Source organism: Corynebacterium sp. HMSC063A05 (genome assembly GCF_001809695.1).
Taxonomy (GTDB): domain Bacteria; phylum Actinomycetota; class Actinomycetes; order Mycobacteriales; family Mycobacteriaceae; genus Corynebacterium; species Corynebacterium amycolatum.
On record NZ_KV798504.1, the window covers coordinates 255,962 to 313,632 of the forward strand.

Annotated in this window: 48 protein-coding genes (1 of these 48 cut by a window edge); 27 read left to right on the plus strand and 21 right to left on the minus strand. The window is 56.7% G+C overall.

Going from position 1 to position 57,671, the window contains the following annotated elements; translation table 11 throughout:
- Positions 1-243: 243 nt before the first annotated feature.
- Complete coding sequence (locus tag HMPREF2651_RS07665) at positions 244-741, minus strand: ferritin (RefSeq protein WP_016422668.1); 498 nt, start codon at positions 739-741, stop codon at positions 244-246.
- Positions 742-844: 103 nt separating this feature from the next.
- On the opposite strand from HMPREF2651_RS07665, the gene HMPREF2651_RS07670 reads away from it, so the two are divergent.
- From HMPREF2651_RS07670 to msrB, 3 genes are read left to right on the plus strand one after another with little or no spacing between them, the layout of a single operon-like run.
- Positions 845-1,657, plus strand: a complete 813-nt coding sequence (locus HMPREF2651_RS07670) for a dihydrofolate reductase family protein (protein ID WP_070586020.1) — start codon at positions 845-847, stop codon at positions 1,655-1,657.
- An 11-nt stretch (positions 1,658-1,668) separates the two neighbouring features.
- The gene (locus HMPREF2651_RS07675; protein WP_224792280.1) at positions 1,669-3,057 is read left to right on the plus strand and encodes a glycosyltransferase family 87 protein; all 1,389 of its coding nucleotides are present in this window, start codon (positions 1,669-1,671) and stop codon (positions 3,055-3,057) included.
- Complete coding sequence (gene msrB / locus HMPREF2651_RS07680) at positions 3,050-3,475, plus strand: peptide-methionine (R)-S-oxide reductase MsrB (RefSeq protein WP_016422665.1); 426 nt, start codon at positions 3,050-3,052, stop codon at positions 3,473-3,475. Before HMPREF2651_RS07675 ends, msrB begins: the two co-directional genes overlap by 8 nt.
- A gap of 91 nt (positions 3,476-3,566) precedes the next feature.
- Here the strand turns inward: msrB and hemQ are convergent, their stop codons facing one another.
- From hemQ to hemE, 3 genes are all read right to left on the minus strand, one after another.
- Complete coding sequence (gene hemQ, locus HMPREF2651_RS07685) at positions 3,567-4,265, minus strand: hydrogen peroxide-dependent heme synthase (RefSeq protein WP_049181517.1); 699 nt, start codon at positions 4,263-4,265, stop codon at positions 3,567-3,569.
- Positions 4,266-4,351: 86 nt separating this feature from the next.
- Positions 4,352-5,830, minus strand: a complete 1,479-nt coding sequence (gene hemG / locus HMPREF2651_RS07690; RefSeq protein ID WP_049181520.1) for a protoporphyrinogen oxidase — start codon at positions 5,828-5,830, stop codon at positions 4,352-4,354.
- Between the two features lie 105 nt (positions 5,831-5,935).
- A complete protein-coding gene (gene hemE / locus HMPREF2651_RS07695) occupies positions 5,936-7,045 on the minus strand; it encodes a uroporphyrinogen decarboxylase (RefSeq protein WP_038628855.1) in 1,110 nt (369 codons plus the stop codon).
- A 134-nt stretch (positions 7,046-7,179) separates the two neighbouring features.
- Here hemE and HMPREF2651_RS07700 point away from each other — a divergent pair, with 134 nt between their 5' ends.
- Both HMPREF2651_RS07700 and HMPREF2651_RS07705 read left to right on the plus strand, forming a co-directional pair.
- Positions 7,180-7,770, plus strand: coding sequence for a DUF3000 domain-containing protein (locus tag HMPREF2651_RS07700; RefSeq protein ID WP_038628853.1), 591 nt, complete (start codon positions 7,180-7,182; stop codon positions 7,768-7,770).
- Between the two features lie 40 nt (positions 7,771-7,810).
- Positions 7,811-9,112: an HRDC domain-containing protein gene (locus HMPREF2651_RS07705; RefSeq protein WP_049181522.1), complete on the plus strand. Its 1,302-nt coding sequence runs from the start codon at positions 7,811-7,813 to the stop codon at positions 9,110-9,112.
- Here HMPREF2651_RS07705 and HMPREF2651_RS07710 read toward each other — a convergent pair whose 3' ends face one another.
- The 3 genes from HMPREF2651_RS07710 to dut all read right to left on the minus strand — a co-directional run bounded on the left by HMPREF2651_RS07710 (position 9,113) and on the right by dut (position 11,863).
- Positions 9,113-10,378 carry a class I SAM-dependent RNA methyltransferase gene (locus tag HMPREF2651_RS07710; RefSeq protein WP_038628851.1) on the minus strand — a complete coding sequence of 422 codons (1,266 nt, stop codon included), beginning with the start codon at positions 10,376-10,378 and terminating at the stop codon, positions 9,113-9,115.
- A 134-nt stretch (positions 10,379-10,512) separates the two neighbouring features.
- On the minus strand, positions 10,513-11,292 hold the full coding sequence (locus tag HMPREF2651_RS07715; protein ID WP_038628848.1) for a DUF3710 domain-containing protein: 780 nt from the start codon (positions 11,290-11,292) through the stop codon (positions 10,513-10,515).
- A 118-nt stretch (positions 11,293-11,410) separates the two neighbouring features.
- Positions 11,411-11,863 (minus strand): dUTP diphosphatase, encoded by a 453-nt coding sequence (dut, locus tag HMPREF2651_RS07720; RefSeq protein ID WP_038628845.1) that lies wholly within the window; start codon positions 11,861-11,863, stop codon positions 11,411-11,413.
- Positions 11,864-12,029: 166 nt separating this feature from the next.
- Between dut and HMPREF2651_RS07725 the strand changes: the two genes are divergently transcribed.
- Positions 12,030-12,506: a DUF3093 domain-containing protein gene (locus HMPREF2651_RS07725; RefSeq protein ID WP_038629599.1), complete on the plus strand. Its 477-nt coding sequence runs from the start codon at positions 12,030-12,032 to the stop codon at positions 12,504-12,506.
- Positions 12,507-12,615: 109 nt separating this feature from the next.
- Here the strand turns inward: HMPREF2651_RS07725 and HMPREF2651_RS07730 are convergent, their stop codons facing one another.
- Positions 12,616-12,912, minus strand: a complete 297-nt coding sequence (locus HMPREF2651_RS07730) for a DUF4193 family protein (RefSeq protein WP_049181524.1) — start codon at positions 12,910-12,912, stop codon at positions 12,616-12,618.
- 203 nt (positions 12,913-13,115) lie between these two features.
- Between HMPREF2651_RS07730 and HMPREF2651_RS10820 the strand changes: the two genes are divergently transcribed.
- Positions 13,116-13,724, plus strand: a complete 609-nt coding sequence (locus HMPREF2651_RS10820; protein WP_158407486.1) for a LytR C-terminal domain-containing protein — start codon at positions 13,116-13,118, stop codon at positions 13,722-13,724.
- A 10-nt stretch (positions 13,725-13,734) separates the two neighbouring features.
- On the opposite strand, the gene HMPREF2651_RS07740 is transcribed toward HMPREF2651_RS10820, so the two are convergent.
- On the minus strand, positions 13,735-14,628 hold the full coding sequence (locus tag HMPREF2651_RS07740) for an inositol monophosphatase family protein (RefSeq protein ID WP_049181526.1): 894 nt from the start codon (positions 14,626-14,628) through the stop codon (positions 13,735-13,737).
- A 118-nt stretch (positions 14,629-14,746) separates the two neighbouring features.
- Between HMPREF2651_RS07740 and ppgK the strand changes: the two genes are divergently transcribed.
- Together ppgK and HMPREF2651_RS07755 are read left to right on the plus strand one after the other, a co-directional pair.
- Positions 14,747-15,502 carry a polyphosphate--glucose phosphotransferase gene (gene ppgK, locus HMPREF2651_RS07745; RefSeq protein ID WP_049181527.1) on the plus strand — a complete coding sequence of 252 codons (756 nt, stop codon included), beginning with the start codon at positions 14,747-14,749 and terminating at the stop codon, positions 15,500-15,502.
- Between the two features lie 396 nt (positions 15,503-15,898).
- A complete protein-coding gene (locus HMPREF2651_RS07755) occupies positions 15,899-17,476 on the plus strand; it encodes an RNA polymerase sigma factor (RefSeq protein WP_049181531.1) in 1,578 nt (525 codons plus the stop codon).
- A 412-nt stretch (positions 17,477-17,888) separates the two neighbouring features.
- Here HMPREF2651_RS07755 and HMPREF2651_RS07760 read toward each other — a convergent pair whose 3' ends face one another.
- From HMPREF2651_RS07760 to HMPREF2651_RS07775, 4 genes are all read right to left on the minus strand, one after another.
- On the minus strand, positions 17,889-19,496 hold the full coding sequence (locus HMPREF2651_RS07760) for an SLC13 family permease (protein WP_049181532.1): 1,608 nt from the start codon (positions 19,494-19,496) through the stop codon (positions 17,889-17,891).
- A gap of 282 nt (positions 19,497-19,778) precedes the next feature.
- Positions 19,779-20,219, minus strand: a complete 441-nt coding sequence (locus HMPREF2651_RS07765; RefSeq protein ID WP_049181533.1) for a hypothetical protein — start codon at positions 20,217-20,219, stop codon at positions 19,779-19,781.
- Positions 20,220-20,258: 39 nt separating this feature from the next.
- Positions 20,259-22,004 (minus strand): DEAD/DEAH box helicase, encoded by a 1,746-nt coding sequence (locus tag HMPREF2651_RS07770; protein ID WP_038628822.1) that lies wholly within the window; start codon positions 22,002-22,004, stop codon positions 20,259-20,261.
- Entirely contained in the window at positions 22,001-22,249 is a 249-nt protein-coding gene (locus tag HMPREF2651_RS07775) for a DUF3039 domain-containing protein (protein WP_005509477.1), read from the minus strand. The genes HMPREF2651_RS07770 and HMPREF2651_RS07775 overlap by 4 nt, the downstream gene beginning before the upstream one ends.
- A 174-nt stretch (positions 22,250-22,423) precedes the next feature.
- Between HMPREF2651_RS07775 and HMPREF2651_RS07780 the strand changes: the two genes are divergently transcribed.
- The 6 genes from HMPREF2651_RS07780 (at position 22,424) to galE (ending at position 28,093) form a co-directional block, all read left to right on the plus strand.
- A complete protein-coding gene (locus HMPREF2651_RS07780; protein ID WP_049181535.1) occupies positions 22,424-22,963 on the plus strand; it encodes a DUF3099 domain-containing protein in 540 nt (179 codons plus the stop codon).
- A 38-nt stretch (positions 22,964-23,001) separates the two neighbouring features.
- Positions 23,002-24,567, plus strand: coding sequence for a DUF7782 domain-containing protein (locus HMPREF2651_RS07785; RefSeq protein WP_038628818.1), 1,566 nt, complete (start codon positions 23,002-23,004; stop codon positions 24,565-24,567).
- Entirely contained in the window at positions 24,568-25,002 is a 435-nt protein-coding gene (dtd, locus tag HMPREF2651_RS07790; RefSeq protein ID WP_038628816.1) for a D-aminoacyl-tRNA deacylase, read from the plus strand.
- Between the two features lie 136 nt (positions 25,003-25,138).
- Positions 25,139-26,128 (plus strand): sigma-70 family RNA polymerase sigma factor, encoded by a 990-nt coding sequence (locus HMPREF2651_RS07795; protein ID WP_049181537.1) that lies wholly within the window; start codon positions 25,139-25,141, stop codon positions 26,126-26,128.
- Between the two features lie 304 nt (positions 26,129-26,432).
- On the plus strand, positions 26,433-27,113 hold the full coding sequence (locus HMPREF2651_RS07800; RefSeq protein WP_038628813.1) for an iron-dependent transcriptional repressor DtxR: 681 nt from the start codon (positions 26,433-26,435) through the stop codon (positions 27,111-27,113).
- On the plus strand, positions 27,110-28,093 hold the full coding sequence (gene galE, locus HMPREF2651_RS07805; protein WP_070586021.1) for a UDP-glucose 4-epimerase GalE: 984 nt from the start codon (positions 27,110-27,112) through the stop codon (positions 28,091-28,093). The genes HMPREF2651_RS07800 and galE overlap by 4 nt, the downstream gene beginning before the upstream one ends.
- A 26-nt stretch (positions 28,094-28,119) precedes the next feature.
- Here the strand turns inward: galE and HMPREF2651_RS07810 are convergent, their stop codons facing one another.
- Positions 28,120-29,232, minus strand: coding sequence for a DUF4192 domain-containing protein (locus HMPREF2651_RS07810; RefSeq protein WP_224792282.1), 1,113 nt, complete (start codon positions 29,230-29,232; stop codon positions 28,120-28,122).
- A 229-nt stretch (positions 29,233-29,461) separates the two neighbouring features.
- On the opposite strand from HMPREF2651_RS07810, the gene HMPREF2651_RS07815 reads away from it, so the two are divergent.
- The gene (locus HMPREF2651_RS07815; RefSeq protein ID WP_038628806.1) at positions 29,462-30,679 is read left to right on the plus strand and encodes a PAC2 family protein; all 1,218 of its coding nucleotides are present in this window, start codon (positions 29,462-29,464) and stop codon (positions 30,677-30,679) included.
- A 42-nt stretch (positions 30,680-30,721) separates the two neighbouring features.
- Positions 30,722-33,241: a DEAD/DEAH box helicase gene (locus HMPREF2651_RS07820; protein ID WP_141746489.1), complete on the plus strand. Its 2,520-nt coding sequence runs from the start codon at positions 30,722-30,724 to the stop codon at positions 33,239-33,241.
- A gap of 75 nt (positions 33,242-33,316) precedes the next feature.
- Here the strand turns inward: HMPREF2651_RS07820 and HMPREF2651_RS07825 are convergent, their stop codons facing one another.
- A complete protein-coding gene (locus HMPREF2651_RS07825) occupies positions 33,317-34,249 on the minus strand; it encodes a hydrogen peroxide-inducible genes activator (RefSeq protein WP_038628799.1) in 933 nt (310 codons plus the stop codon).
- A gap of 105 nt (positions 34,250-34,354) precedes the next feature.
- On the opposite strand from HMPREF2651_RS07825, the gene HMPREF2651_RS07830 reads away from it, so the two are divergent.
- Both HMPREF2651_RS07830 and HMPREF2651_RS07835 read left to right on the plus strand, forming a co-directional pair.
- Complete coding sequence (locus tag HMPREF2651_RS07830; protein WP_070586022.1) at positions 34,355-34,951, plus strand: peroxiredoxin; 597 nt, start codon at positions 34,355-34,357, stop codon at positions 34,949-34,951.
- A gap of 5 nt (positions 34,952-34,956) precedes the next feature.
- Entirely contained in the window at positions 34,957-35,481 is a 525-nt protein-coding gene (locus HMPREF2651_RS07835) for an alkylhydroperoxidase, AhpD family (protein WP_038628796.1), read from the plus strand.
- 125 nt (positions 35,482-35,606) lie between these two features.
- Here the strand turns inward: HMPREF2651_RS07835 and HMPREF2651_RS07840 are convergent, their stop codons facing one another.
- Together HMPREF2651_RS07840 and HMPREF2651_RS07845 are read right to left on the minus strand one after the other, a co-directional pair.
- Entirely contained in the window at positions 35,607-36,824 is a 1,218-nt protein-coding gene (locus HMPREF2651_RS07840) for an MFS transporter (RefSeq protein ID WP_038628793.1), read from the minus strand.
- Positions 36,825-36,967: 143 nt separating this feature from the next.
- A complete protein-coding gene (locus HMPREF2651_RS07845) occupies positions 36,968-39,070 on the minus strand; it encodes a neutral/alkaline non-lysosomal ceramidase N-terminal domain-containing protein (RefSeq protein ID WP_049181545.1) in 2,103 nt (700 codons plus the stop codon).
- Between the two features lie 215 nt (positions 39,071-39,285).
- Here HMPREF2651_RS07845 and HMPREF2651_RS07850 point away from each other — a divergent pair, with 215 nt between their 5' ends.
- The 3 genes from HMPREF2651_RS07850 to hrpA all read left to right on the plus strand — a co-directional run bounded on the left by HMPREF2651_RS07850 (position 39,286) and on the right by hrpA (position 45,931).
- Complete coding sequence (locus HMPREF2651_RS07850; RefSeq protein WP_038628787.1) at positions 39,286-40,788, plus strand: DUF1846 domain-containing protein; 1,503 nt, start codon at positions 39,286-39,288, stop codon at positions 40,786-40,788.
- A gap of 61 nt (positions 40,789-40,849) precedes the next feature.
- On the plus strand, positions 40,850-41,782 hold the full coding sequence (locus HMPREF2651_RS07855; RefSeq protein WP_049181547.1) for an oxygen-dependent tRNA uridine(34) hydroxylase TrhO: 933 nt from the start codon (positions 40,850-40,852) through the stop codon (positions 41,780-41,782).
- Positions 41,783-41,875: 93 nt separating this feature from the next.
- Positions 41,876-45,931, plus strand: a complete 4,056-nt coding sequence (gene hrpA, locus HMPREF2651_RS07860; protein ID WP_049181549.1) for an ATP-dependent RNA helicase HrpA — start codon at positions 41,876-41,878, stop codon at positions 45,929-45,931.
- Here the strand turns inward: hrpA and nrdR are convergent.
- Positions 45,928-46,410 (minus strand): transcriptional regulator NrdR, encoded by a 483-nt coding sequence (nrdR, locus tag HMPREF2651_RS07865; protein WP_038628780.1) that lies wholly within the window; start codon positions 46,408-46,410, stop codon positions 45,928-45,930. The genes hrpA and nrdR overlap by 4 nt on opposite strands.
- An 865-nt stretch (positions 46,411-47,275) precedes the next feature.
- Between nrdR and lexA the strand changes: the two genes are divergently transcribed.
- The 5 genes from lexA to HMPREF2651_RS07890 all read left to right on the plus strand — a co-directional run bounded on the left by lexA (position 47,276) and on the right by HMPREF2651_RS07890 (position 52,426).
- Complete coding sequence (gene lexA / locus HMPREF2651_RS07870) at positions 47,276-47,977, plus strand: transcriptional repressor LexA (RefSeq protein WP_038628778.1); 702 nt, start codon at positions 47,276-47,278, stop codon at positions 47,975-47,977.
- Positions 47,978-48,070: 93 nt separating this feature from the next.
- A complete protein-coding gene (locus HMPREF2651_RS07875; RefSeq protein WP_016422628.1) occupies positions 48,071-48,850 on the plus strand; it encodes a DeoR/GlpR family DNA-binding transcription regulator in 780 nt (259 codons plus the stop codon).
- On the plus strand, positions 48,847-49,818 hold the full coding sequence (locus HMPREF2651_RS07880; RefSeq protein WP_038628776.1) for a 1-phosphofructokinase family hexose kinase: 972 nt from the start codon (positions 48,847-48,849) through the stop codon (positions 49,816-49,818). Before HMPREF2651_RS07875 ends, HMPREF2651_RS07880 begins: the two co-directional genes overlap by 4 nt.
- 35 nt (positions 49,819-49,853) lie before the next feature.
- Positions 49,854-52,013 (plus strand): PTS fructose transporter subunit IIABC, encoded by a 2,160-nt coding sequence (locus HMPREF2651_RS07885; protein WP_049181550.1) that lies wholly within the window; start codon positions 49,854-49,856, stop codon positions 52,011-52,013.
- A gap of 140 nt (positions 52,014-52,153) precedes the next feature.
- Positions 52,154-52,426: an HPr family phosphocarrier protein gene (locus tag HMPREF2651_RS07890; RefSeq protein WP_038628774.1), complete on the plus strand. Its 273-nt coding sequence runs from the start codon at positions 52,154-52,156 to the stop codon at positions 52,424-52,426.
- A gap of 91 nt (positions 52,427-52,517) precedes the next feature.
- Here the strand turns inward: HMPREF2651_RS07890 and HMPREF2651_RS07895 are convergent, their stop codons facing one another.
- The 3 genes from HMPREF2651_RS07895 to feoB all read right to left on the minus strand — a co-directional run.
- The gene (locus tag HMPREF2651_RS07895; RefSeq protein ID WP_080972883.1) at positions 52,518-53,861 is read right to left on the minus strand and encodes a uracil-xanthine permease family protein; all 1,344 of its coding nucleotides are present in this window, start codon (positions 53,859-53,861) and stop codon (positions 52,518-52,520) included.
- Between the two features lie 36 nt (positions 53,862-53,897).
- Entirely contained in the window at positions 53,898-55,451 is a 1,554-nt protein-coding gene (gene hflX, locus HMPREF2651_RS07900) for a GTPase HflX (RefSeq protein ID WP_224786652.1), read from the minus strand.
- 495 nt (positions 55,452-55,946) lie between these two features.
- Positions 55,947-57,671, minus strand: the 3' portion of a protein-coding gene (gene feoB, locus HMPREF2651_RS07905; RefSeq protein ID WP_049181551.1) for a ferrous iron transport protein B. The gene runs 261 nt beyond the window's last position; 1,725 of the gene's 1,986 nt are visible here — the last part of the coding sequence; its start codon lies beyond the right edge, outside the window; its stop codon occupies positions 55,947-55,949.

Genomic DNA, 57,671 nt, shown 5'->3' on the forward strand with positions numbered 1-57,671 from the left:
CCCCCCCCCCGTGTTAAGTAGCAAGACATGTCTTTCACCGGGCGTCTCGGCTGCCAAGTTTTCCAATTCGGCGGGCTTTGCTGAGCAGCTCACTCGCTTGGGACTATGAATGATCGGCCCATGGCAGCTCCACGAATTTAGGTTTGACTCATCGATTGAGGCTCCAGCTGAATAGAAATGACCGCCCCAGGCACTTAGCCCTGAAGCGGTCTTTTCTATCAAATTTGTGAACTGAACTCGAGGTTACGCTGCGTCGCGAGCGCCGAGCTCCTTGTCCAGGCGCAGCAGGCCAGCGCCATCGTCACCCAGAATCTCCAGGCGACCGATGATGCCGCGGACGGTGTCCTCTTCCTCAATCTGCTCAACTACGAAGCTATCCAGCAGCGGACGAGAGTCGATGTCACCTTCGCTGTCAGCAAGGTTGCGCAGGTTACGGATAGATGCCGAAACCTTCTCCTCGTGCTCGAGCGCAATGCGGAATGCATCGATAGCGGATGTGACCTTCACCTCCGGCGCCTCGACGGCGCCGATCTGCGGGCGATTGTCGCGAGCGTCAAGGTGGTTAATGAACTGGTTGGCGTGATCGATTTCTTCCTCCGCCTGTGCACGCATCCACTCTGCCATACCAGAAAGGTCCAGCAGGTCCAGCTCGATAGCGAGCTGACGGTAGACGTGCGAAGCGGTGAGCTCCATAGTGATCTGGTCGTTGAATGCCTTTTCAAGGGTATCTGTGAGTCGCATACCTCCACTATAGGCAAAACCCTCGTAAACAACAACGATTATGGCGCTGCCCTTATAAGCCAGGCCTTGCCTACTTTGCAATCGTGAGCTTAACCTCAGCGGTATGGCTACACTCACATCCGCAAACCCATCTACCGATGAACTTCTTCACTTTCTTTCCCGACCAGCACAAACGACACCTACTTCAGCGCCGGAGCTCCCCGCCACTCCCACAGTCACCGCCATCGCCGTCACCAGTATGGACGGACGTGGCGCCATCGAAGGCACCTCAGGACAGCTTGGCAATGACACCGACGCCACAATTTTCAACACGCTTCGTGCGCTTGCCGACGTCGTTTTCGTCGGCACGGGCACCATTGTCGCAGAAGACTACGGCCCAGTTGAGATACCGGAGCACCTAGAGGCCGTTCGTCAAAAGCTTGGTCGCTCTGAGCATGTGGCAATGTCCACGCTCTCGCGTTCCTTGGACTTGGACGTAGAGTCCGACTTTTTTACAAACGCAGAAGCGAATCCTCCGATAATCTTCACCCCTACTGAGGACACTTTTAATAGCGAAGAGGAAACAGCCGCGCACGAGAACAAAGTTAAAAAGATAGAGTCAGCCGGGGCGCTCGTCGTTAAGCTCCCTAACCCCTCAGTAGGTGCGGCGATAACGTGGCTGGCCGAGCACGGCTACCGCGACATTGTCGTAGAGGGTGGTCCGACGATGTATCGAGAGGCGTTGCAGCAAGGGTGCGTTGACGAAGTGTTCCTGACGTTGTCGCCGACGTGGGTGGGTAACGGTCCCCTGACTTTCGGCGAGAACGATCCTGAAGAGGAATCGAACTCGACGAACCCGCAGGCTTTTGAAGTGCGGGGTATCCTACGTTCCGACTCACACATCTTCCTACGCTATTCCCGCAGCTTCACCCAGTAGGGTGGAGTATTGTGAGTAAACCAAAAATCGACGTGAGCGCAAGCGCAACGGCATTAACGCAAACGTCCAAGGACACGCCAGGAACACCTTCGGTGGCTCCACGCCCTCTGTCTCGGCAGGTGTCGCGAGGACTCAGCGCTTTCTTGTGGCCTATCGCAGCTGTGGTAATTTTTCACCGCACCTGGGTTTTGCCGAAAGACGTGTCTGGCACAGATGACTTTACGACGGTCTGGTCAGCAATTAATCGATTCGTGTCGCAGGTACCCGTTTATTCGGAAGACTACGTAACAGCCGATCCGCACTATCTGTATTCCCCAGGCGCTACCCTACTTTTAGCCCCGATTGATTTGTTCGGCTCGCTTGAATCGGGCCGAATCTGGTTTGCGGTATTTCAGTCAGCTGCAATCATTGCGGCAATTGTGTTGCTACTCAGGTGGCTTGGTATTGCGCGCTCTGGCCCCATCATTCCAGCGTCGATAGCACTGCTTTACCTCACGGAACCCGTTACCAACACGCTTGATTTTACGAACGTCAACGGTTCACTGTTCCTTGCATTAGTGCTGTTTTTTATTGCACTGACCGAGCGACGCAATATCCTGGCCGGCCTGATTATCGGTATCGCAATCACTATCAAGCCCGTATTCTTGCCAATGCTGTTCCTACCGTTCATGCGCAGGCAGTTCTCTACGATACTGACCAGTATCGGGGTGGTAATTGCAGCCAATGCCGTTGCGTGGCCGCTCATGGTCCAACCACGTGACTACCTAGATATCACTATCCCCTACCTGGGAGTTGTCCGTGACTTTGCGAATGCTTCACTGACTGGGCAGCTTGTTTGGCTGGGTGCCCACCCGACATTGATCTTGCTGTGGCAAATCTTTTTCGGCATTTTTGTCTTGGTATCTGTCGTTCTCCTTCTTCGCTGGCTCGAAAGGGATGAGAAATTCTGGATTGCTACAACTTCCGGAGTTCTCTTCACCGGCGCGTTCTTCCTTTCCAGCCTAGGACAGCAGTACTACTCGATGACGCTCTTGCCAATGGTTCTCACCGTGCTTCGCCCATTGGTTTTGGATTGCGACAATGAAGGAAATATTGGTTCGACTGTCATGTTGAATTGGGGCGCAGGACTCGGAGTCGTACTCTGTTTCTTCTACGCCAATTGGTGGATTGATGAGGATGACCTATTTTTCCCGTGGTTCACGGTTGCAATCGGCGGTATTGGATGGGCCGTTCTTATTCTCTCCATCACGGCAGCACTGATTCGAATGACGATTGTGGATGCCGTCAATGGGCGTAGCTTTGCATCCGGCTTCAGCTGGCTGGGTGACTGGAAGATCGCAGGCGGGAAGTTTAATCAGGAATCTGATCTCAAGTCTGAGGAGGCTATTCAGAATGGATAATTCGCATAGCGAAGACTGGAATCTAAGCGAAGAAGAATGGCGCGAACTCCTCAGTGTCGCAGAGTACCAGGTTTTGCGTCAGGCAGGTACTGAACGCGCCTTCACCGGTGAGTACACCGATACTAAAACTCAAGGTGTATACCGCTGCCGGGCTTGTGGTTACGAGCTGTTTCGCTCGAACGAGAAGTTCGACTCTCACTGCGGTTGGCCATCTTTCTTCTCTCCACTAGCAGGAGACCGCATTATTGAGCGACGAGATACGAGCCTCGGTATGGTCCGCACCGAAGTGCTGTGCAGTCGTTGCAAGTCTCACCTCGGCCACGTCTTTGAGGGAGAGGGATACAATACTCCAACCGACCTGCGTTATTGCATCAATTCAATTTCACTCACGCTGGAACCGGACAAGACGGCTGAATAACCGGATAAAGAAACAGCGCCGCTGGTCACAATCCCGTCAGTTAACGGGGCTTGACCAGCGGCGCTGCTGATTTTCTCGTAGATTGCACGGGCTACGGCAGAACGTTGATAATCTCCCCGATGTCATCGACGCGACGGCCCGTGTGGAACGGAATCTCTTCGCGGACGTGCAGACGAGCCTCGGTGTAACGCATCTTCCACATCAAGTCCACAATGCGGTCGAGCTCCGGCCCCTCGAATGCAAGGATCCACTCGTAGTCGCCGAGTGCGAACGCCGGGACAGTATTGGCGCGCACATCCGGGTAGTCACGACCGGCCATACCGTGTTCAGCAAGGATGCGGCGACGCTCGGTTGGCTCCAGCAGGTACCAGTCGTAGGAACGGACGAATGGGTAAACCGCAATCCATCGTCCTGGCTCTTCACCCATGATGAACGACGGCAGGTGCGACTTATTGAACTCAGCTGGACGGTGCAGCGCAGCGTTCGACCAGTGCGGGGTGGATGCCTGGCCCAGCGGAGTCTCGCGCAGGAAAGCGTTGTAGAACGCCTGCAGATCTTCCAGTTTCTCTGCGTGAATCCAGAACATGAAGTCAGCTTCAGCACGCATGGCCGAAACGTCGTAGAAACCACGGATGATCAGATCGGTGTCTTCGTAACGAGCCAGGAATTCCTTGGTCTTAGCCACTGCCTCTTCGCGGTTTTCTCCGAGTGCGCCCGGGGTCACCTTGAAGGTAGACCACATGGTGTAGCGGATGGTGTCGTTGAGCTTCTTGTAATCGAGCTTGGTCATCAGTTCTCTCCTAGTTCGGTTGAAAAGTCTGTTCAAAAATTCAATGGTTCGGCGCCAGTTTCGTACTCAGCACCAATCTCGCAGCTTTATCCCAGCTCCGCAGCAATCTTGTTAGCCGCAGCCTTGGCGTTGGAAATACACTCCGGAATGCCCGGGCCACTGAGCCATGCCCCTGTTGCTGCAAGCTTAGGCACCTCGTCCAACTCGTGGCGAGCAAAATCCATCAAACCTCCATGCCCCATATCGAAGCGTGGAATCCCTGCCCACCAACGCTGGACGAAAACCGCTGTCGGTTCAGCATCAAAGCCAGTCGCCTTAGCCAAATCCGCCTTTGCCCTGGCGATGAGGTCTTCGTCGCTGCGATGCACGTGCGAGTCATCATCAAAACGGCCGAAACTTGCCCTCACAACGGCACCGTAGCGCTCACCAATATGTGGCCACTTTCGGGACGACACTGTGAAAGCTTTCGCGGACAGGTCCGCACCAATCTCACACAACACGCCGTTGATCTCCGGCAGTCCGTCCGATGTGTCGAAACACATACCGACCACCGCCGAGTTCGACGTGTCTACCCCACCGATAAGCTCTGCCGCCTCTGGAGCAAGGCTGCTCAACAGCTCTGATGTGGTTGCAGAAGGTGCCGCCAGGACAACACCGTCGACGTCGATCGTGTTAACGCTCGTGCCGCTTTCCGACGGCGCTTCCACTGTCACCTCAAAGCCATTGTCATGCTGCCGCAAGCCAGCAGCCTTCGTCGACAAGAGGAGTTCGGCTCCCGATTCGTCGGCAAGCGTGTTGTAGAGGACCTCGAAGCCATCTCGGAACGTTTGGAAGACTACCGGTTGCTTCGTCTTCGCAGAGTCTGTCGCAGCCTCACTGCTCAGACGCGCCTGCTGCGCCTGCTTACGTGCTTCCAGAACGCGCTGGACAGCGCCGGTGAGGCTGACATGATCACCGACACTGGCAATTTCATCAAGCGCTGCCGCCAGCTGTGGGATGGTCGCACGCAGGCCCAGATTGTATGCGGTGGTTGAGTAGACGCCCCCGAGCAGCGGGGAGACGATGCGGTCAACCACTTCTTCACCGAGACGCGCCGCGACCAGCTGGCCGACATTCATGTCGTCGCCCAGTACCCAGTGCAAGGCTGGAGTGAGCTCGGGGTTCGACTCAGCATCAATCTTGGCGAGGGTGGCCTCGCTGAGGAGATAGCCCAACCCCTCTGAGCTTCCTGGAATACCGGTGACCGTATTGCGCGGAAGGTCCTTGAGCTCACCGCCAACGTAGAGCTTGGAAGGCAACCCCGAAGGGGCGACTAGCTGATCCGCCAAACCGAGTTCCTTGAAAAACTCGGTGGCATCGTGACGGAATGCCAGGTACGCCTCAGCGCCCGCTTCAAGAGGGCCGTTAGCTCCTGGTCGAGTCTTCAGCTTGCCGCCGACCTGTGCACTGGACTCGATGACAATAATTCTTGCGGCGGGTCCGAGCTTTTTACGCAACTCATACGCTGCGGTCAGGCCGGAGATACCGCCACCTACGACGGCAATGGTAGAAGGTTGTGCAACCACGGTATTTCGTACGCTTTCTCTATGCCCGCCCCTCGAGCGGGCACGGTCGATAAGACTTGTAGAAAATTAGCTAGTGCGTGTTTTACACGCCTGTTGCGTCGGCTATTACGTTGCGTGAATGATTTCAACGGCGCGCGTAATCGCGTCGGCATCGGTATTCGGTAGCACCCCGTGACCCAAGTTGAAGATATGTCCACGGGCATCACCACGCTTAATTGCACGGTCCGCTTCAGAACAGATGCGCTGGATCTCTTGGGTCATTGCAGCTTCACCGGCAAAGAGAATCGCCGGGTCAAGGTTACCCTGCAATGCAAGGCTGTTTTGCGCCGGGTCTGCGCCTCGGTGAACGTCGGAAAGCGTGGCACGAATGCGGTTGGCAGCAACGTCCAGTGGCACGCGCCAGTCGACACCCATGACTTCTGGGCCGGCTTCAGCCATCGCACCGAGAAGCTCGCCGGTCCCCACACCGAAGTGGATGCGCGGAATGCCGACGTCGGCGAAGGCCTGGAAGATTTGCTTCGAGTACGGCAACACAAAGCGGCGGTAATCACGCTCGGTAAGATAGCCAGCCCAGGAGTCGAAGAGCTGAATAGCGTCCACGCCAGCGCCAATCTGCGCGCGCAGGAAAGCAATCACCATCGGAGTGATTTTCTGCATCAGGTGACCCCACAATTCAGGGTCCGAGTGCATCAGCGCCTTAGTGCGCTCGTGATTGCGGGATGGACCGCCTTCAATCAGGTACGACGCCAAGGTGAATGGTGCACCGGCGAAACCAATGAGTGCCTGGGTATCAGTCAGCTCTTGCAGAATGAGGCCGATACCCTCGGCCACCGGAGCGAGTTGCTCTTCTGTGACTTCCGGTAGCGCCTTGATGTCTGATTCTGAGCGCACCGGAGTATCCAATACTGGACCGCGACCAGGAACAATATCCAGGTTGACACCCGCGGCCTTCAGCGGCACGACAATATCGGAAAAAAGAATCGCAGCATCAACGTCGTGCCTACGTACCGGCTGCATAGTAATCTCAGCGAGCAGTTCCGGACGGAAGCAGGAGTCCAACATACCGATGTCCTTGCGCACCTCACGGTACTCAGGCAGTGAACGACCGGCTTGCCGCATAAACCACACCGGGCGGCGCGAAGGAGTTCGACCGTAAGCTGCATCAAGAATCGGGGCATCAGTCAAAGTGCGACGATTGTTCATACCGACAATCATGCCCCACTTACCTTAGAAATTAATGTGTGGGGTACTAAGAACAGGGAAATCGCTCGCCCTGCTGTGCGTTTTCGGCGAAGCGTTTGGTCGCTTTCCGCTCTGTTCGGCGCGCCTCCCACTAACGCAAGCGTCATATGGCTAAGTTCAGGCACGTGAATGGAACCGATTCAACGCCACAGAACTTCCGCGCCGCGGTCGAGTCAATGCACTCTGCTGAACTGCGACCTGAGATTGCTCTGGGCACCGTTCGGCCACCGCAGAAGCTGGCACCGTTTAGCCACGCTGTCTCGCTTGAGGTCACGCAGCCCGAAGCTGATATTGTCCCCGAGTCCTCGGACGATGATGCCTTTGGTCGTTTAATTTTGCTCCATGACCCCCGCAGTGAGGAAACCTGGGACGGTGACATGCGCTTGGTTGCATACATCCAGGCAGATATGGATGCCTCCCTCGCGGAAGATCCGCTGCTTCCCCAGGTTGCCTGGCAATGGCTCACCGAGGCTCTGGCTGAGAACAACGCCGAACTGTCGAACTTGGGTGGCACGGTGACAACTACGAACTCTGTCCGCTACGGCGAGATTGGTGGCAAGCCACAGGCCTTTCAATTAGAAATGCGCGCATCGTGGACTGCTCGTGGTACCGACCTGCGCACTCACGTTGAATCCTTCGCTCAGGTACTAGCGAACGTCGCCGGTCTGCCACCCGTCGGCGTATCCCTGCTGGGCTGATACTGGCAACTGCTGATACCGACGACCGAAGAGGCGAGCGATGAGCTCCGACGTGGAAACTAGTCCCGACGTAGAGGTAAGACTTGCCCCCGCCGAGGGAACTCCACGCGTGCTTTCCGACATCGACGAAATTATTGACGCCGGTGAGCAGCTAGCCAAAGGACACGGTTGGCTCGCAGTCGATACTGAACGAGCTTCGGCATATCGCTACGATGACCGCGCCTTCCTGCTTCAATTTCGCCGCCGTGGAGCGGGCACCTTTCTCATCGATCCCGAAGACGGGCGCAAGGCGATGGCCGTTTTCGGTTCCTCAGTCAACGACCTGACCTGGATTATTCACGCAGCTCATTCTGACCTTCCCTGCCTCGCAGCCCTGGGCCTCTACCCCACCAAAGTCATTGACACTGAGCTGGCCGGTCGCCTTCTCGGACTCGAGCGAGTCAACTTAGCAGCTCTGACAGAACGACTCCTCGGAGTTGGACTTGCCAAGGGGCACGGTCGAGAGGATTGGTCTACTCGTCCACTGCCAGCGGATTGGCTGGACTACGCAGCCCTGGATGTCGAGCTGCTCATCGAACTCGCCGAGGTTCTTTGTCAGGCGCTAGCTGAGCTCGACCGTTTGGAATGGCTAGAGCAGGAATGCGAACGCGAACTCGCTACCAACCGTAAATACCTCGATGGTCTACACGTCGGACACTCGTGGCAAGGACTCAAAGGCATTGGGAAGCTGCGCACTTCCGAACAACTCCACGTCGCCCGTGCACTGTGGACTGAGCGTGACGAAATCGCGCAGCAACGTGATGTCTCCCCAACACACATCATGGGGCACAGCGTTCTACGTACAATCGCAGAACAACTCCCAGGTACGCAGCGTGAGCTGACTGCAATCCGTGGATTTCCACGTCGCCGTCGCGGTGCTGCGGATGCTTGGTTGAAGATCGTTAATGAAGCCCGTCAGGAACCCAGGTCATCATGGCCGAAGCCTCAAAAGCCGCCTCGCAACGAGATGCCACACTTTCGGCGTTGGGCTGAACATGCCCCACAAGCCGCCGAGATTTTCGAAACCACGCGAGACTGCATCGACAACGTCTGTGCCCAAATACACCTGCGCAAAGACACACTCATCACTTCCGCGCAGACACGTGAACTTGTTTGGTGGATTCACAGCCGCGCAGTCGGCTCATTCGTATTCCGCCACCACGACAACTACGCTGGCGGCCTGCCAGCCGTTACAGAAATCTCCGCCCACCTCAGCGAACAGGGTTTCCGCCCATGGCAGGCACATTTGCTTGCCGACGTAATCGGCGCCAACGTCCTTGCGCCCATGCGGCACCCACTCTAGCTACAGCTGCTCTAGCACCGCGATGGTTTCAAAGTGATGTGTTAGGCCAAATGCGTCTACGACCTCGAGGTGTTTGAACGCGTAGCCGTGGTCAGCCCAGTACCGGGCATCGCGCGCAAAAGTCGCCGGATCGCAACCGAAATGTACAACCGTGCGTGGCTTGGCCTCAGCAATAGCGGCAATGGCATCCTTACCGGCACCGGAGCGCGGAGGGTCGAGAACGACGACATCCGGATTTGGTGTTTTCTCATTAGCAACTTCGCGGCGCACAACCTTGGTGACATCCCCAGTAACGAACCGAACTGGTGCCGCAGGTGTCGCATTCCCACTGTGATCAGCTGCAGTGAAGGCCCTGCGCCCCGCCGTCGCTGCCGCGGCAAACCCCTCGACAGAGAGAATTGATCCCTCAGCGTCTACTAGCTTGCGCAGCGCCGCCGCCAGAACGCCTGCGCCGCCGTAGAGATCCCAAGCACAGGAGAAGGACTGACCGGCCAACAGGCTAATGATGCGCGAGCCATAGAACTCAGGAGCATAGCGATGAGCTTGCCAAAAACCGGTAGTCGGCACATCGAAAGTAATGCCGTGAACAGTGTGCTGTGTGGTTGGCTCGCCTTCAATCACTGTTTGCTTGCGATTCCGGCCACTGCCGGAGACGTACACAGCGCTTCGGTTACCCTCGGCATCCATTGCCACATGGAGTTCTCCCAGCTTCGGCTTCTTGCGACCTCGACCGCTAGCGGGCTTAGCAACGGGGATGGTTCCGGCCGTCGAAAAGCCAGCGATGAGATTGGGAACTGTTTGGACGCACTCGGAGCCGATGACGAGCTCGTGGGAACGGGAACGACGTAACCCCGCTCGTCCCTGGGAATCCACGCCCAGCCGCACGCGCGTGCGCCAACGGGAGGTGGGAGCCAGTGGAAGGACATCGATAGCTGGCAGTTCGTCGGCGGTGAAACGTCCAAGCCGGCGCAGGCAATCGGTCAGGACATCAACCTTGAGACGCGCCGCGTGCTCAGGATCAATAAAACCCCAGTCGCAACAACCCGCGCCCTGCCGAGCTGCTTCGCAACGCTGTGAAATTCGATGCTCTGAGGCATCCAGAACCTCAACGACATTGCCGCGCCACAGCTTGGCATCAGGTTTGGCAATTTCGACAACAACGCGTTCGCCGGGGATGCCGCCGGTGACGAAACCGATACGTCCGTCATAGCTGGCAATGAATTCTCCGCCGGCAGCGGGACGGTCAATAGTCACTTCGATGTTCACGCAGTGTGATACTACCCGCTGACAAGAGAAAAGCCGCCGTCGGGTGACGGCGGCGGGCAGCGCACAGTGGCGCCTGCAAATCCTTTTCTAACTGGACAAGCAGCTAGCTTCTCTGTGCTGGCGGGTTGACCAAACTAATTGGTGGAACCATCCGGGTTGATACCAGTAGCGCCTGGCACCTGCCCTGGTTCACCTTCAGCTTGAGCAGCCTGGGTCTGCTGCTGGTATGCCTGACGAATCTGCTCCGCCATCTGGGACGGCAGCGTAACCGGAAGCGGCTGACCTGCCGGCATCGGGTTCTCACCGCGAGAGACGAAGCTACGGGCAAGGAGACCGCGGGCGAGGTCCGCAAGTTCCTCCGCCCGATCAGCCGGACCGGAGGCCGTCATGCGAAGCATCCAACGCGGGCCGTCGGCGCCAATGATTCGCATCTCCATATCGGAGGTGCGGCCAACGACCTCAGAACCCCACGGCCCCTGCTCAACGTGGACATCGAGGCCATCGGACTCAAGACCGTCCTTGATTTCCTGAGCGGACTCCTCCCAGAGGCCACCCGACGTCGGAGCAGCGAATGCTACAGGAGTTACGCGACCATGCTCAGTGGCGACGTGCAGCATGGTTGGACCTGTCGGCCCCATCTCCACCTGAATATCACCAACGTGAGGAATAGGCAGCAGCATCGAACCGAGGTTCAGGCTGGCCTTAGCGAAGTCTGAAAAATCAAACTGCGTCGGGCTAGCGCTGCTGATATCGAAGGGGCCGTTTGCTGGTGCGTTCTCCGCGGCGGTTTCCGACGCGTCGTCATGCAGGGTTGCGGTAGCTTCCTCAGAAGCTGGCGCCGCAGAGTCGGTGGTAACGGCCTCTGCCTCGGCAGCTGGTTCTTCTGGCTGGTTCTTCTTTCCAAATGGCCACATGGTGGTTTATTGACACCTCGCTAAAAAGAAATTTTTGTATACACCTTTGTAAACGCTTTATTGAGCTCTTCACGCATTGAACCACACTTGGTGGGGTCCCCGCGCTGTCAGAGACGTTTTAAAGCGTCGTGGACACTCCGGTTGACCCGTGACCGCCCGCACCGCGTTCAGTTTCATCGAGTTCATCGACCTCCACCATCGGACTGAGCTCGACCTTCTGCACAACCAACTGTGCGATTCGATCACCTTTGGTGATCTCCACCGCATTGGTCGGATCCAAGTTGATCAGGCAGACTTTAAGCTCACCACGGTAACCGGCATCAATCGTGCCGGGAGCGTTGACGATGGATAGCCCCTTTTTGAAAGCCAATCCGGAGCGTGGATGAACCAATCCCACTGTGCCCGCCGGCAAGGCAATGGCAATTCCGGTTCCGACGAGTGCCCGTTGCCCTGGTGCTAGGACGACATCCTCCGCTGAGCTCAAATCCACACCGGCATCATCAGCATGCGCACGCTGGGGGATCACTGCGTCTTTAGTGAGCTTTTTCACTTGCACCGGAGCATAAGTCATCTCTTCGTATATCCTTCGCTGTCGCGTCTTTTAAGAACCGCACTTCGGCCTTGTCAGTACCGAGCATAGCCGTGCCCTAGAATGGATAACCGTGAGTGGAAAAGATAACCTGCAGCCTCGTCGCGACGACAGCTCAGCATCCGTCTCTGAAGGTGCGGCAATAACAATCAGCTCGAGCGGAGATTCATCGATTGTCTATTCCGAAAAGCTCTGGGTTCCCTGGTGGTTCTGGGTACTCGGCGGTGTTGCCGTTTTCGTATGCACGGCTCAGATTGGCTTTAACCGTTCACCGATTTGGCTTGTCATCGGCGGCATTATTTGTCTAGCCGTAGGCGTGTGGGTGCTGTTGACTATGTCGAAGACCACGGTGTCCGTGGAAGTGGACAGCACTGGTGAACGCTGGCTTCACGCTGGCACGGCAGTTTTGCCAGCATCGGTCGTTGCCAAATCCCTGGTGGTCCCGAAGTCCGCGCAGCGCAATGCGTTGGGCCGTCAGCTCGATCCAGCAGCATTCCTGGTTACGCACACGTGGATTCCCACGATGGTGCTGCTAGTCCTCGACGATCCAGACGACCCAACCCCCTATTGGCTGGTCTCCACCCGCCGCCCCGAGGCACTACTTGACAGTCTCTTCGACCGCTAGGTCACAATCTCTCACCGCCGCTACACGCTTGCCGACGACCCCAGCGCCGCCATAACCGTGGTAGTGGCGGTTTTCCTTTTCCTAGGAAGTTATCCCAGTTGTGCGGGGATTAGGCACAGTCCTGGCAGATGGGGAAACCATCGCCGTTATCGATTGCAATCATCGAGCGGTGCATGACCATGAAGCAGGAGCCACAGGTGAATTCATCGTCTCCCTTCGGGGCGACATCCATATCGAATTCTTCACCCGCGATGTCGGCGACCGGCAACTCGAACGGCTCGACAATTTCGCCGTCGTCGGTGTCTTCGATTTCCTTCTCAGCAGATGCAGCCTGAAGGCCCTCGAGGGAATCGGTCTCCAGCTCTTCGGTTTCACGAGTACGCGGGGCATCGTAGTTTACAGCCATGTCCCAAACCTTCTTTCTGGACCTTTGCTAGACATTGTGAACTGACTTTTTCTCGGAGAATACAACGCGTTGAGACGATTGACACCCTGTACTCTCCAGTGCCTTTCTCAGCGGATATTAAGGCAATTCACGCTATCTGTCATCTCTGCAGGTCAGAACAGATTTCTATGCCCATTAGTCGAGGAGAGGATAACATGATGGTCATGAGTTCAGGCCCCGCGAGCACTTCGAGCGCATCACATCGACGAAAAATTGTTCCCTACGTGGTGGTTTCCGTCGTAGCTGTAGTGATTGCCGCTACGTCGTGGGTATTGGCATTCCGCAGCCAACCGGCCAGTTATCCGGTCCCCTGTTCCCTCCCCGCAGCTGGCACCCCTGTTTCCTCCACCACGCTAATCGGAGAACACGTCGTTCCACCGTCGGATGTTCATGTGCGCGTCTATAACGCCAACGGCAAAGTCGGCCAGGCTACAACCGTCGCCGAACAATTGCGGCAACTCGATTTTGTTCTCGATGAGCAGGTTCCCTACGGCAACGACCCTATTGTGGAAAACCAAGACCTCGGCTGCTTCGGCCAGCTGCGTTATGGCGAGCAGTTCAATGGCCACGCCGCAGCGCTTCACGCTCTTTTCCCCTGTTTTGAGCTCATCCACGATGGTCGGCCGGATGCAACCGTCGATGTGTCGTTGGGTAAGGGGTTTAAGGACCTCGAAGTAGTCAGCCAGGTTGAGGAAACGTTGTCCGCATTGAACCGTGGAGAACAAGCCGATCTAGAGGGGTTAAGCTCATTAAGCTCGAGCACCTGTTCCTAGACAGACGCCACTAATTCCTAGCCTTCGCGGTCGCACCATCCAATGCTTCGAAGAACGCATCGGCAACTTCAGGATTCGCCGCACCGACACCGAAGTCGAGCGGGTCTCCCTCCGGCCGGCCAGCAGCGTTGGCACACTGCGTGAATTCCGGGACCCTAATTCTTGCGCCTGCTTCAGCCGCAATCAGAGCACCTGCTGCATAGTCCCAAATCTTGATGTCGTGTTCGTAATACGCATCAACACGGCCGTGCGCCACCATGCACAAATCAAGCGCCGCCGATCCCATGCGCCGAATATCTCGACACTCCCCCAACAACTGCGACGCTATCCGCCCCTGCACCTGCCGGAGATTAGCGGAATAGCTGAATCCTGTTGCCACAAGTGTCTTTTCCAGCTCGGCCGTTGGGGAACAACTAAGCGTCTGCACAGTGCCGTCCCGCCGAGAAACCTGAGCGCCCTCTCCCTTTGCTGCACTGTAAATCTCTCCCGAGGACACATTTGCCACTGCACCCGCCACGACCTCATCGCCTACGGCGCAGGCGATACTCACAGCAAAGTTGGGCAATCCGTAAAGGAAATTCACTGTGCCATCGATGGGGTCTACGATCCAGGTCACCGCTTCGGCCGCGTCAGTAGCTTGCGCTTGAGAGCCCGGGCCGTCGTCAAGCCCGCCTTCTTCGCCCAAAATACGGTCGGAGCTGCTAAACGCCTTGATGAGCGAACGAATGAGCTCCTCAGATTCACGGTCGACGACGGTGACCGGGTCAACAGCTGAGGACTTCGTTTCGGAGCTTGCTAAAACGCCATCGGAGCCGAGTTCGACCCGACGACTGGCGATGTGCGCCGCGGCTGCGCGGGCAATAAATACCGCGCGATCGCGCAATTCCCTGACGCTGGGTCGCACAGATCCGGGGCTATTCGGTGCACTAAACCCCCTATTATCTGCCCTGCTAGCGAGTTGTTCGGTGCCACGCGAGTTAATGCTCATGCCCCCATTGTGTCTGTTTCGTACAATTTGAGCTATGGGACAACGAATTGGATTTGGCATCGACGTCGGAGGCTCTGGAATCAAGGGTGGCCGCGTGGACCTTGATACTGGGCAGCTTATTGGCGACCGCATTAAGATTTTCACGCCACAGCCGGCAACCCCGGAGGCGGTTGCGAAGACCATTGCGGAAATTGTGGACATTGCGCAGTGGGATTCCGATGTCGGCATCACGATTCCGTCCGTCGTACAGAATCAGATTGCCTTGCTGGCCGCCAATATTGACGGTTCTTGGGTTAATACGAACTGCCAAGAGCTCTTCGCTAAACATCTGCCCAACAACAAAGCGCACGTGCTTAACGACGCTGACGCTGCCGGCCTCGCTGAAGTCCAGTTTGGCGATCCGGGCAATAAAACTGGCGCCGTGTTGTTGCTAACTTTTGGTACCGGCATCGGCTCCGCGCTTATTCATGACGGATTGCTCTACCCCAATTCGGAGTTAGGCCACCTCGCCATCGATGGCACGGAGGCCGAACACTTTGCATCCGCGAGAATTAAAGATGTGGAGGGGCTCGGCTTCGAAGAGTGGGCTGAGCGCGTGAGCAAGGTGCTTAGGACCTACGAGGCGCTGTTTTGGCCGTCACGGATTATCGTCGGCGGCGGAATCAGCCGCGAACACGAAAAGTGGATTCCGCTGTTGACATGTAAGACTCCAGTTGTCCCGGCAAGTTTGGATAATAATGCGGGTATTGCTGGCGCCGCCTTTGCAGCTGACCAGGGGCTTTACCCTTAAACAGTTTCATTTCTTATATGGGGATTGGTAGCTACGCGTCGGGCGTGACACGTGGTTGAAGCCATGCCCCGTGGCGGCGATTTTCAGAATTGGTTTACAATAAGAAGTTGACTCACGGCAAGGTTGAATAATCAACAGGCTCGAGGAGGATTGGGAAAATCGAATTCAAGCGCACTGTTTCGATGAGGATTTTCACCGATTGCTTCTTCGCTAGGAGCCAGAAAAGCAACACTGATGACCGTGGCACGAAAAGGTCAGCGCTGAATGTTTCCCATTCAGCTAGCTGGCTGCAGACGAAGTAAAGGCGCACCACTGGCGCGTTGAGCTTCTCTCTGACCGAGAGAAGCTGGCGGCGGCTTTGGCGGCGCACACAACGTACATCGTGAAAGGGCGTTCGTGGCAGGCAACGAACTGGGGCAAGCTCAGGACCAATCCACCGGGAGTGGCACCGGTTCAGCTACTCCTGCAAAGAAGGCTGTAAAGAAGGCCATCAAGAAAGCAGTGAAGAAGACCGTGGCAAAGAAGACTGCCGCGAAGAAAACTGCCGCCAAGAAGACGGCTGCCAAAAAGACAGCTGCTACCAAGACTGCGGCGAAAAAGGCGACCGCTAAGAAGGCAGCGGCTAAGAAGACCGTGAAGAAGGCGGCTAAGAAGTCGGTCGCTAAGAAGACCACACGTAAGGCCGCCGCCAAGAAGGCAACTAAGCGGACAACGGCTGCGAAGGCCACTGCGGCCAAGGCTGCTGCAGCGAAGGCGAAGGACGCGCAGGCTCTCGACGCAACTGAGAACGAAGAGCTCGAGGACGAGGAACTCGATCACGACTTGGAGCAGGAGCGGGACTACGACCCGGATCTGGATGATGATCTCGAAGACGATGATCTTCACGACGATCTGGATGATGACGACCTCGAAGAAGACGACCTCGACGACGATGAAGAAGAGGACGACGAGGACGAAAACGAAGACGAGGATGAAGAGGACGAGGGCGACGAGGTCTGGAACGAGGACGAGTCCGCTCGTCTGCGTCAGGCCCGCAAGGATGCTGCCCTCACCGCCTCCGCTGACTCTGTCCGCGCCTACCTCAAGCAGATTGGTAAGGTCGCGCTGCTGACTGCCGAGGAAGAGGTCAGTCTGGCTAAGCGCATCGAGGCCGGTCTGTACGCGCAGTACAAGATTGACGAGGCCAAGGAAGCCGGCGAGCGCATCGCTTACGCTCAGAAGCGCGATTTGCGCGAGATTTCTCGCGACGGTCAGCGCGCCAAGAATCACCTACTCGAGGCCAACCTCCGTCTTGTGGTGTCCCTGGCAAAGCGCTACACCGGCCGTGGCATGGCTTTCCTCGACTTGATTCAGGAGGGCAACCTCGGCCTGATTCGCGCGGTCGAGAAGTTCGACTACACCAAGGGCTACAAGTTCTCCACGTACGCAACGTGGTGGATTCGCCAGGCCATTACTCGTGCAATGGCCGACCAGGCTCGAACCATTCGTATTCCGGTTCACATGGTCGAGGTCATTAATAAGCTCGGCCGTATCCAGCGTGAGCTGCTCCAGGATCTCGGCCGCGAGCCCACTCCGGAAGAGCTCGCTAAGGAAATGGATATCACCGAGGAAAAGGTTCTCGAGATTCAGCAGTACGCTCGTGAACCCATTTCGCTAGACCAGACCATCGGTGACGAGGGCGACTCCCAGCTCGGTGACTTCATTGAGGACTCCGAGGCAGTCATCGCCGTGGACGCCGTGAGCTTCACGCTCCTCCAGGATCAGCTTGGCGACGTTCTGGAGACTCTCTCCGAACGTGAAGCCGGTGTCGTCCGTCTGCGCTTCGGCCTTACCGACGGCATGCCACGTACTCTTGACGAGATTGGCCAGGTCTACGGTGTGACACGCGAGCGCATCCGTCAGATTGAGTCCAAGACGATGTCCAAGCTACGTCACCCATCGCGTTCGCAGGTTCTGCGTGACTACTTGGAGTAAAGCTTTAACCTGGAGTCGTAATTGGGCTAACTGCTAAGCCCAGAAAATTGGGCTTGGATAAGGTTGCGCCCCTTATTCGAGCCCGATTTTTTTCTTCGGGAGCTTGGCTAGCGAGTTAGCGACTGCGTTTATGACAAAATGGCCCACAAAAATGGCCTGAAAGTGTCATAAACTCCGACAGTTTCACATTTGCAGCGCGTAATATCTACGGTTGTCAATTTTGGGACTAGCTGCCATGTGCACAAATCTACTGCCGGACTGAACGGCGTAGGGCCAGCTGGAGGCAAAAGCAAAACCCCGAACCACCAAGGTGGAACGGGGCGAAGGAGCATCTAAGCAACGCTAGGCGAAGCAGTCCGCTGGCGGTCCAGCAAACTGGACCACCATCCAATACCGGCTACTACATACCCAGCTAGTACACGACGCCGAATACCCACTGCAGCAGCGTCAGCGAAGCCACAGAAATCACAATCAGCGCAACGATGTTCAGCCAAACACCGGTCTTGACCATGTTGTCCATGCTGACGTAGCCGGAGCCGTAGGCGATGGCGTTCGGCGGTGTTGCAACCGGCATCATGAACGCCGAAGTAGCCGCCAGTGCAACTGGAACAGCGAAGATCATCTGGTCGTGGCCCAAGCCGATTGCCATCGCACCAACCAGCGGCAGGAAGGTCGCGGCCGTCGCGGTGTTAGACGTGAACTCGGTCAGGAACAGCACAACCGCGCCGACGACAACCACGAGTGCCGCCACTGGCATCCAGCCGAGGGTAGACAGCTGCTCGCCAATCCAGTCCGACAGCCCAGAGGCACCGAACTGCGAGGACAGCGCCAGGCCACCACCGAACAGCAGCAGCACACCCCACGGCAGCTCCAACGCATTTTCCCAGCGCATGAGCTTCACGCCATCAGGGCCACCCGGAATCAGGAACAGTGCAATACCTACCGTCATCGCGATTACCGCATCGGCAATCTTGGTGTCTGGCAGCAGCACCGGAACAAAGACCCACGCCAGCGCAGCCGCGATAAACACCATGAGCACGCGACGCTCACCCGCCGACATACGGCCGAGACGCTTCAGCTCGTCACGCATGAGTTCGCGTCCGCCTGGAATATGCGCAATCTCCGGCTTAAACAGAACACTTGTCAGCAGGAACCATGCACAGAGCATGAGCACAACCGCCACCGGGACACCCAGCAGCATCCACTGGCCAAACCCAATGTTGACACCCTGCTCCGCCATGTAGGCCGCCAGCATCGCGTTCGGCGGAGTACCAATAATCGTTCCCAACGAACCAATCGATGCCGCGTAAGCGATACCCAGCATCAGCGCGATACCGAAGTTCGACTTTGGCATCGGGTCGTAACTTGACGACGACTCCTCCGCCTCCTCCAGCGCATCCCCACCAGGGGTTTCGGCGACCGATTCACTCGCAGATCCCGCATCCTCTGCAGCAACTTTCTCATCGTGCAGCATTCGGACAATCAGGCTCAGCACGGACACACCGATTGGCAGCATCATCACGGCCGTGGCCGTGTTGGATACCCACATCGACAGGAAGCCAGTAGCCACCATGAAGCCTAGAATCAGCATCTTTGGTGACGACCCCATGAGCACCAGGACCCACAATGCGACACGCTTGTGTAGGTTCCAACGCTGCATCGCCAGTGCCAACAGGAAGCCGCCCATAAAGAGGAAGATGGTCGGGTCTGTGTACTTGCCCGAGAAATCCTTAATCTCCGCGAGGTTGAGAATCGGGAATAGCGCCAGCGGCAGCAGAGCCGTAACGGCAATCGGGATAGCCTCGGACATCCACCACACGGCCATAAGCACTGCTACACCTGCGGTTGCACGCAGGTTGTGATCGAGCTCAGCCGGCATAAAGAAGTACACGAGCAAGGACAGGATGATACCGAGTCCTAGACCGGTGCGCTTACGGAAAAGCTCCCGGCTGAGGTAACCACGGTCTTGTTGGCCAGGTGACAGTTCCGGGGAGTTGTCGCGCGTAGATGTCGCTGCCACGATTCACGCTCCTATTTAATAATCAGCAGACATCCTGTATTGCACGCATGTTCAAACGTTTACCGCATGTAGGGGATGCCAAATGTGGGTACTTTCTGACACCAATATCATTACCAACACTCGGCCAAATATGAGATTTCACTAAGAAACCCCCGGCCGAAACTGCAGGCAGTTGGACTTCGGGGGTGGATTACGGGGTTAGCTCATTTCCTCATTGCGCATCTGGCATTAACCGAAAACTCCGGGCACAAAGTAACACCGCCATTGACTTCGCGTCCGAACTCACTCCGATTGCTTCTTTGGCTGGTCAGTCCCCATCTGATTGGAGATGCACTCGGCATACTCTCCAGAGGTACGCTCGAATTTCTCGCACTTCGACATCGCGTCTGATGTCGACCAGTACAGCATCAGCGACACCACGGCGGCTGCAATACCCGTCACAATGCCGACAACGCCCAATCCGAACGAACCGCTGATGACCGCGTCTTCCCCAGCAGCCTGCACGCGTTTCTTCGCGCTCAACGCCTTCGCCATCGCGATGATGCCCAGAACAATGCCAAAGACACCGAGGATGCCACCAACGATTATCCAGGACATCAAGAGTCCGCCGACACCAAAGATCAGTGCCAGCACGCCAATAGTCCGACTGTCATTGCCTGGTACAGCCGACAAACCACCGCCGGTCAATTCCGACGGCCTCGACTTATCACTGCTTGCCGACATTCTTCTCTCCACCATAGATTGCTCAGTTCGCTTGAAACCCTACCAATTACGCAGGTAGCTAATGCGATCGCGCAACTGCTCCTCCGTACACAGCGCAGTCGGCGGGCCACCACAGGCGCGCCGAACCTCGTTATGCACCTGACCATGTGGCTTACCGGTTCGCGCCGCCGTCATCGACACCAGCGTATTGAGTTCCTTCCGCAACTTCGGCAACACCTCACTGGCCACCTTCTGCGGCCTCGGGTACGCCGATCCCTCAATGCGGTGGACCGCGCCGCCTTCGCCTCCGCTTGACGACGATTCCCTCGCCTCCTCGCGGGCTTCCTTCTCTCGGGCACTGGCGGCTTTAAGCTGTTCATCCTGCCGCTGACGCAGCAAGAGTCGCATTTGCTCAGCGTCGAGAAGCCCGGGCAAGCCAAGGTAGTCAGCTTCTTCAGCGGAACCGGCAACGGTTGCGGTGCCGTAGGAGGAACCGTCGTAGATCAGGTAGTCGAGTTCAGCATCCGCGCCAATGGATTCGTAGGCCGGCAGCAGTTCGTCGGGCTCATCCTTACGCCGGTTAGCTTCGGCGACCAAGTCATCTTCCCAGCCCTCCGAAGGCCGATCCGGTTTACCGAGCACGTGGTTGCGCTGCACCTCCATCTGCGAGGCCAAGTCGAGCAGCACAGGAATCGACGGCAAGAAGACGGACGCAGTCTCCCCCGGCATGCGGCTTCGCACGAATCGTCCGATAGCCTGCGCGAAGAATAGCGGAGTCGAGGAACTAGTCGCATACACGCCGACCGCCAACCTTGGCACGTCCACGCCTTCGGAGACCATTCGCACAGCCACCATCCACTCGTCGGTGGACTCGGAGAAGGTCTTAATGCGTTCCGACGAGCCAGGCTCATCCGAAAGCACCAACGCCACCGGTGTGGAGGCAATCTGCTCGAGAATGCGCTTGTACGCACGGGCAGTTGCCGCATCGGAGGCGATAACCAGGCCACCGGCATCGGGAATATGCTGCCTCATCTGCGAGAGCCGGGTATGCGCTGCCCGCAGCACCGACGGCATCCACTCGCCCTTTGGGTCAAGCGCGGTGCGCCAAGCTCGAGTGGTCTCCTCTGGGCTCATCACGGTACCCAGACGCGCAGCGAACTCATCACCCGCGCTATCACGCCAGCGAGCTTCACCGGAGTAAGCCAAAAAGACCACTGGGCGCACGACGCCGTCGGCAAGCGCATTGGAATAGCCGTACGTGTAGTCAGCGACGGAGCGCGAGTAACCATCGCCATCCGGCGAGTAGCGAACAAACGGAATTGCCGCGTCATCGGAGCGGAACGGCGTACCAGTTAAGCACAGGCGGCGTTCGACATCACCGTAGGCCTCAGAAATGCCGTCGCCCCAACTCTTGGCATCACCGCCGTGGTGTACCTCGTCCAGAATCACCAATGTCGGCCGAGCGGTGGCTACGGCATGGTGCTTAAACGGATGCACTGCGACTTGGGCGTAGGTCACAACAATTCCCTGGTAGGAAGGGTTTACCACACCCTTGGCGTTGGAGAACTTGGGATCCAACGCAATCCCCGAACGAGCAGCAGAGGCAGCCCACTGTACCTTCAGGTGCTCAGTAGGCACTACGACGATAATGCGCTCGACAATCCGCCGCGACAGCAACTCACTGGCGATACGCAGAGCGAAGGTCGTCTTACCTGCGCCCGGTGTCGCCACTGCAAGGAAGTCCTTGGGGTTAGTCGCCAGGTATTTGTCGAGGGCCTCCTGCTGCCATTTACGAAGCCCGCTCACTTGCGACGCAGGGACTTGTAAATCCGCTCGCAGTCAGGGCATACCGGTGAACCCGGCTTCGCCGACTTCTTCACTGGGAAGGTTTCACCGCACAGAGCAACGACGTAGGAGCCGTTGACCGCGGAGTTCACGATCTGGTCCTTCTTGACGTAATGGAAGAACTTCGGAGTGTCGTCCCTCGTCGACTCATCGACGCGGGTATCGGTGCGTTCAATCGTCTTTGTCGTCTTCAATGGAGTGCTCACAGATTCCAATTGTGCCCCATTGGTCAAATTATGCCTAGCGCCCCAGGTGCTTGCCGCTGCTGACTGCTACCTTCCACAGCCATCCACAACACCGCTGCGACTACGCGAGCATGCAGCTGCAACGGGCATAGCTAGTTGAGACACCCCCACGCCACAGGCGTATGCTAGGCAACCATGGCGCGAATCAATGACCGTCGCGACTCCGCGCTGCCGAAACGCGGAAGTTCCCGGCGACGCAAGAAAGACGCGGCGTTGATTACCGACGCCCGCGGCTCAAGGATTCGCAACTACGACCACCGCCGCCACGTCTACGCGGCCCTGCAATGGTCTCGCATTCCATTGCTACTTCTTTCCGGCGCTTTTTACCTGTGGTGGGATGTGCCGTGGATTGCGGCGATTCTCATGGTCGTCTCCGTACCCATGCCGTGGATCGCGGTTGTCATCGCCAATGGCGTTGGCGAACCCGCTGACAAGCGCAACCCGCGCGTCTACAAGCCAGGAGTTGTACGCGAGCAAAACCGCAAATGGGAGGAACAACAGCGCCAGCGCGCCCTCAAGGAAGCGGAGATGCGCGCGCTCGGTTCTGCTGCCAGTACCGAAGACACCGACGCACCGCCGCGGTCCGGTAACGAGACCACCTCAAATCCCTTCGATGACGCAAATGTCATCGATATGCCGGAAGACGACGATCCGTCGTCAAGCTCCCCTAACTAGCCCCTCCGCCCCGCTTTACGACGAAGGTAGTGCCTACGATGACCTTTTCCCCCTCCACCTTCACCCCACCGACTGATCAGCAGCTTCGTGCTTTTGTCGACTGTGCAGAGGAATTCGCCACCGCACTTAGGCGCCTTGAGTTTTCCAGCGAGTCACTGCGTCGAGTCCTAGGAGCCGAGGGGTTAGCCGCGCTGGACCGCGGTGAGCCCGGCGTTGTCGATGCTCTGCTTACCGAGACGGACGGCGTTTCTGCGGATACTGTGACCGCGTTGCGTCTTCTCATCCTGGGCGATTTCGCCGACGCAGAGCAGCTATTTGGAGCTGAGCTGACAGTCAAGTTGCTGGACAGCGGCATACTTGCCGGCACCGCCAGCAACGCACAGGTGTGTATCGATGTGCGCCCGGTCGAGATTGCGGGAGTCGACCGTATTATCTTTTCCGACCGCGACGCCTCTATGAACGATCACGTTCCTGGACCCGATCATGTCCTAGGCGTAGGGCGGGCTTCCCGCTCTCTCCTCGATATTTCGTCGACCTCGGCGGTGGAATCCGTACTCGATCTCGGTGCCGGTTGTGGCATCCAGAGCCTTGCCCAACCTGATGCAAAGTCGATTGTCGCGACAGACATTCACCCCCGCGCGCTGTTTTTTGCCCGCGCTACTTTCGCAGCTAATGGCTTCGACCAAGCGCAGGCTCTCGAAGGTTCGTGGTTTGAACCGGTTGCAGGCCAGAAGTTTGACCGCATTGTGGCCAACCCGCCGTTCGTCGTAGGACTGCCAAGTGTGGAACATGTTTACCGTGACTCAGGACTGAATCTGGACGGTGCCACCGAGCTTATGATCCGCGGTCTGGCCGACCATCTCACCGACGGCGGCACGGCGCATCTACTCGGCGCTTGGGCCCATATCGAGGGCGAGAGTTGGCAACAGCGCATCGCTTCTTGGCTCCCTGCTGAGGGCCTCGAGGTGTGGGTAACGCAACGGGATCTCGCTACGCCGGCGGAATACATTGGCACCTGGCTTCGAGACGAGTCCATCGACCCCCGCAGCCCAGAGGGGTGCGAGCGCTCTCGTGCCTGGCTGGAGCACTTTCGCAACAGCGGCGTGACAGGCATCGGGTTCGGCTACATCACAGTCCAACGCATCAACGGCCCGACTTCCGCCGTGTGCGAGGAAATGCCGCAGCCTTTGGCCGCTCCCTTCGCCGCCGAAGCCGAGGAGTATCTCGGCCGCGCCGAATGGCTTCGTGCACAAACTGCCGACACCATCCTCGAAGCTTCCTTTACCGTGCGCCCCGGTGTCGCCATCGAACGCGTTTCGCTTGCCGACGTCGAAAGCGGCCAGGGCTTCACTGAGTTCGATACGCGCCTCTCACGCACCGATGGCCCCGCCTGGACACACTCAATCGATGAGTCCGTGGCAACCATTCTGGGTGCGCTGCATCCCGAAGCTGCTCTGGGCTCAGTCATCGACATCATGGCAATGTTTGGAGCCTTCGATGAGTCCGACGTACCTGCCATCAAAGACGCCCTAGTTCCCATTGTCGTTGACCTGGTTCGCCATGGTCTGATTCTCCCCACCGAGCTCTTGGAGGATAAACAGTAAATGAAAGCCGTTCTCACCCGAGTTAAATCCGCGTCAGTCACTGTCGACGGTTCCGTTGTTGGGCACGTTGACGGAGGCGATACTGGTGCCATTTTGGCGCTCGTAGGCGTTGGCCGCGAGGACTCTGCTGATGCTTGGGAAACGATGGCCCGCAAGATCGCGGAGCTGCGCATCCTGGATGGCGAACTCAGCGCTGTCGATGCTGGCGCCCAGGTGCTCGTCGTTAGCCAATTCACGTTGATGGGGGCGACAAAGAAGGGACGGCGGCCGTCGTGGGTAGACGCGGCTCCGGGCCCAGAGGCCGAACCCGTCATTGAAAAAATTGTCGAGAACTTGCGCAATCGTGGCTTGACGGTCGAAACAGGACAATTTGGGGCAATGATGGAGGTGACATCAGTCAACGATGGCCCCTTTACAGTTCTTGTGGAATGCTAGTGACGGTAGTTTTTCTTAACATTATATTTGCATGGCAAAATTACCCTATTGACATTCATCACCTTTCACGGGAACATTTTCGTAACTCCGTGCGTTGTAGTTATTGAGTCCACTTAAAAATCCAGGAGGCAGATTCATGAAGAGTGCCGATATTCAAAATGACGAACTGGAAGGTCAGACAAGGGACAAGGGGCGCCGCACCGGCAATAACTCCAACCCGTCCGCCGATTTGGTTCGTGTGTATTTGAACGGCATCGGAAAGACTGCTCTTCTCAGCGCTGAAGAAGAGGTGGAACTTTCTAAGCGCATTGAAGCCGGTGTATACGCCGAGCATTTGCTGCAGACCGGCGCAAAAATGACCCGTGCAAAGAAGCGTGATGTCAAGATTTTGGCGAAGGAAGGTAAGGCCGCACGCGCCCACCTACTCGAAGCCAATCTCCGTCTTGTGGTCTCGCTGGCGAAGCGCTACACCAACCGCGGTATGCCGCTGCTGGATCTAATCCAGGAGGGCAACTTGGGCCTCATCCGCGCCATGGAAAAGTTCGACTACACCAAGGGCTTCAAGTTCTCCACATACGCAACGTGGTGGATTCGCCAGGCTATTACCCGCGGTATGGCTGATCAGTCGCGTACTATTCGCCTCCCTGTCCATTTGGTTGAGCAGGTCAACAAGATTTCTCGTATCAAGCGTGAGCTCTACCAGCAGCTCGGCCGTGAGGCTACGAATGAGGAATTGGCAGAGGAATCCGGCATTCCAGAAGCCAAGATTGAGATGCTGCTGCGTCAGTCCCGCGATCCGGTGAGCTTGGACATGCCAGTGGGCACTGACGAGGAAGCTCCCCTGGGAGACTTCATCGAGGACTCAGAGGCAACTGATGCTGAGGAAGCAGTTGTCGCTTCCCTGCGTCACCACGATGTCCGCAAGGTTCTGTCCACTCTCGAGATTCGAGAGCAGGAAGTTATTAAGCTCCGCTACGGTCTCGACGATGGCCTACCCCGCACGCTGGATCAGATTGGCCGCCACTTCGGCCTGTCTCGCGAGCGCGTCCGCCAGATTGAGCGGGAAGTTATGTCCAAGCTGCGCGAGGGAGACCGTGCTGACAAGCTGCGTGAGTACGCAAGCTAACGCCGCATGGCGGTGACATCGATAGGGTTCCCAATTTCAGCCCTGAGATAGAGCTGGACTGCAATGCCGACCCCCGTGCGGGAGTTTCATCCACACTGGCGGTCGGCGTTTTCGACTGCAAGTCGAACTTTCGACATCGCGTACGCTCCCTTACATCTCAGCAGCGCCCACCGAACCAAGCTTTTCGCTGCCTAATCAGCACCACAGCCACTGGATTTGCGAGCCCTAACATCTTTCTTACGCAAATGTGGTTATCCTAATACTTGAGTGAAAACTTTTAAGACTGCGTTATCGGAGGAAAACCGTGAGGGATTTGGTTGACACCACGGAAATGTACTTACGTACGATTTTCGAACTCGAAGAAGAGGGCATCATTCCTTTGCGTGCTCGCATTGCCGAACGCCTTGAGCAGTCGGGGCCGACCGTTAGCCAAACCGTTGCGCGCATGGAGCGCGATGGCCTTCTTGTAGTTGCCCCAGATCGCAGCTTGCAGCTTTCCGACGAGGGCCGCAGGCTGGCCACAGCTGTCATGCGTAAGCACCGCCTAGCTGAGCGCCTACTTACGGATGTCATTGGCCTCGAATGGGACAAGGTTCACGATGAAGCCTGCCGCTGGGAGCACGTAATGAGTGACGAGGTTGAGCGCAAACTTCTCGACGTGCTCGACTCTTACACACGCTCCCCATTCGGCAACCCGATTCCCGGTTTGGAAGACCTCGGTGGAACTCAGTCACCAAAGCCGTTAGAGAACGTTCGCCGGCTCTCCGACCTAAACCCCGGTGAGTACACGATTGAAATCGTCCAGATTAACGAAATCCTGCAGGTCGAGCAGAGCTACATGAAGCGTCTCCACAAGGCCGGAATTATGCCGGGTACTGAAGCACTTGCCGAGGTTGCCGCTGGCCGCGTGACTCTTGCCCGCGGTGATCATTCTCTTGACATTCCGGATACTCTGTCTCACGCGATCATGGTGATTACCAAATGAAACTCCTAGTCACTGGTGGCGCCGGCTACGTCGGTAGCGTTTGCTCGGCAGTATTGATTTCTCTTGGCCACGACGTCACCATTCTGGACAACTTCTCTGTTGGCAACCGTGATGCGGTACCGGAGGGCGCAACCCTAGTCGAAGGTGATGTGGCGGACAAGGCCTACGAGGTTCTGTCCTCCGACAGCTTCGACGGTGTCGTTCATTTCGCTGCGAAATCGCTTGTTGGCGAGTCCGTCGAAGTTCCTTCCGACTACTGGCACAACAATGTGGGCCAAACCCTGAAGCTACTCGACGCGATGCGTGATACCGGTACGAATAGCTTGGTGTTCTCTTCGACAGCCGCAACCTACGGTGAGCCAGAGAAGACACCAATTACCGAAGACATGCCAACCGCACCGACTAACCCTTACGGTGCCACTAAGCTGGCCATGGACTACGCCATCGCGTCTTACGCCAAGGCATACAACATCGGCGCTACCAGCTTGCGTTACTTCAATGTGGCGGGTGCCTGGGGCGGTTTTGGCGAAAACCGTGAGGTAGAAACTCACCTCATTCCACTGGTACTCCAGGTTGCGCTTGGTCATCGCGACAAGATTATGGTCTTTGGCAATGACTGGCCGACTCCGGACGGCACCGCGGTTCGTGACTACATCCACATCAAAGACCTCGCGGATGCGCACGTATTGGCACTGGAGTCCAACGCGCCGGGTACGCACCGTATCTTTAACCTCGGTTCTGGCGACGGCTTTTCGGTTCGCCAGGTCATCGAGACCTGCCGTAAGGTCACCGGTCACCCGATTCCCGCTGAGGATGCACCGCGCAGAGCCGGTGATCCGGCAACTCTTATTGCCTCTTCCCAGCGTGCCATGGACGAGCTCGGATGGAAGCCCAATCACACGGAGCTGGAAACCATCGTCGCCGATGCATGGGAGTACACCAAGACCCTCGGCGACCGAGCCCACTCGGCGCACCGCTAGGTACGGCAGCACAGCTTGCAGGGTCGCTATTCAATTCGCGGCATTTTCACCTTGTATACCCTGCGCAGTACCTCTTGTGCTGCCCCAAGAATTGTGCCGACGCACCTCGGCACAATTTGATTGGCGACCGCAATTTCCAGCAACTGAGTCAGTGAATGATTCGGTTGCTCCCCCGCTGCCTCATCGAGGGCTGTTTGCGCATAGTTCTCCAGTCCAGCCGCGAACTTTGCGATGGCAAAACACGCTAAAGCGTTTGCACGCAGGCTGCCGCGGTGGACAATTGCGGCCTCGCGCCAGATTTCTCCCATTGCTTGCGCCAACTGCGTAGTGATGAAAATCATGGACATATCGCGCAAGGTAACGTTGGTCAGTGCTGCAGCAATGGCATATCCTGCGTTTTCATCGCGCACCGCCTCATGTGCTTCCATCACACCATCGGCCACGTTTTCGACGGCGGTTTTTAGCATGTCGAAGTGCTCAATGAGCGCGGGATTGTCCGAACCAATTTTGAGCTTCCTCGGCTGCTCAACGGCTATCGCTCGTTCCCGGAGGCGTTCAATCAGAGCCCTGTCTTTACTGTCGCGGAATTGACCACCTCGAAAATAACTGCGGTATTCCTCATAGTTTTTGAAAATCTGTTCTCCCTGCCGAGAGATTAGATTTGCATTCTCGGTCATCAGACTGTCACCGACAATGCCGACAATCTCTCCCTGCTCGTCCGTGACAACTTCCCCCGCAGCAATAGTGGCAACGCCCGCCAAACGCACCTCATGCAGACCGCCTTCTCGCAGCCAGCCTGTAATAGGTGTCGAGTCCTTTTCAATCCCCCAGGATTCGTCGATGATAAACACATCTGCGTGAGTGCAGCCTTCATCGAGCAAGAAGTCCGCAGCTGCCCGCACCAAGTCAGGATTGCTCTCCATCGAGGCCACATCCTTGATCAGCATCGGGCCAGCATGCGCTGTCGGGTCAAACTCGACCTTGCCGTCGATGAAATCTTCGACCTGCTGACGGTACAACGCCGCAATCACTACCTGCCCCCGCGGATAGAATCCAACGATTCCTGGCAGGTTCGTCAGAAAGACACTCGGCTCAATTTCAGGCATCTTTCCTGCACCGAAATTCTTTTTGTTTCCCATTGATTCCTTACCCCTTTTCCCCCATTGGGATAGCTCGACAGCGGACAATCCTCTCGCCATCTGGTGGCTCTCATTGTTATCGAATCCGCAACAGCCTTACTTGTGCGCGACCGGAAGAATCGGCGCATCTGTGGACTACTTTCAACTTGTGGATAACTGGAATATTTTCTGCGGTATCCTGGTTACTTACTTCAAATGACGAAAAATGTGATGCAGGAGGTAGTCGTACGTGAGTGATCCGACCGACAAGCCTCAGGGCAATATGTACGAGGTAGTTTTCCCGGTTCCTGACGTAACGGGAAGCGAGGGGCATCTGACCCTGGTCATTGCGCTTAGCGGTTATGCGGATGCCGGTAATGCAGTCTCGGAATCAGCTAGTTTCCTCTTGGATGCTCTCGAGCACCGTCCATTGGTGAACTTTTCTATCGACGAGCTGATTGATTATCGTTCCCGCCGTCCCGCTGTGACGATGAATCGCGACCAGATCGTGGATGTATCCGATTTGAACCTGTCGCTCAATGTGGTTCGCGACAACGTCGGCAAGCCGTTCTTACTGCTGTCTGGCCCTGAGCCAGACATGCGGTGGGAGGCTTTCTCGACTGCGGTCGCAGATTTGGCTAAGCGCTACGATGTCGGTCGGACCGTGTCACTGTACTCGGCGCCGATGACGGTTCCGCACACCCGACCGCTGGGCATCATCGCCCATGGCACAGATAAGCGGAAACTCAGTGATATGCATACCTGGGGCAACCGCGTCACGGTTCCGGGTGCTGCGAGCCTGAACATTGAGTACGAGCTCGCAAGCCGCGGTTGTGATGCCTTTGGTTTCACCGCGCAGGTACCACACTATGTCGCGGCCTCTGAGTATCCGCTGGCATCACTGCGGCTGTTGCAGGAGGTAGCAAAGCTAGCCAAGCTCAAGCTCCCGCTTGAGGCGTTGGAGAAGGAATCCGCGCGGGTGGCGGAGCTGCTCAATACGCAGACGAATGATTCCGGCGAGGTCTCTCAGCTGGTCAATCTTCTCGAGGAACAGTACGACCAGGAAGTTCAACGTCGTCAAGAGCTGGAGACGTCTCCCCTGCTTGGGCCTAACGGCGAGATGCCTTCGGCCGACGAGATTGGCGCTGAGTTCGAGAAGTTTCTCGCTTCCCAACCGCTGCGTCCAGTAGAGGACTCTTCCTCGCTTGACACCGAGGCGGAAACCCCGGCCAACGCGGATTCCTCGGCAACTACATCAGAGGACGCTGACGCACAGTCGGAAGAACCCGAGTCGACCTCGGCGGATGATAAGTCTGCGGAGTTTTCTGCAGACGAAACTGCCGAACAGCCTGAGTCTGAACAGCCCCGGGAAGAGCAGCCTCGGGAAGAGCAGGCAGAAAGCGAAGAATCCGGTGAACCGGAAAAGCCTCGTCGTCGGCGTGGCTGGAAGCCCTGGTTCCGCTTCTAATCCGGGGTTACCGCTAGGGTGGGAAGCGTGTCACTATCTGAAATGCTTCCCGACCTAGCTGAGGTTCCTGAGTCCCTTTTCGACGATGCGATTATGGACTCATTCATTGCCTGGACCAGGGATCAGGGCATCACGCTCTACCCGGCGCAGGAAGAGGCCGCTATCGGTTTGGCTGGTGGCGACCATGTCATCCTTGCCACTCCAACGGGGTCGGGCAAGTCGATGGTAGCTATAGCCGCCCATTTCTGCGCGCTTGCCCGTGGTCAGCGCAGCTTTTACACAGCGCCTATTAAGGCCTTGGTCAGCGAGAAGTTTTTTGCCCTCTGCGAGGTCTTTGGCGCTGAAAATGTCGGTATGATGACCGGCGATGCCACCGTCAACGGCGGCGCCCCCATCATCTGCGCAACTGCGGAAATTGTCGCCAATATCGCCCTGCGCGACGGGGCCGACGCCGATATTGACCAGGTGGTAATGGATGAATTCCACTTCTATGCGGATCCCGACCGCGGCTGGGCATGGCAGGTGCCACTGCTCGAGCTTTCCCGTTGCCAATTCTTGTTGATGTCCGCCACTCTCGGCGATACTCAAAAGTTTGAGAAGGATCTGAAGGAACGCACGGGCCTCGACGTCAACCTCGTTACAGGTACGACGCGCCCGGTGCCGTTGGATTTCCACTATGTCTACACGCCAGTTCATGACACGCTGGCGGAGTTGCTGAAATCCGGAAAAGCCCCAATCTACATCGTCTTTTTCTCCCAGCGCCAAGCAGCTGAACAGGCCCAAGCACTGACCGGTCTGAAGCTGCTGACGAAGGAGGAAAAGGAGCGGATTCGCGAGGAGATTGGCGATTTCCGGTTTACCACGGCCTTTGGTCGAGTTCTTTCCAAGTTGGTGCGCCAGGGCATTGGCGTCCACCATGCGGGAATGCTGCCGAAGTACCGTCGTTTGGTTGAGCGTCTCTCTCAGACTGGTCTGCTGAAGGTTATCTGTGGCACGGATACCCTCGGCGTCGGCATCAACGTGCCTATTCGTACGGTGCTAATTACCGGTTTGGCCAAATTCGATGGCCGCCGTAGCCGTATTCTCAAGTCACGCGAGTTCCACCAGATTGCTGGACGCGCCGGCCGTGCTGGCTACGACACCGAGGGCACCGTAGTTGTCGAAGCACCTGAACACGAAATCGAAAATGCCAAGCTGCGTCGCCGTGCCGGCCAGGATGAGGCCAAACTGAAGAAGTTGCGGCTGAAGTCCGTTCCCAAGGGCGAAGTGACATGGTCGGAGAAGACCTTCGACAAAATCGTTTCTCAGCCACCAGAGCCGCTGACCAGTCGCTTTGCAGTTACCAACGGTATGTTGCTCAACGTCATTGCACGTGGGGGCGATACCTACGAACACATGCGTCATCTGCTGCGCACCAATCACGACACCCGCCACCAGCAAAACGAGGCTATTCTGACCGCAATTGAGCTCTACCGCGGTTTGGTCAACGCGGGAATCGTCGTCACGCATGGCGAGGGCGATGACTGCCGCCCCGAGCTGACAATGGAGCTGCAGCGTGACTTCGCGCTCAACCAACCACTGTCGCCTTTCGCCATCGCCGCGCTCGAACTGCTGGATAAGGACAGCCCGAACTACGCACTCGATGTCATCAGTGTGTTTGAGTCAATTCTGGAAGACCCTCGCCCGCTGCTCATCGCGCAGCAGAAAAAGGCACGCGGTGAAGAAATTGCCGCGCTCAAGGCCGAAGGCGTTGATTACACCGAACGTATGAACATCGTCGAAGACATCACATGGCCGATGCCGCTTGCCGACGAGCTGGAGGGCGCATTCGACACCTATGCCCAAGGTCACCCGTGGGTGCGTGAGTTTTCGCTGTCGCCCAAATCTGTGGTGCGCGAGATGGTGGAAAAGGCCATGACTTTTTCGGATGTGGTATCTGAGTACGGAATCGCCCGCTCCGAAGGTATTTTCTTGCGCTACCTCACCGATGCCTGGCGCACTTTGCGACACACTCTCCCACCGGAAGCTGCTAACGAGGAGCTCCGGGACATTGTGGAATGGCTCGGCGAGCTCGTTGTGCAGGTGGATAACTCCCTGGTAGATGAATGGGCGCAGATGGCCGATCCGGACAAGCCATTGGACGAAGAAACTCTCAAGGAAGCGGCTTTTGGCACCGACGAGTCGCGGCCTCTTACCGGCAATGAGCGTGCATTTACCCGTATGGTGCGCAATCTCATGTTCCGCCACGTGCAGCTCTTTGCCTTTGAAAAGGAGGAGGAGCTGGCCGACCTGGACAACTACCTCGACGACGCACCAGATTGGCCTGCCGCGATGGATGACTACTTCGATGAATACGATGACCTAGGCATCGATGCTAAGGCTCGCGGCGGCGATATGATTTCGATTGACCGCAAAGCTGGTGAGGGCCTATGGCATGTGATCCAGATACTCGATGATCCTGAGGGTGACCACGGTTGGCGCTTTGAAGCGAACGTTGACTTGGCTGCATCTGATGAATACGGCGAAGTCAGGTTGGCATCACTGCGAATTATTCAGGGATAACCGCTAAACCGGGCTGGAACTGCCAGCCCGGTTTGGCTTACTTCGTACGCTACTGCAACATGCGCCAAGAGAGCTTTAGGCAATAGCGTCTATGTATGCCTGCCGTACCAGTTCGGCAATTCGATTGAACTCGCCGCCGCGTACCGATGATGCGCGGTGAACCAGCCCAATGGTGCGTCCCGGCCGTGCCGGACCCTCGAATCGCGCAACAGCCAGACCGGGACGGTCCGCCTCAATCTTGACAGCCGATTCCGGCACAAGCGACTGCCCCAACCCACCGGCAACACACTGCACGACGGTCGATAGAGAAGCCGCCCGTGTTTCCAAGCCGGAGGTCTCGCCGTGAACAGCATCGACCTTGCGACAGATATCCAACACCTGGTCACGCAGGCAATGACCGTCGTCAAGTAGGAGCAAGTCCAAGTCCCTGATTGCCTCAAGCTTTACGTCTTCCTTACCTGCCAGCGGATGATCGTCTGGCACGACGATGTAGAACTCTTCGTCGTAGAGGTAAATTTCTTCAAAGGAAGGCACATCGGACGGCAGTGCCATGATGGCTGCATCAATGGTGCCGGAACGAAGTGATTCGATGAGGCGCTCGGTCGGCTCCTCGACGATCCTAGGCCTTAGATCTGGCAGCTCGTCACGAACTAACTGGAGGAAGTTGGGCAGCACGTATGGAGCAACCGTAGGGATAACACCAATGGATAGTGGTCCGGACAAATCATCTGTACGGCCAGATGCGCGAGCAACAATCTCGTCAACAATTTCAGATGCTTGGCGTGCATAAGGAATCAGACCGCGACCGAGTGGCGTCACCAGCACTCGGCGAGTCGAACGCTCTACAAGCTGCACCCCCAGTCCCTGCTCAAGGGTGGAAAGCGCTTGTGACAGGCTGGGCTGTGAAATGCCGAGACGGGCAGCGGCTTGACCGAAGTGACCGGTATCGGCAATCGCGACAAAGGCACGTAACTGAGGCAAAGTGGGCCGATAATCTCTATTACGCATACCTATAAGCTTACACGAGCTTATTAACTTTTTCCTCTTGACGGTTTGGGAATCCATAGGCATAATGGCGTGTGACCCCAGAAGGAATACATTCAGGAGGATTCCATGGCAATTTTGACTGTTGGCGACAAGTTCCCCGAGTTTTCTCTAACCGCTCTCAAGGGCGGCAACCTGCGTGATGCAAACGCTTCTTCTCCGGATGACTACTTCGAGCAGGTAACCAATGAGTCCTACGAGGGTAAGTGGAAAGTCGTCTTCTTCTACCCGAAGGACTTCACCTTTGTCTGCCCGACGGAGATTGCTGCATTCGGCAAGCTGAACGAGGAATTCGAAGACCGCGGCACCGTTATTCTCGGTGGCTCTGGCGACAACGAGTTCTCCCACTTCAACTGGCGTGCAACCCACGAGGAACTACTGGACATCCCGTTCCCGATGTTCTCCGACATCCGCCACGACCTGATGCGTGCACTCGGCGTCGAGAACGCTGACGGTGTTGCAGATCGCGCAACCTTCATCATTGACCCGGACGGCATCATTCAGTTCGTCTCCGTTACCCCGGACGCTGTCGGTCGTAACGTTGACGAGGTTCTGCGTGTTCTCGACGCTCTTCAGTCTGAAGAGGTCTGCGCATGTAACTGGCAGAAGAATGACCCGACCAAGAACATCGACAAGATGGATGTTCTGAAGCAGGAGCTGAAGTAACTCATATGAGCATCGATAACCTTCGTTCCGGCCTACCGGAGTACGCCAAGGACATGAAGCTGAACCTTGGCACTCTCACCCGTTCTACGGAACTCTCCGAGCAGCAGCTGTGGGGTACCCTGCTTGCATCTGCTGCTGCCACCCGCAACGAGACCGTCTTCTCCGAGATTGCTGAGGAAGCCAAGGAGCACCTGTCTGACGAGGCTTTCGAGTCTGCGCTTGGTGCGGCTACCGTTATGGGCATGAACAACGTCGCTTACCGCACTCGCCACATGCTCGGTGATGACTACGCACAGGTCAAGTTCGGTCTGCGCATGAACATCATCTCCAATCCGGGTGCCGAGAAGGAAGACTTCGAGCTGTGGTCTCTGGCAGTTTCTGCCATCAACGGCTGTGAAGCATGCGTGACCTCCCACGCAAAGGTCGTCCGCGATGCTGGTCTGACCAAGGAGCAGGTCTGGGAAGCTGTGAAGATTGCAGGCACCGTCTCTGGTATTGCACAGGCTGTCTTCGCTGAGGCTACCCGCTAAATATTAGGAGGATACGTTCGGCTTTGATAGTCGAACGCTCCCCCGCAGGATTTCCTGCTGATCAAATAGCGCCCAAGGAACCAATTTGTACCGGTTCCTTGGGCGCTTTTTCTTATTCGTTTCGGCTACTGCTGCGGAGGGTAATAGCCCGGATTTTCCTGCGCTTCATTAATAACTCGACGGCCACCGATGAGCTGGCGGTAGATGTGCACCTGAACCAGCATAGCCAGCGGCATTGTGTACAAGATGCCAATATAGAAGAGCATCGCACCTGCGGAAGAAACAATCGACGTCAGTATGAATGCAACAAGCATCGTCCAATATTGGGGCTTTACCAGGCGCCAAGCGACAACCGGCGCCTCAAGCGCAGTTGCTCGACCATCGAAAACAAGTAGTGGCATAGTCGCTGTAATTGGCATGATGAAAATCGACGTCAACAACAAAACCAAGTAGCCCAGTGGAATCATCGCCGCGGCAGCTTCACTGCCATTGGCGGACAGGGATACTCCAGCGATGAAGAGCACCATCCCCGGCAGCATGGCGAGCAGTCCCACCAGGAACGTGACAATGTAGACACCGATAAGAGATCCCCACCTGTTTACACGGAAGAAAGTACCGTAGTTCGGCACTCTCCCATCGACAGCTTCGAATGCACCGCGCAGCATAAATGCCTGCATCGCGAACATGCCCACGGCAAATAGGAGTGCCATCGCGCCGACAGTCGCGAACATTGACCCTAGATCCTCAAACGGAACATCGCCTGGATAGTTCGGCTCAAATTCCGGATCGAAGTCACCAGAGGCAAAGAGAATTGCCGCTGCGCCAACAATCAGGGCGACTAGTACGGCGAAGAACGTCAGCATGACGCCAAGCCAAGAAGCAAAATTGCTATTTAGACTACGAAACGCTGCGGAAAAGGCACTTCCAATGTCGACCTTCGTCGGCCCTTGTGCCACAGGCTTCACCGGTGGCTCATTGCCACCTGGCATGTTGACTCCGGGAGCAAGTGCACCGGCTGCAGGATTCCCCCCTGCCGGTTGCTGCCAGTAGCTTGATCCCGCACCATAGGGCTGGCCACCATAGTTCTCGCTTGGCTCGCCAGTTCCGTAGGACGGAATATCGCCATAGGCCTGTTCCCTACCGTGAGCCTGATTCCACTGTGGCGAATCCTCTGGTCCACGCGAGCCATGTTGTGCGTCCGAATCGACCCCGTAAGGGTTGTAGTCCTGCGAACCATTGTTGGGAAAACCGTGGCTCTGGGAGTCATAGTTACTGGACTCATTGTCCCGGCTGCCGTCACCGTAAGGATCGTTGTTGCTGTATGGATTGTTTGGGGTATTCATGAAGCAGACTGCTCCTGCCAAATTGACGGATACATACAAATAATGCGCACAACGGACTATACGTGAGACAAGCCCTTGATGAGATTTTAATGGGCCAAAGTATAAGTCACGTTGTGCGCATTAATGTATTTAATTGGACGTTCTTACACGAGCTCCACCGAAGCGACTCCCTCGAATTCGTTCAATGAATCACCAACACCCAACGCGCTACCACGCACGATGATGTCATACTTGCCCGGCGCGACTCCTCCGGTCTCCCAAGAGACCTTGGCGGTGGTATAAATACCGTCCTTGGCAAATTCAATGACAGTTGCCTGGTCCCAGTCGTCGGAAACAATCTCACCGCGGTCATTCTTGATAAGTAGGTAGCCGTCTTCCAGTCGCAAGTCGTTATTCGGATTTGCCGCGACGAATTGGGCAACGGCTTTCTGCCCTACCGTGACGCTTGCCGTGGATTCAAGCACGTCACCAAAATTCTTGCCCATTGGAGCGGAATCGATAACCTTTCCTCCTGCTGGCGACGGCGGGATGATGCCAGTGAGATCGCCTGCCGCACGGCCTGGCTCGACCGCAATGCCGTCGGCAAGCGCGTGAGCGAGATTGTGATAAATGGAAATCATCGCACTGAGCGTGTACTTGCCGAAAGCCGTTGCGCCGCCCTCGTAGTCCTGCTGATCGTATTCCTCTGGGGTAGCGACGTAGTGGCCATAGCTGTTGGTGTAGCCCTGGCAGATGACAGTATCGATTGGAACACCGAGGACTTCAGCGACGTGCTGACGCATGCGGTAGCCCGACATTGTGGTGGGTTCAAGGCCATTGGTGATCAAGGTGAAGCCACCGATGCGGGTGATGGAGAACATGTGGGTCTGCTGGAGAAGACCATCGATGTAGCCGACTGGCAGCAGGCACTCTTTGTTGCCCTGAATCTCCCCGATGTTTTTCGGGAGTACGACGTTATTGAGCTGGTGCACCCACGGCGTACCGCCGCGCTCGCCTTCGTTGAACCCGAGGGCTGGTTCTCCACCGCCATCCTCCTGGCTACTGGCTGCGAAGGCCGCACCGAGGATTGCAGGTCCAGTGCGGTGCGGCTGGCCGTCGGGCGTGAATTGGCCGTCGATGTCGACATCGCCAAGGTTGACCCACTTGTGGACAGTGGAGATACCGCCTCCTGGCAGTGCAATGGTCTGTCCCTGGGTAGCGTCAATCTGACGCTGACCGAAAATGCGGGCGGACTCTGCTTCGTCTCCGTTGCCTGGGCCCGAATTTGGCACGAGCCCCATGTTCGGGCTGATGTCACCCGGGCACGACATGGTAAATGCGGCGACAAAGGGGGCATCGGCCGGCTCACGGTGGGTAACCCCGCGGTCGACCTCGACCTTCCATGCTGCGTAGCCCTTGTTGTCGCCGTCGATGATGGTGTGCTCGGGACCGAAGGTGGTCGGATGAATTCCATACCAGTTAATGAATCCGACTTCGCGGCCACCGCGACTCACGTGCAGTGTATGGCTTTCCGGGTTGACTCCGTCGGGGAAGCGACGCAGCTCTTCTTCAGGGTTACGCTTAAATGCCTGCAGGGAGCGGTTGACACCCGCATCCTTGGCAATCCCCTTGGTCAGGTGGATAGTCGACGGCTGGTAATCAGCGTGTGCACGTTCAATAGCCTTGACCACACCGACGACTACAGCTTCGAAAGTGACGGGACGGAATCCGAGGGTAGTCAGGTCAACCATGAGATGGCCCGACGTACCTCCCGGCGCAACATGCGTGTGAGATGCGCAGATAAGCACGTTGCCCTCATGGTAGAGGTCTCCGAAAAGAGCTCGGAGACGCCGCAGAACTTCCATCTGGATGGACTGGAACATGAGCCCCATGTCTGCGGTGACGTGGACGACACGGTTGTCGTTGTCATCGCCGAAGATGAATGCACGCGCCATCTGGCGAAGACGCAGACCCGAGGTGGTCTGATCCATGACCGCATACCCGTTCATGCCAGCGCCGAGTGGCTCGCCTGTCATATCGGCCATTCCTCGACCGACATTCAAATTGGTGGTCGAATTCCCCGCGGCGGCAGAAGCCCCGTTTGCAGGAGCGGCGTTTGCCTTAGGTGCACCACTTACGGCAGGCATCATACTCGCAGCTGACACGGCAGTTGCTCCGACGACGAAGCCTCGCCTGCCCACTTGGTACGGGGCGCGTGCGGTTGGTTCTGCCGAATTCGACGATGATGCCATCTGGGGATCGAGCATGTCACATCCTCTTCATATTTCTTTTTGAATATCAATATGCTGGACTTTAATCAGACAATCCCCTACACGTGGCCTAATTCACCAAAGTTTCCAAAATCCCCCCGCGACAGCAGTAACCGATACGACATTCGCAAGGCGGTATCACTACCATGGGCACAGTAGAATTTCGCAATATTTAGCGCGCTCCCCGCAGACACAACTTCAGAAAGGGCACCATGGGTCAGGCTGTCGGTTTTAACCGCGAGAAGTACATCGAAATGCAATCCGCTCATATTAAGAAGCGGCGCGCAGACATCGCAGGTGAAGGCGGCAAGCTCTACCTCGAAATGGGCGGCAAGCTATTTGATGATATGCATGCCTCGCGTGTTCTCCCCGGCTTCACACCTGACAATAAAATCGCTATGCTCGATCGCCTCAAGGACGATCTGGAAATCATGGTGTGCATCAATGCCAAGGATTTGGAGCGCCACAAGGTCCGCGCTGACCTCGACATCACTTACGAAGACGATGTGCTGCGTCTCGTCGATGTTTTTCGTGAACGCGGGTTTGTTGTCGGCAGCGTCGTCGTCACACAGCTTTCCGACGACAACACCCTGGCAAAGAACTTCATTGAGCGCCTGCAGCGACTCGGATTGAGCGTAATCCGCCATCGCAATATCGAGGGCTACCCAACAAACACCGAGAAAATTGTCAGTGAAGCCGGCTTCGGACTGAATGAATGGGCGCAAACGACGCGGGACTTGGTCGTTGTCACAGCGCCGGGCCCGGGCTCCGGAAAGCTGGCGACCTGTCTATCGCAGATTTACCACGACCACAAACACGGGATTCGTTCCGGTTACGCAAAGTTTGAGACCTTCCCTATCTGGAACCTGGCGCTCGAACACCCGGTAAATCTGGCCTACGAGGCGGCAACGGCTGATCTCGATGACATCAATCTCATCGACCCTTTTCATTTGGCCGCCTATGACACCAAGGTCACCAGCTATAACCGCGATGTCGAGGTCTTCCCACTGCTGCGCACCCTGCTGGAGAAGCTCGCGGGCGAGTCGCCGTACAAGTCACCGACCGACATGGGCGTCAATATGGCCGGTTACTGTATCGACGATGACGAAGTGTGCCGAGAGGCATCCAACCAAGAAATCGTTCGCCGTTACTACAAGGCTCTTGTCGACGAACACAAGAACAGCGCAGACGACGAAGTTTCGCAGCGCATTGCCATGATTATGAGCAAGGCCAACGTGTCGACAGCTGCCCGCCGAGTCGTCGCACCAGCACTTGAAGTTGAGAAATCTACCGGGGCGCCGGGCAGTGCAATCGAATTGCACGATGGCACAATCATCACGGGCAAGACCTCTGAGCTGCTCGGATGCTCAGCAGCAATGCTGCTCAACGCTCTCAAGAAGCTCGCCAATATCGACCCGGACTTACACTTGCTCTCCCCTGCTGCTATCGAGCCAATTCAAACGCTTAAGACGCATCACCTGGGCAGCCGCAACCCCCGCTTGCATACCGACGAGGTCCTTATCGCCCTTTCCGTGTCGGCGGCCACCAGCGACGACGCCCGCGCAGCCCTCGCCGAGCTGAAGAACCTTCGAAACTGCGATGTCCACACCACCACTATTCTCGGCAGCGTGGACGAAACAATTTTCCGCAACCTCGGTGTCCTAGTTACTTCCGAGCCCAAGTACCAGAAGAAGGCACTCTATCAGAAGCACTAAACCAGACCACCAGCTCACGTCGAAAATAGGATAACTGGGAGAGCAGACTAGAATAGTCCCCGTGAGCATCAGCAAGATTCTTCTGTACTACCAGTTCGCCCCGCTGTCCGATCCGCGTGCCATTATGCTGTGGCAGCGCGATCTTTGCGAATCGTTAGGGCTTAAAGGTCGCATTCTGGTGTCCGAGCACGGCATCAACGGCACCGTCGGAGGTGATCTCGATGCCTGTAAGAAGTACATCAAGAAAACCAAGCAGTACCCCGCTTTTCACTCCATGCAGTTCAAGTGGAGCGAAGGCGGCGCTGATGACTTTCCGAAACTCTCCGTCAAGGTTCGCGACGAAATCGTCGCTTTCGGTGCTCCGGGCGAGCTTAAAGTCGATACCGAAGGTGTCATTGGCGGCGGCACACATTTGAAGCCAGAAGAGGTCAATAAACTGGTCGAAGAACGCGGCGACGATGTCATCTTCTTCGATGGCCGCAACGCAATGGAAGCCGAGATTGGCAAGTTTAAAAACGCCGTCGTCCCGGACGTAAAGACCACGCACGACTTCATCGACGAACTGGAATCCGGCAAGTACGACTGGATGAAGGACAAGCCCGTTATCTCCTATTGCACCGGCGGCATCCGCTGCGAGATCCTCTCCGCGCTTATGAAGAACCGCGGGTTCGAAGAGGTCTACCAAATCGACGGCGGTATTGTCCGCTACGGCGAAAAGTTTGGCAATAAGGGTCTGTGGGAAGGCTCTCTCTATGTCTTCGACAAGCGCATGCATATGGAGTTTGGCGATGGCATCGAAGATGAGGACTACGTACAGCTCGGACACTGCGTCCACTGCGGCAAGCCCACGAACACCTTCCAAAACTGCATCAACGAAGACACCTGCCGTCGACAGGTGCTTATCTGCGATGACTGCTGGGAGGATACCGAGACACAGCACTGTGGGCGCGAGGACTGCAAGGAAGTTGCCGAAGAGCTAGCAGCCGCAAAGTAGGACGCTTCCTGCTGCCATCGGACCATCTTGAGCGTCTCCAATCAGCACAGATGTGGGTTGTCTACCAAGACACGGCTAATCTAGTAGGCAACCATGACTACTCCTAGCCGTTCTGATAAACCAGCTCCACGTGTCCAGTCGGGAAACCACCACTCCCGCCATCGCAATTCCGCCAGGCCGCAGCGCTCTGACAAGCCTGCTAAGGACACGCGTAAAAAGGAGCTCTACCAGCTCGCTGATCAATTACCTATTCGGGAGGCCCAGTCCTTCCGACGTCGGCTAAAGCGAGCATCCGCGCCGAAGGCGCTGTCTGCAATCTCTGCAGACCTCGACTTTGCGCTGGAGCGGTTAGAAGATCGTCGTAATGCGATTCCTCGCATCACCTACCCGGCGCAGTTGCCGGTGTCCGCCCGCCGCGACGATATTGCAGAGGCGATTGAGAACAATCAGGTCGTCATTATTGCTGGTGAGACTGGCTCTGGTAAAACTACCCAAATCCCGAAGATATGCCTAGAACTGGGACGCGGGGTGCGGGGCAAGATTGGCCATACGCAGCCACGTCGTATTGCGGCGCGTTCGGTGGCGGAGCGAATTGCCCATGAGCTGGGCGAGAAGATTGGACAGCACGTCGGTTATGCGGTGCGTTTTGATGACCGCGTGGGCAAGGATACCTGCATTAAACTGATGACCGACGGTATCCTGCTGGCCGAAATTGGCCGCGACCGACTGTTGCGTGAGTACGACACCATCATCATCGATGAGGCGCACGAACGCAGCCTCAACATCGACTTCCTGCTGGGATATTTAAAGCATATTCTGCCGCAGCGCCCAGATCTGAAGATCATTATCACTTCGGCGACGATTGATCCGGAACGGTTCGCCCGTCATTTCGCGCCTGACGACGAGCACACTGCGCCCATCATCGAGGTGTCAGGGCGCACCTACCCGGTGGAAATCCGCTATCGCCCTCTGGTGCGGACTGTTGTTGCGAAAAATGGGCAAGAAAAGGAAGTCGCCATCGAGCAGATCGATGGTGTTATCGCTGCGTGCGAGGAGCTCATGCGGCTTGGCGACGGCGATATCCTGGTGTTCTTTTCGGGTGAGCGCGAGATCCGAGAAGCAGCCGAAGCCATCGAGGGCAGGCGCTGGAAGGGTGTAGAAGCCGTTCCACTGTTCGGTCGGCTATCTAATGCAGAGCAGCACCGAATCTTCACCCCGCACTCCGGGCGCCGCATTGTGCTGGCGACCAATATCGCGGAGACGTCGCTGACGGTGCCGGGTATTGAGTACGTCGTCGATACTGGTACCGCACGCATTTCCCGGTACTCCACCCGCACGAAGGTGCAGCGCCTGCCAGTCGAGGACATCAGCCAGGCATCCGCGAATCAGCGCTCTGGACGCTGTGGTCGTGTAGCTGATGGCGTGGCGATTCGTCTCTACAGCGAGGAGGAATTTCTCTCTCGCCCCGAGTTTACGGATCCGGAGATTCTGCGCACCAATCTCGCTTCGGTTGTACTGCAAATGATTTCGTTGCGGCTTGGCGCGATTGAGGCCTTCCCCTTTGTCCAGCCACCAGAGCACAAGGCAGTGCGCGATGGCATTAACCTGCTCACAGAGCTTCAGGCTATTACCACCACGTCGGCGTCTGGGAGAGGCCGTGAATCTGACTCCGGCGCCAGTGCCGACGCCCCCGAGCTGACGGACATCGGCCGACAGATTGCCCGTATACCTGTCGACCCGCGCCTTGCCCGCATGCTGGTCGAAGGGTACGAAAACACCACTCTTGGGGCTGTGACCGTCATTGTCGCCGCGTTGTCTTTGCAGGATGTTCGCGAACGTCCGCTGGAGTTCCAAGCTCAGGCAGATCAGCTACATGCCCGTTTTAAGGACACCACCAGCGACTTCAACTCCCTGCTGAAGCTCTGGGAATACCTGGAGGAAAAGCGCCGCGAGCTTAGCGGTAACCAGTTCCGCAAGATGTGCAAACGCGAGTACCTCCACTATCTGCGCGTTCGCGAGTGGCAGGACTTGGTGCGTCAGCTCCACCAGGCAACGGCTGAGCTGGGCTGGAGTCTTTCGGCCCGCAGCTTAACCAGCGGTGTCGACGATCCCGACGAGGTGGCAAAGTCGCTGTTACCGGGTCTGTTATCGATGATTGGTACGCGCGAGGGCGAGGGCAAGGAATTTACTGGCACCCGAAACACGAAGTTCCTCATTCACCCCTCGTCCGCGCTGGCGAAGAAGCCACCCCGCTGGGTGATGGCTGCGGAGATCGTCGAGACTTCTCGAACTTTCGCTCGAAACGTTGGCACCATTCAGCCTCAATGGGTCGAAAAGGTGGCTCCTCACCTGCTGAAACATCAGTACTCGGAACCGCACTGGTCGGCTAAACGCGGTGCGGCTATGGCTTACCAGAAGTCGACGCTCTACGGCGTGCCCGTAGTCGTTGACCGACTGGTGCCTTATCACCGTGTTGATGCGGATGCCGCACGCTCTATTTTCATCCGCTGCGCACTTGTCGACGGCGAGTGGAACACTCATCATGAGTTCTTCAAGAACAACCAAGACAAGCTGGCCGAAGCTGCGAAGATCGAGGAAAAGCAGCGGTCCCGCGGGATTGTCGTCGACGACGATGTTCTTTACGCGTTCTACGACTCCAAGTTGCCTGCTTCCATTACCACTGCAGCCAATTTTGACCGCTGGTGGAAAAAGACCAAACCCAAGCAGCCGAATCTCCTCGATTTCGATCCGAACAAGCTGCTCAATCCGGATGCCGGCGATATCGATGACAATGCCTTCCCCGAAATGTGGCAGCAGGGCTCCGTCGATTTCTCGCTGTCCTATAAGTTCGAACCGGGAGCTCCTGATGACGGCGTAACCCTTCGCGTCCCGGTTCCTCTCCTGGCGGGTCTGCGTGAAGATGGCTTCGACTGGCAGGTTCCCGGTCTGCGCGCCGAGCTCGCAGAAGCCTATATTCGCACTCTCCCGAAGGCTCTGCGTAAGTCAGTTGTCCCCGCGCCGGATTTCGCACGCCGCGCGCTGGAGACAATGACGCCGTATTCAGGGCGCTTCGTTGATGTTTTCGCCGATGCTTTACGACGGCTCGGAGGCTCCGGCATCAATGGAGCCGATTTTGACCCGTCCAAGCTGCCAGCGCACCTGCGCTTTAACTATGCGGTTATCGACCGACACGGCAATATTGTCGATCAGAGCCGTGATCTCGCCCCCTTGCGCGCTAAGCACGCGGCAACTGTCTCGACTGCCGTTTCGAAGCGTGCAAAGTCTGCAGCCCACGAAGCCGTGAAAAAATGGACTTCGGACAATCTCGGCACTGTGGCAGAGACAGTCAAAAGTACTGTCGACGGTCAATCGGTCACCATGTATCCGACGCTTGTGACCACTAAGGATGGCGTGGCCGTCGAAGTCAAACCAACTAAGGCCCAGGCCGAGGCCACATTGGCAACTACCAACCTGACTATGTTGTTGCGCGAATGCCCCGTCAACGCTGCACAAATGACTAAGGGACTTCCACTTCAGCAACGCGTTGGTGTGGATGCGTGGCCGCATGGCGGCGCAGATGGACTCGTCGAAGACTGCCGCGTCGCAGTAATCCGCGATTGCATGATAGCTGCTGGTGGCCCGGTACGATCCCCCGAAGAATTCAACAAGCTACTTGAACAGGTTCGCTCCGGTGTCGCCTCGGAGGTACGCCAGTTGGTTGTCGGCATTGCACAGGCCATGCCGGCCTATGTCTCGGTGACTAATCAGCTGGATAAGTGGGAAGGCGATGCTATTGACGATATGCGTCGCCAGCTGGAGTTCATGTTCCCCAAGGGAGCGGTGGCCAAGCACGGATGGCAGCACCTGCGTCATTTGCCACGCTATCTACAAGCGATGGAGATTCGCCTTGAGGAAATGAACCGCGATCCCGGCCGTGATGCGGACCGTGAAGATGAGGTTACTGAGGCTCGTGAATATTTAGCTGCGAAACTCGAGCGGCTGCCCAAGGGGCGAGCGCATTCTGCGGAAGTTCGGGATATTCAGTGGCTTATCGAAGAGCTACGCGTCAGCCTCTTTGCCCAGCGTTTGGGAACAGCCCACAGTGTTTCCCTGACCCGAATAAAAAAACGTGTGGATAAGCTGCGCTAAGGCATCTCCGCTTCCTTGCCATGCGCCTGTGGTTTCTTTCCTTTGCGCATGCTGGAGATTTCCTGGATGAAGTCATCCGCCGAAGAAAATGACTTGTAGACGGAAGCGAACCGGAGGTAACCCACCTCATCCAATTCTTTCAATGGTTCAAGGATGGCGAGACCGATATCATTTGAGTCCACCCGAGGCGTGCCTTTCTCGCGGAGGCTCTCCTCCACTTTTTGTGCAAGCTTCTTCAGCTGAGACTCTGATACTTCACGCCCCTGGCACGCACGTCGAACACCCTGGATAACCTTTTCACGGTTGAACTCCTCAGGGATTCCATCCCGTTTAACAACCATCAGCTGCGAGCGTTCAATCGTAGAAAAACGTTTACCGCAATTCAGGCATTCTCTCCGGCGACGAATCCCCATACCGTTATCTATTAACCGTGAGTCCAAGACTCGTGTCTGATCATGGTGACAAAACTGGCAATACACAGCCTCCAGTCTACGTCCAACCCCAACGCCGGAAACCGGAATGATTATTGCGCGGAGTAGGAAGCGTACGTAGACGTAAAGGTGCTTTCGACTGTCTCACTTTCCCCTTGTTCAAAGACCACGCTGCCGAACACTCCGAAGAAAACACCAAGCCCTAGAGCCCATACCGCCATCAAACGAGTCAGGTTAGTGCCTGAGGATACATCACTACGATTGGACTGCTGCGCCCTGCTAACAGGTAGAGACGGGCGCCCGTAGTTGACCGAGACATGACTAGGCCGCGACCTGTCCCTCCGCATTCGCGCCGATGAAGCCCCATCGCGATTGCGCTGTGCAATACGTGCACGCTGACCGGGCCGAACGATGTGCTGCGTGCAAGACGCACTACGTTCACCCCACACCAACGGGGCTTTCCGTGTCGTCCGAGCAGAGGGCTCGGAAACTTGAGAAAAGTCAATATCAGATGCGCTGCTAACACCTAGTGCGGTTGAAACCATAGACATCATGTTTTCTCCCTTTCCAACGTTGACTCTCCCACCGTTGCCGGCCTGGAGAGAATAAGAGTTGTACGACCGTTTCCCGACGCTCTGGAGACTATGCCCAAGGGCGGATGCAGAGAATCCGTCTAGACCTTTTCATCAAACGACTGTTCGAGTAACTTGTCATGTTCGATTTATAACACCATGTTCGAACGTTGTCTACTGCTATCCGGTTTTATTTTCGATTTTCGGAACCGCCACGGCCTCCGAGCACGGATTACGCAGACTTTTTCCAAAGAATCCAAGGACGTGCGGTGTTCGATGCTCGACGATTCGAACAGTTTTGAGCTATCATTCATTCGAAAGAGTTTGAGAAGGGATGTTCCATGGCTCAAAAGAAGAAAGCGAACCCTAAAACACTCACCGATCGGCAGCGTCGCATTCTTGATGTCATTTCGGATGCCGTCGTACTTCGCGGATACCCACCGAGCATTCGAGAAATTGGAGATGCCGTGGGCTTGAATTCCACCTCGTCGGTGGCATACCAACTCAAGGAGTTGGAAAAGAAGGGCTTTCTCCGCCGCGACCCACACAAACCCCGTGCGGTAAACGTAAGGGATTCGAAATCCTCAGCTGGCACTTTCACTCCGGTAAAGCCTGGGCCAAAGGCCACTGGCAGCACCCAAACTCCCGAGATACCAGAGGACATGCCAGAGCCAATCTTCGTTCCTATCGTTGGACAGATTGCGGCTGGCAACCCCATTTTGGCGGAACAGCATGTGGAAAGTCATATGGCACTTCCGATGGAGATTACGGGCTCTGGTCAGCTGTACCTACTCAAGGTCGTGGGTGATTCCATGGTTGACGCAGGCATTCTCGACGGAGACTGGGTGGTAGTCCGTTCCCAAGACGTGGTCGAACAGGGCGACTTTGTTGCAGCCCTGTTTGAAGATGAAGCAACAGTCAAGGAATGGCACGAAGACGCTGCTGGCAAGTGGCTAATGCCCCATAATCGCGCATTTGACCCGCTCCCCGCAGAGCACGCCAAGATCCTCGGCAAGATTGTCAGCGTCCTACGCAGTCTCTAATTTCCCACATTTTCGTTGCCCGAAACAGACACAAACGGGCATACTGGAAACAGGTAGTAAAGCTGAGAATTTTTAACAGCTAAGGAGCGGGGAATGTACGCAGAGGAACGCCGCCGGAAGATTGCGTCTTTGACAGCAGTCGAAGGGCGCGTGACGGTCGCTGATCTTGCGGAAGCTTTCGATGTCACAGCAGAGACGATTCGCCGTGACCTAGCTCAGTTGGATGCAGAGGGCGCAGTTCACCGTGTACACGGTGGCGCTGTAGCTACTCGTTCTTTTCAGACTGTTGAGTTTTCAGTTGCCGCTCGAAAGAACGCGCAGAAAGACGCGAAGCTCTCTATTGCCCGCTGTGCTGCCGATTTTCTACCTGACTCTGGTGGTGGAATTTTTCTCGATGCCGGAACTACCACCGAGGCTCTTGCAGAGCTGATGGTCCACTCCCCTGATAACCGCCGTTGGTCGGTTGTCACAAACTCTCTTCCCAACGCCATCACACTCGCAGGATCGAACCGCATTGAGCTTCAACTCCTTGGCGGCCAAGTCCGCGTCATTACTCAGGCGGTTGCTGGCGATACCGCACTCCGTACTCTTGCGGTTATGCGTGCCGATGTCGCTTTCATTGGTTCTAATGCCTTGACAATTGACCACGGTCTTTCTACTGCTGATCCGCAGGAAGCAGCGGTAAAGCGCGCGATGATCACGAATGCGCGCAAGGTCATCGTTATGGCGGACTCGACGAAACTCGGCCGTGACTTCCTTGTCAGTTTTGCGGCATTGGAAGATATCGACGTCGTGATTACAGATTCCTCTGCCCCGGAGCAATTCGTGAACGATCTCAGGGAGCAAGGTGTCGAGGTCGTGGTTGCTTCATGATCCTGACCTTGACTGTAAATCCGTCAATCGATCGACTTGCTCGCCTCGATACGGAGCTCAAGCGAGGTGGAGTGTTCCGCCTACCAATGGCTGAGGACATGGCTGGCGGCAAGGGAATTAATGTGTCCAAGGCGTTGCACTACGCGGGAGAAAAGACGCTCGCGCTCTACCCGGCATCAGACTCCGGAAAATTCACACGTCTGTTGGAAGTCTCTGGCATCCCCCACGAAGCCATCAACACGACTAACGAAGCCCGCGTTAATCTCACACTCGCAGAGCCAGATGGGACGACCACCAAGCTCAATTCCCCTGGCATGACATTGACAAAAGCGCACCGTAGGCGTGTCCTGGAGAAGCTTATCCACCATGCTAAACGCGCCACGTGGGTAGTTTTCGCAGGTTCACTGCCCCCTGGCGTCCCCCGGGATTTTTACGTTCAATGCACCGAAGCGGTGTATTCGGTCAACCCGAATATTCGTGTTGCTATGGACACTAGCGACGGCCCACTGACTGAGGTCGTTCGCGCATTTCCGAAGGTGCGGCCTTTTTTGATGAAGCCAAACGCCTACGAACTTGGCCAAATCATTGATCAGGACGGCGAAGAACTTGAGGCCGCTGCAGCCGAAGGGAACTATCTTCCCGTAGCGCAAGCTGCTCGTGCACTGAACGAACTTGGTGTTTCCGAAGTCCTTGCCACTCTCGGCGAGGCAGGGGCGGTACTTTCAGTGAAGTCAGGCGGTTGTTTCGCTGCTACCTCACCCTCGATAGTCGCTCAGTCCACGGTCGGTGCTGGAGACTGTGCTTTGGCCGGCTACGTTATGTCCCGCGAACGCGGTGATAGTCACCAAGATTCACTAACCACCGCCGTGGCTTATGGGGCGGCGGCAACCAGTCTTCCCGGTACGACCATCCCCTATCCAGAACAGGTTCGCCCCGAGGCTGGCCGGTTATGGCAGCTCGACGCTTAGCTTTTCGATGCCTAGATAAGGAACATTAGAAAACCATGTCTTCTTCGGCAGATTTTTCCGCTATTGCATCAGACCTGGCCGATGAGTCGACAGTGTTCCTTGACCTAGATGTCGGTCCACAAAAGGAGAAGATCCTTAACTACCTCATCGCTAAAGCCGTAGAGACCGGCCGCGCCACCGACAGCAACGGCATCGTCGCGGCAGCCCTCAAACGCGAAGAGAAGGCCCCGACAGGTCTGCCGGGCGGAATAGCCATCCCCCACTGCCGCCATGAGGACTGGTCGACGCCGACCCTGATGTTTGTCCGCTTAACAAGCGCTACGGAATTCACCACACCAGATGGGCCGGCGGACCTGCTTTTTTTCATTGGTGTCCCAGCCAGCAACAGCGATGTCCACGTCGATATTCTGGCTGCACTCGCAAAAGCACTTCGCGATAAGGGGTTTCGAGCAGCTCTTCGCGGTGCTGAAAGCGACGAAGAGGCCGCCCGGATTATTAGCGAGCACATCACCAAGGCGCCTCGTCGGAAAGCGAAAAAACCTCCGGCGAAGACCAATATTGTCGCCATTACGGCCTGCCCCACGGGCATCGCTCACACTTATTTGGCAGCCGAAGCGCTTACTGGCGCGGCAGAAAGCATGGCTGATGTCACGCTAACTGTAGAGACTCAGGGCTCGGCAGGAACCCAGGAAGCCCCCGCAGAAGCAATTGACCGGGCCGACGTGCTAGTAATCGCAGCCGATATTGGAGTTACGGGGCTTAAGCGCTTCAGCGATAAACCACAGGTCAAAGTGCCAATTCGTAAGGCAGTCAATGAGCCCACTTCGGTTATTGAACAAGCGAAGGCGGTAGCAGAACAATCACGTGTTCGCGCCTACGACCGAAAGGCGCCGCAACCTAAGAATGACCACGACAAAGAGGCCGCTTCGCAAACCGGTAATGCAGGTGCAGGCCCTACATCTGAGAGGGTACGAGCAACTACGAAGGTGGGGGCGCGTAAATCGTCGTTAAGCGGCGATAAAGCCTTCGGACACTGGGTTCGTGACGCCATTATGACCGGTGTCAGCTATATGGTGCCGTTCGTAGCCGCTTCGGGGTTGTTGATTGCGCTGGGATTCCTCGTCGGCGGTCATCAGGTTGGTCTAGTAGCTGACGCCGTGACTAGGGATTTGCGGCTGCCGGAGATTATCGGACTCGATGCTCCGATTACTGTGCCGACAGAAAATCTCGGCACCGTGCTAGTTGACCGTAGTGGGCTGTGGCTGTATCTCGGCTCGACGCTTTTTGCAATCGGTAACCACGGCATGCAGGTCATTGTGGCTGTAATGAGTGCTTATATCGCCTTTGGCATGGCTGGCAGAGCCGGTATTGCACCCGGCTTCATTGGCGGTGCCATCGCGGTCACGGTTGGCGCCGGCTTCATTGGGGGCCTGGTGACAGGCATTCTGGCGGGACTAGTTGTAGCCCTACTGTTGAGGATGAAGGTCCCGGACTGGCTGCGACCGCTGATGCCGGTTGTCGTGATTCCTATGCTCGGGGCTATGGCCGTTGGGCTCACCATGTACCTGCTTCTCGGGATGCCGCTGGCATGGCTGATGACGGCCCTGCAGCAGTGGCTGCAATCACTGGATACGACAGCGGCGTTCCTGTTCGGTGGTCTTCTCGGCGCAATGATGTGCGTAGATATGGGCGGAATGATCAACAAGGCTGCTTATCTTTTTGCCGTCGCAAACATCGCCTCGGAAGATCCAGCATCATGGAAGATTATGGCCGCTGTGATGGCGGCGGGCATGGTACCTCCGTTGGCGACATCGCTGGCAGTTGTACTCCGACCAAAGCTGTTCAGTTCAGCTGAGCGTCAAAACGGCAAAGCGGGCTGGGTGCTCGGTGCGGCCTTCATTTCAGAGGGAGTGATTCCCTTCGCCGCCGCAGATCCGCTGCGAGTGATTCCGTCGATTGTGATTGGCGGTGCCGTCACCGGTGGCACTTCAATGGTTTTAGGAGCCGCCACACGCGTTCCACACGGAGGTATTTTCGTGCTGTTTGCAATCGACAATCCTATCGCATGGCTTGCTGCAATCGTCTTGGGCAGCATAGTGGCAGCAATTCTCGTTGTGGCAGCTAAAAGCCTGTGTCCGCGGCAAGTCAGTACCGATAATCAAAACCTAGAAGCAGACATTTCAGCGGACGCCTAAATTCTTTCGCTAAACCCAGCTGCGTCCGCAGAAGCATTCCTGCAAACTTCACCAAACATGCCCCATCCCAACCTGCCAAGCGATTAAGCTCTGAACAGGTGTCGAGGAAATCGATAAGCAGAAAGGCAAGGTGCCGCCCCATGGCTACGCAACACGTCCACGTCGGCTCCAAGGTGGGTATTCACGCCCGCCCCGCGTCGGTAATCGCTGAGCGTGCCTCCCGATTTCAGGAAGAAATACTGATCGAACTCATTGATTCACCCGAACCCGACAACGAACCGGCTGATGCTTCCTCAACGTTGATGCTGATGGCACTCGGCGCAGGATATGGCGATGAAGTCACAATCACCAGTACAAACGCGGTTGCGGTGGAGCAGATTGCACAGCTAATCGCCCAAGATTTGAGCGATTAAAAGCAATATGCTTAACGACGGAACATCGTGGCAACGGTCACGGGGTTCCGTCGTAAAGCATTCGTACAAGATCCTGCCCTGGACGGGTGGCCTACGAGCGGTTCTCGCCGATGCGGTTATAGAGCCAGTTTAAAATTGGATAGCCGATAATAATGCCGACCGAACCCCAAGCAATGCCCTCCAGCGTCAGCGAACCGATGTCGAGGGTGAGGTTGCCGATACCCGCAATCAGCGCGGTGGCGGCAGCGGTGAGATTGACCGGGTTGTTGAAGTCGACCTTTTCGTCCATCCAGATGCGCACACCGAGCAGACCAATCAGGCCGTAGAGCACCATCGTTGCCCCACCGAGCACGCCGGTAGGAATGGTCAAAATGAGTGCGCCGAACTTTGGAATGAAAGCCAGTGCAATGGCCGTGAAAGCTGCCACCCAGTAAGCGGCAGTCGAATAGACACGGGTAGCGGCCATAACCCCGATATTCTCAGCGTAGGTAGTGGTACCAGAACCACCAGCTGAACCGGCGATGGTGGTGGCTAGACCGTCTGCAATAAGAGCATCGCCAGCGATGTCATCGAGGTTTCGGCCGGTCATGGCAGCAACAGCCTTGACGTGACCGACATTCTCGGCGATGAGCACTACGATGACGGGCAGACCAATCAGCATCGCATTGAAGTGGAACTCCGGCGCGTGGAATGCGGGCAGACCAATCCAGGCGGCATTGCCGACGGTTTCTGTAGCCTCGGGCGAGAGATTTCCGGTGGCAGCGGCGAAGACCCAGCCGATTAGTACGCCGATGAGAACGCCCAGACGGCTGACCATACCGCGGCCAGCGACGGTTGCAAAGACAATGGATACCATCGTGACAAATGCGACCAACGGCTGAGTGGCGAAGTTCTCCGTGGCAGCAGGCGCCAGGTTAAGTCCGATGAGAGCGACGATGCTTCCTGTTACTGCAGGTGGCATCACTGCATCGAGGACACGCTTGCCGGCGAACTTTACTACGAAGCCAACGAGCATGAGCGCGATGCCGGCGCAGAGCACGACACCGAGCTGAACACTAATGCCCTGCGCCTGTGTCGCGGTCAGTGGCGCGATGAAGGCAAACGACGAGCCCAGGTAAGAGGGCAAGCGATTTCGGGTTATCAGCAGGAAGACAATCGTGCCGATACCCGAGAACAGCAGTGTGGTGTTGACTGGAAAGCCGGTCAACAGCGGCACCAGAAGAGTTGCACCGAACATGGCAATGACGTGCTGTGCGCCAATGCCAATCGTGCGAGGCCAATCGAGGCGTTCGTTGGGAGCCACCACGGCTCCCGGTGCAATCTTTCGACCGTCACCGTGAATATCCCAACCGAAAAGACGGCCACGTTCGGCATTTTCAGCAGGCGGATTTGCGGAGGTTCCCTGTTGGGTCTCCGCGTCAGAAGTAGAATTCATGGTTGTAATGCTAGTGGATGCCCACCGCAGTTCCCGCTACGGTTCGATGTGGTATGCCGACAGTTCATCCGCGAGGCTAGTGGGCAAACGCACGTCCATCTGGGTGCCTTGCTCCGTCCATGTTTCCGACAGCACGGTCGCATCTTCGTGGAGCATGGAGACAATATTGCCCTTGTCATAGGGGATCAACATGTGAACGTGAGACTCCAGCTCATTGAGAGCAAGCTCGAGTCGGGTCTCCAGTTCACCAATCCCCTCACCCGTTCGCGCAGAGACAAAGACCGCATCATCGAGCTGGTGGCGTAGCTGGGCCAGAGTGATGCCATCGGCCTTGTCAACCTTGTTGACTACCAACAGTTCGGGCGGAATCTCGGCGTTTTCTTCCTCCGCGATTTCGTTGATGACTTTGTTGACAGCCTTAATCTGCTCCAGCGGGAATGGGTCAGAGGAGTCTACGACGTGCATGATGACGTCGGCTTCGAGTACCTCTTCCAAGGTCGAGCGAAAAGCTTCAATGAGCTGCGTCGGCAAGTGACGCACAAATCCGACCGTATCGGTCATAATCACCGTGCGACCGTCGCGAAGCTTGGTGCGACGAGTCGTCGGATCTAGCGTTGCAAACAGCGCGTCCTCCACCAGCACACCAGCGCCTGTCAGTGCGTTGAGCAACGAAGACTTCCCCGCGTTGGTGTAGCCGACAATTGCCACGCGCGGCAGGTGACCAGCCTTACGACGTGCGCGCTTAATCTCACGCGCAGTTTTCATACCAGCCAATTCCTTGCGAATCCGCGCCATATCTTGGCGTAGTCGCTGACGATCGGTTTCGATCTTAGTTTCACCTGGACCACGCAGACCCACGCCGCCGTTGGAGCCCGCGCGACCACCAGCCTGACGCGACAGGTTGCCACCCCAACCGCGCAGACGCGTGTAGAGGTACTGCATCTGTGCCAGCGAAACCTGCGCCTTGCCCTCCTTGGACTTCGCGTGCTGAGCGAAGATGTCCAGAATCAGCATGGTGCGGTCAATAACCTTGGCGTCAAGCCGGTCCTCCAGCGCCACCAATTGGCCAGGAGACAGCTCACCGTCGCAAATAACTGTATCTGCGCCGGTAGAGGCGACAATATCGCGAAGCTCGTTAAGCTTGCCGGATCCCACGTAAGTACCAGGGTCTGGCTTATCGCGGCGCTGCAGCACCATCTCTAGAACTTCCGAACCTGCAGTCTCCGCCAGCGCAGCGAGCTCCTCCATCGCCACTTCGGCTTCCTGTAGGGTCCCGGATGTCCAGACACCGAGCAGCACAACGCGTTCCAGTCGGAGCTGACGGTACTCGACCATCACCTCTTCAGACTCAGTATGGGCTACTGACCTGGTCAGCCGGCGCAGAGAGGATCGCGCCTCCAGATCCAAGTCACCGACGGTAGGTTCCCTTTGCGTGCCGACGTTCGTCGCGAACGCATCCCCGGAGGCACTATCGGCGTTTTTGTCAGCATCATTAGCGTCGATGAAAAAATCGTCCATCTCGTGCGAGGTGCTGGCTTGCTGCGACATTGCGTCGCTGACCTCATCAAAGTTGTTGGAAAAATTCGTCATACTAGCTGCTATTGTCGCATGACAAGCCAAATTCTCCGCATTGTGTGCGGAGAATACCGAGCCGAAGCTCAAGACTTAGGCTGCAGAAGGTGGCCTGCGAGTCAGAACCAGTGCGACCGGACCACTATTAGAACTACCGCCAGCACACGTACCACTGTCGGACATTCCGCAGTTGGAGCAGCCTCCGCCTGGGCACATGCCGCCGAGGGATTCCCTTCGCAGTTGGCCGGTGTGTTCCATTCGGTCAAGGATGAGGTCTACCGTTGTTCGCTGCAGGCCGGTGATTTCGCAGATTTTGCGTCGGGAGCTAATACCCTGCGCAATTGCATCTTGGACAGCTTCTGAAGGCCGACGAGTAACCGTCGTATTCTTCCTGGCTCTAAAGAGTCCCACGGCGATAGCTCCTTTCCGTATCGGAATTCTTGTTGGACCTGATTTCTAGTTCGCAAGTGTGACTTAGTAGCTTGGCCGAAGCTACTAGGAATTTACGCGGCTTTACAGGAACAGTTTCAACCCTTGGAAAACAATCACGGCCAGTGCCCATGCTACGACCAGCTGCGCTAGCAAACCGAAGCCCGTCCACTTCAAGCCGATCTCGCGACGTTGTGCCGCGAGCGTAGCCACGCACGGTGTGTAAGCCAGCAGGAAGATCATGTATGCCCAGACTGCTGCCAATCCGTGCCCATCGGATGCATTGTCAAAGTCACGTCGAATATTGTCCGCGAGTGGGCTGGAGGCCTGTTCGGTCGAATCCGAGTCGGTGACGTCCTCTACTGCATAGGTCTGTGCCCAGGTAGAAATGACGGCTTCCTTGGCCACAAAGCCCGTCACCAACGGACCTGTCAGGGACCATGTGCCGAAACCTGCCGGGTTAAACACAGGAGCAATAGTTGCGCTGACTGCACCGTATGCGGAGTCCTGCGGTGCCAGATCTTCATCGGCAAAGGAGTGCCCGGAGACAACCGGGATAGACATCAGTAGCCAAACGACGATGACAGTGCTGACGATGATTCCACTAGCGGTCTGCAGGAAGCCCTTCAGGCGCATCCACATCACAGATAGTGCCAGTCGTGCGGTCGGTAACTGATAGGTTGGCAGATCAATGACCAGCGGTTCCGACGGCATGGTGCGCCACAAGGTATTACGCAGTGCAAGGCCGGTCAGAACGATCAACAGAATCGAAATCACGTACATAGCGAAGACAACTGTGCCCGCGTGTTCCGGGAAGAACACCGCACCCAACATGACATAAACGGTTAGGCGCGCCGAGCAGGAGGTAAACGGAACCAGTAGTGCCGTCAATATGCGGTGGCGCGGATTACTCAGCACACGTGTCGCCGAAATCGCTGGCACGTTACAACCAAAGCCGACGATGAGCGGAATAAATGCCTTCCCCGGAAGACCAATTGCTCGCATGACACGATCGGCCACCACGGCTGCACGCGCCATATACCCTGAATCCTCGAGCACCGCAAGGCACAGGAACATGAGTGCCATCAGAGGAACGAAGGTCAGCACCATGCCGACACCGCCGATGATGCCGTTCACAAGCAGCCCCGTGACAATCGGATGGTCCCATCCCATTGCTTCCAATCCACGGGTAACCAGATCTGCGAAATTACCGGTAATAAGGGTTTCCAAACCGTCCTGCAACGGTGCTGCAACCGTCGTCGTGATCTGGAAGACTGTCCACATAACTGCCAGGAACACAATCGGTCCGAGCACCGGATGGAGAACCACGTTATCAATACGGTCGGAGAAAGTCTGGCGATCTTCTACCCCGCCCGTAGATGCCGCAACCGCCGCATCAATCGCGGCAAAGCGTGCGTCGTCCAGGCGTTCAATCGATTCACCATCGGCCTGGCGAATCGGTGACGACACCGAACTGCATCCGTCCAGAGCCGCTGCTACCGCGTCGGCCAATCGTGCCATTCCCGCTTTACGACGGGGATCCAGCGCCACCACTGGCATCCCCATAGCTGACTGCAATGCGTTCGGATTCACATCGATACCCTTGGCCTTGGCCACATCGAGTTTGGTCAGCGCCAGAACGATGCGCTGAGGCTGCTCCGCCAATTCCGCGGCCATGTAGAGGCCACGCCCCAGTGCCGTGGCATCGACAACAACGACGACGAGATCCGGGCGTTCTTCTTCCGGTTTCTCGATGAGCATCTCGCGAGTGAGCTCTTCGTCCGGGCTCATGGCATCCAACGAGTAGGC

Bases quoted from the DNA above. Each gene is read 5' to 3' on its own strand.
- HMPREF2651_RS07665 (WP_016422668.1), bottom strand. From the start codon at position 741: ATGCGACTCACAGATACCCTTGAAAAGGCATTCAACGACCAGATCACT.
- HMPREF2651_RS07670 (WP_070586020.1), top strand. From the start codon at position 845: ATGGCTACACTCACATCCGCAAACCCATCTACCGATGAACTTCTTCAC.
- msrB (WP_016422665.1), top strand. From the start codon at position 3,050: ATGGATAATTCGCATAGCGAAGACTGGAATCTAAGCGAAGAAGAATGG.
- hemQ (WP_049181517.1), bottom strand. From the start codon at position 4,265: ATGACCAAGCTCGATTACAAGAAGCTCAACGACACCATCCGCTACACC.
- hemE (WP_038628855.1), bottom strand. From the start codon at position 7,045: ATGATTGTCGGTATGAACAATCGTCGCACTTTGACTGATGCCCCGATT.
- HMPREF2651_RS07700 (WP_038628853.1), top strand. From the start codon at position 7,180: ATGGCTAAGTTCAGGCACGTGAATGGAACCGATTCAACGCCACAGAAC.
- HMPREF2651_RS07705 (WP_049181522.1), top strand. From the start codon at position 7,811: ATGAGCTCCGACGTGGAAACTAGTCCCGACGTAGAGGTAAGACTTGCC.
- HMPREF2651_RS07715 (WP_038628848.1), bottom strand. From the start codon at position 11,292: ATGTGGCCATTTGGAAAGAAGAACCAGCCAGAAGAACCAGCTGCCGAG.
- dut (WP_038628845.1), bottom strand. From the start codon at position 11,863: ATGACTTATGCTCCGGTGCAAGTGAAAAAGCTCACTAAAGACGCAGTG.
- HMPREF2651_RS07730 (WP_049181524.1), bottom strand. From the start codon at position 12,912: ATGGCTGTAAACTACGATGCCCCGCGTACTCGTGAAACCGAAGAGCTG.
- HMPREF2651_RS10820 (WP_158407486.1), top strand. From the start codon at position 13,116: ATGAGTTCAGGCCCCGCGAGCACTTCGAGCGCATCACATCGACGAAAA.
- ppgK (WP_049181527.1), top strand. From the start codon at position 14,747: ATGGGACAACGAATTGGATTTGGCATCGACGTCGGAGGCTCTGGAATC.
- HMPREF2651_RS07765 (WP_049181533.1), bottom strand. From the start codon at position 20,219: ATGTCGGCAAGCAGTGATAAGTCGAGGCCGTCGGAATTGACCGGCGGT.
- HMPREF2651_RS07780 (WP_049181535.1), top strand. From the start codon at position 22,424: ATGGCGCGAATCAATGACCGTCGCGACTCCGCGCTGCCGAAACGCGGA.
- HMPREF2651_RS07785 (WP_038628818.1), top strand. From the start codon at position 23,002: ATGACCTTTTCCCCCTCCACCTTCACCCCACCGACTGATCAGCAGCTT.
- dtd (WP_038628816.1), top strand. From the start codon at position 24,568: ATGAAAGCCGTTCTCACCCGAGTTAAATCCGCGTCAGTCACTGTCGAC.
- HMPREF2651_RS07795 (WP_049181537.1), top strand. From the start codon at position 25,139: ATGAAGAGTGCCGATATTCAAAATGACGAACTGGAAGGTCAGACAAGG.
- galE (WP_070586021.1), top strand. From the start codon at position 27,110: ATGAAACTCCTAGTCACTGGTGGCGCCGGCTACGTCGGTAGCGTTTGC.
- HMPREF2651_RS07810 (WP_224792282.1), bottom strand. From the start codon at position 29,232: ATGGGAAACAAAAAGAATTTCGGTGCAGGAAAGATGCCTGAAATTGAG.
- HMPREF2651_RS07820 (WP_141746489.1), top strand. From the start codon at position 30,722: ATGCTTCCCGACCTAGCTGAGGTTCCTGAGTCCCTTTTCGACGATGCG.
- HMPREF2651_RS07825 (WP_038628799.1), bottom strand. From the start codon at position 34,249: ATGCGTAATAGAGATTATCGGCCCACTTTGCCTCAGTTACGTGCCTTT.
- HMPREF2651_RS07830 (WP_070586022.1), top strand. From the start codon at position 34,355: ATGGCAATTTTGACTGTTGGCGACAAGTTCCCCGAGTTTTCTCTAACC.
- HMPREF2651_RS07835 (WP_038628796.1), top strand. From the start codon at position 34,957: ATGAGCATCGATAACCTTCGTTCCGGCCTACCGGAGTACGCCAAGGAC.
- HMPREF2651_RS07840 (WP_038628793.1), bottom strand. From the start codon at position 36,824: ATGAATACCCCAAACAATCCATACAGCAACAACGATCCTTACGGTGAC.
- HMPREF2651_RS07845 (WP_049181545.1), bottom strand. From the start codon at position 39,070: ATGCTCGATCCCCAGATGGCATCATCGTCGAATTCGGCAGAACCAACC.
- HMPREF2651_RS07850 (WP_038628787.1), top strand. From the start codon at position 39,286: ATGGGTCAGGCTGTCGGTTTTAACCGCGAGAAGTACATCGAAATGCAA.
- hrpA (WP_049181549.1), top strand. From the start codon at position 41,876: ATGACTACTCCTAGCCGTTCTGATAAACCAGCTCCACGTGTCCAGTCG.
- lexA (WP_038628778.1), top strand. From the start codon at position 47,276: ATGGCTCAAAAGAAGAAAGCGAACCCTAAAACACTCACCGATCGGCAG.
- HMPREF2651_RS07875 (WP_016422628.1), top strand. From the start codon at position 48,071: ATGTACGCAGAGGAACGCCGCCGGAAGATTGCGTCTTTGACAGCAGTC.
- HMPREF2651_RS07880 (WP_038628776.1), top strand. From the start codon at position 48,847: ATGATCCTGACCTTGACTGTAAATCCGTCAATCGATCGACTTGCTCGC.
- HMPREF2651_RS07885 (WP_049181550.1), top strand. From the start codon at position 49,854: ATGTCTTCTTCGGCAGATTTTTCCGCTATTGCATCAGACCTGGCCGAT.
- HMPREF2651_RS07890 (WP_038628774.1), top strand. From the start codon at position 52,154: ATGGCTACGCAACACGTCCACGTCGGCTCCAAGGTGGGTATTCACGCC.
- HMPREF2651_RS07895 (WP_080972883.1), bottom strand. From the start codon at position 53,861: ATGAATTCTACTTCTGACGCGGAGACCCAACAGGGAACCTCCGCAAAT.
- hflX (WP_224786652.1), bottom strand. From the start codon at position 55,451: ATGACGAATTTTTCCAACAACTTTGATGAGGTCAGCGACGCAATGTCG.